Origin of the sequence: Chromobacterium sinusclupearum (genome assembly GCF_002902845.1) — a bacterium.
GTDB lineage: Bacteria > Pseudomonadota > Gammaproteobacteria > Burkholderiales > Chromobacteriaceae > Chromobacterium > Chromobacterium sinusclupearum.
The window spans coordinates 139278-192606 of sequence record NZ_PPTF01000060.1; the positions used below are offsets into that span (position 1 = coordinate 139278).

At 62.1% G+C, this 53329-nt stretch carries 63 protein-coding genes and 1 other RNA gene (1 of these 64 running past the window's edge); 30 read left to right on the forward strand and 34 right to left on the reverse strand.

The annotated features are described in order from the left end of the window. From C2134_RS12610 to C2134_RS12630, 5 genes are all read right to left on the reverse strand, one after another. Nucleotides 1–1155: CHASE domain-containing protein (locus C2134_RS12610; RefSeq protein WP_146042155.1), on the reverse strand; the 1155-nt coding region annotated here is incomplete at its 3' end. Nucleotides 1156–1244: 89 nt separating this feature from the next. After that, on the reverse strand, nucleotides 1245–1778 hold the full coding sequence (gene msrA, locus C2134_RS12615; protein WP_103320539.1) for a peptide-methionine (S)-S-oxide reductase MsrA: 534 nt from the start codon (nucleotides 1776–1778) through the stop codon (nucleotides 1245–1247). Between the two features lie 10 nt (nucleotides 1779–1788). Continuing rightward, on the reverse strand, nucleotides 1789–2721 hold the full coding sequence (locus tag C2134_RS12620) for a histone deacetylase family protein (protein WP_103320540.1): 933 nt from the start codon (nucleotides 2719–2721) through the stop codon (nucleotides 1789–1791). A gap of 7 nt (nucleotides 2722–2728) precedes the next feature. Beyond that, nucleotides 2729–2944, reverse strand: coding sequence for a DUF1653 domain-containing protein (locus C2134_RS12625; RefSeq protein WP_103320541.1), 216 nt, complete (start codon nucleotides 2942–2944; stop codon nucleotides 2729–2731). A gap of 58 nt (nucleotides 2945–3002) precedes the next feature. Beyond that, complete coding sequence (locus C2134_RS12630; protein WP_103320542.1) at nucleotides 3003–3458, reverse strand: GNAT family N-acetyltransferase; 456 nt, start codon at nucleotides 3456–3458, stop codon at nucleotides 3003–3005. A gap of 70 nt (nucleotides 3459–3528) precedes the next feature. Between C2134_RS12630 and C2134_RS12635 the strand changes: the two genes are divergently transcribed. Together C2134_RS12635 and C2134_RS12640 are read left to right on the forward strand one after the other, a co-directional pair. Then, the gene (locus C2134_RS12635) at nucleotides 3529–4476 is read left to right on the forward strand and encodes a tRNA dihydrouridine synthase (protein WP_103320543.1); all 948 of its coding nucleotides are present in this window, start codon (nucleotides 3529–3531) and stop codon (nucleotides 4474–4476) included. Nucleotides 4477–4682: 206 nt separating this feature from the next. Next, nucleotides 4683–6215 (forward strand): mechanosensitive ion channel family protein, encoded by a 1533-nt coding sequence (locus tag C2134_RS12640; RefSeq protein ID WP_103320544.1) that lies wholly within the window; start codon nucleotides 4683–4685, stop codon nucleotides 6213–6215. Nucleotides 6216–6283: 68 nt separating this feature from the next. On the opposite strand, the gene C2134_RS21720 is transcribed toward C2134_RS12640, so the two are convergent. From C2134_RS21720 to C2134_RS12680, 9 genes are all read right to left on the reverse strand, one after another. Next, nucleotides 6284–6430, reverse strand: a complete 147-nt coding sequence (locus C2134_RS21720) for a hypothetical protein (protein WP_169829033.1) — start codon at nucleotides 6428–6430, stop codon at nucleotides 6284–6286. Nucleotides 6431–6647: 217 nt separating this feature from the next. Further along, nucleotides 6648–7244, reverse strand: a complete 597-nt coding sequence (locus C2134_RS12645; protein ID WP_103320545.1) for a LexA family protein — start codon at nucleotides 7242–7244, stop codon at nucleotides 6648–6650. 133 nt (nucleotides 7245–7377) lie between these two features. Then, a complete protein-coding gene (locus C2134_RS12650; RefSeq protein ID WP_103320546.1) occupies nucleotides 7378–8391 on the reverse strand; it encodes a cytochrome d ubiquinol oxidase subunit II in 1014 nt (337 codons plus the stop codon). Further along, nucleotides 8382–9734 (reverse strand): cytochrome ubiquinol oxidase subunit I, encoded by a 1353-nt coding sequence (locus tag C2134_RS12655; RefSeq protein WP_103320547.1) that lies wholly within the window; start codon nucleotides 9732–9734, stop codon nucleotides 8382–8384. The genes C2134_RS12650 and C2134_RS12655 overlap by 10 nt, the downstream gene beginning before the upstream one ends. A gap of 130 nt (nucleotides 9735–9864) precedes the next feature. Beyond that, nucleotides 9865–10449 carry an HvfX family Cu-binding RiPP maturation protein gene (locus C2134_RS12660; RefSeq protein WP_103320548.1) on the reverse strand — a complete coding sequence of 195 codons (585 nt, stop codon included), beginning with the start codon at nucleotides 10447–10449 and terminating at the stop codon, nucleotides 9865–9867. A 2-nt stretch (nucleotides 10450–10451) separates the two neighbouring features. Then, nucleotides 10452–11165, reverse strand: a complete 714-nt coding sequence (locus C2134_RS12665; RefSeq protein ID WP_103320549.1) for an HvfC/BufC family peptide modification chaperone — start codon at nucleotides 11163–11165, stop codon at nucleotides 10452–10454. A 16-nt stretch (nucleotides 11166–11181) separates the two neighbouring features. Continuing rightward, the gene (locus tag C2134_RS12670; protein WP_103320550.1) at nucleotides 11182–12021 is read right to left on the reverse strand and encodes an MbnB/TglH/ChrH family RiPP precursor modification enzyme; all 840 of its coding nucleotides are present in this window, start codon (nucleotides 12019–12021) and stop codon (nucleotides 11182–11184) included. Beyond that, entirely contained in the window at nucleotides 12009–12305 is a 297-nt protein-coding gene (locus C2134_RS12675) for a hypothetical protein (RefSeq protein WP_046156474.1), read from the reverse strand. Before C2134_RS12675 ends, C2134_RS12670 begins: the two co-directional genes overlap by 13 nt. A 32-nt stretch (nucleotides 12306–12337) precedes the next feature. Beyond that, a complete protein-coding gene (locus C2134_RS12680; protein ID WP_103320551.1) occupies nucleotides 12338–13264 on the reverse strand; it encodes an MBL fold metallo-hydrolase in 927 nt (308 codons plus the stop codon). Nucleotides 13265–13567: 303 nt separating this feature from the next. Here C2134_RS12680 and C2134_RS12685 point away from each other — a divergent pair, with 303 nt between their 5' ends. The 3 genes from C2134_RS12685 to C2134_RS12695 are packed head-to-tail and all read left to right on the forward strand — an operon-like array spanning nucleotide 13568 to nucleotide 15279. Next, on the forward strand, nucleotides 13568–13795 hold the full coding sequence (locus C2134_RS12685) for a ParD-like family protein (RefSeq protein WP_103320552.1): 228 nt from the start codon (nucleotides 13568–13570) through the stop codon (nucleotides 13793–13795). Further along, on the forward strand, nucleotides 13792–14583 hold the full coding sequence (map, locus tag C2134_RS12690) for a type I methionyl aminopeptidase (protein WP_103320553.1): 792 nt from the start codon (nucleotides 13792–13794) through the stop codon (nucleotides 14581–14583). The genes C2134_RS12685 and map overlap by 4 nt, the downstream gene beginning before the upstream one ends. Before the next feature lie 3 nt (nucleotides 14584–14586). Beyond that, complete coding sequence (locus C2134_RS12695; protein WP_103320554.1) at nucleotides 14587–15279, forward strand: helix-turn-helix transcriptional regulator; 693 nt, start codon at nucleotides 14587–14589, stop codon at nucleotides 15277–15279. A 94-nt stretch (nucleotides 15280–15373) separates the two neighbouring features. Here the strand turns inward: C2134_RS12695 and C2134_RS12700 are convergent, their stop codons facing one another. From C2134_RS12700 to C2134_RS21250, 4 genes are all read right to left on the reverse strand, one after another. Continuing rightward, nucleotides 15374–15946 (reverse strand): DJ-1/PfpI family protein, encoded by a 573-nt coding sequence (locus C2134_RS12700; RefSeq protein WP_103320555.1) that lies wholly within the window; start codon nucleotides 15944–15946, stop codon nucleotides 15374–15376. Nucleotides 15947–16051: 105 nt separating this feature from the next. Next, nucleotides 16052–16591 carry a GrpB family protein gene (locus tag C2134_RS12705; RefSeq protein ID WP_103320556.1) on the reverse strand — a complete coding sequence of 180 codons (540 nt, stop codon included), beginning with the start codon at nucleotides 16589–16591 and terminating at the stop codon, nucleotides 16052–16054. Beyond that, the gene (locus C2134_RS12710) at nucleotides 16584–17009 is read right to left on the reverse strand and encodes a GNAT family N-acetyltransferase (RefSeq protein ID WP_103320557.1); all 426 of its coding nucleotides are present in this window, start codon (nucleotides 17007–17009) and stop codon (nucleotides 16584–16586) included. Before C2134_RS12710 ends, C2134_RS12705 begins: the two co-directional genes overlap by 8 nt. Beyond that, nucleotides 17010–17222 (reverse strand): GNAT family N-acetyltransferase, encoded by a 213-nt coding sequence (locus C2134_RS21250; RefSeq protein WP_146042156.1) that lies wholly within the window; start codon nucleotides 17220–17222, stop codon nucleotides 17010–17012. It lies immediately after the preceding gene. Between the two features lie 285 nt (nucleotides 17223–17507). Here C2134_RS21250 and C2134_RS12715 point away from each other — a divergent pair, with 285 nt between their 5' ends. Further along, nucleotides 17508–17876: a VOC family protein gene (locus C2134_RS12715; RefSeq protein ID WP_103320558.1), complete on the forward strand. Its 369-nt coding sequence runs from the start codon at nucleotides 17508–17510 to the stop codon at nucleotides 17874–17876. Nucleotides 17877–17924: 48 nt separating this feature from the next. Here C2134_RS12715 and C2134_RS12720 read toward each other — a convergent pair whose 3' ends face one another. From C2134_RS12720 to C2134_RS12730, 3 genes are all read right to left on the reverse strand, one after another. Beyond that, nucleotides 17925–18479, reverse strand: a complete 555-nt coding sequence (locus C2134_RS12720) for a thymidine kinase (RefSeq protein WP_043622815.1) — start codon at nucleotides 18477–18479, stop codon at nucleotides 17925–17927. A 399-nt stretch (nucleotides 18480–18878) separates the two neighbouring features. Then, nucleotides 18879–19727: a 23S rRNA (adenine(2030)-N(6))-methyltransferase RlmJ gene (locus C2134_RS12725; RefSeq protein ID WP_103320559.1), complete on the reverse strand. Its 849-nt coding sequence runs from the start codon at nucleotides 19725–19727 to the stop codon at nucleotides 18879–18881. A gap of 13 nt (nucleotides 19728–19740) precedes the next feature. Next, complete coding sequence (locus C2134_RS12730) at nucleotides 19741–20490, reverse strand: tRNA pseudouridine(65) synthase TruC (RefSeq protein WP_103320560.1); 750 nt, start codon at nucleotides 20488–20490, stop codon at nucleotides 19741–19743. 465 nt (nucleotides 20491–20955) lie between these two features. On the opposite strand from C2134_RS12730, the gene C2134_RS12735 reads away from it, so the two are divergent. From C2134_RS12735 to C2134_RS21255, 7 genes are all read left to right on the forward strand, one after another. After that, nucleotides 20956–21960 carry a BMP family lipoprotein gene (locus C2134_RS12735; protein WP_199152738.1) on the forward strand — a complete coding sequence of 335 codons (1005 nt, stop codon included), beginning with the start codon at nucleotides 20956–20958 and terminating at the stop codon, nucleotides 21958–21960. 118 nt (nucleotides 21961–22078) lie between these two features. After that, nucleotides 22079–23608: an ABC transporter ATP-binding protein gene (locus C2134_RS12740; protein WP_103320561.1), complete on the forward strand. Its 1530-nt coding sequence runs from the start codon at nucleotides 22079–22081 to the stop codon at nucleotides 23606–23608. Then, entirely contained in the window at nucleotides 23605–24696 is a 1092-nt protein-coding gene (locus C2134_RS12745) for an ABC transporter permease (RefSeq protein WP_233163818.1), read from the forward strand. The genes C2134_RS12740 and C2134_RS12745 overlap by 4 nt, the downstream gene beginning before the upstream one ends. A 1-nt stretch (nucleotide 24697) precedes the next feature. Further along, nucleotides 24698–25663, forward strand: a complete 966-nt coding sequence (locus C2134_RS12750; RefSeq protein ID WP_103320562.1) for an ABC transporter permease — start codon at nucleotides 24698–24700, stop codon at nucleotides 25661–25663. A 130-nt stretch (nucleotides 25664–25793) separates the two neighbouring features. Next, entirely contained in the window at nucleotides 25794–26981 is a 1188-nt protein-coding gene (locus C2134_RS12755; protein ID WP_103320563.1) for a molybdopterin molybdotransferase MoeA, read from the forward strand. Continuing rightward, a complete protein-coding gene (locus C2134_RS12760) occupies nucleotides 26978–27316 on the forward strand; it encodes a 2Fe-2S iron-sulfur cluster-binding protein (RefSeq protein ID WP_103320564.1) in 339 nt (112 codons plus the stop codon). Before C2134_RS12755 ends, C2134_RS12760 begins: the two co-directional genes overlap by 4 nt. A gap of 70 nt (nucleotides 27317–27386) precedes the next feature. Beyond that, the gene (locus C2134_RS21255) at nucleotides 27387–27830 is read left to right on the forward strand and encodes a hypothetical protein (RefSeq protein ID WP_146042157.1); all 444 of its coding nucleotides are present in this window, start codon (nucleotides 27387–27389) and stop codon (nucleotides 27828–27830) included. Between the two features lie 96 nt (nucleotides 27831–27926). On the opposite strand, the gene C2134_RS12765 is transcribed toward C2134_RS21255, so the two are convergent. Together C2134_RS12765 and C2134_RS12770 are read right to left on the reverse strand one after the other, a co-directional pair. Beyond that, complete coding sequence (locus tag C2134_RS12765) at nucleotides 27927–29018, reverse strand: AI-2E family transporter (RefSeq protein ID WP_103320565.1); 1092 nt, start codon at nucleotides 29016–29018, stop codon at nucleotides 27927–27929. Nucleotides 29019–29076: 58 nt separating this feature from the next. Further along, nucleotides 29077–30873, reverse strand: coding sequence for a protein-disulfide reductase DsbD (locus C2134_RS12770; protein WP_233196438.1), 1797 nt, complete (start codon nucleotides 30871–30873; stop codon nucleotides 29077–29079). A 223-nt stretch (nucleotides 30874–31096) separates the two neighbouring features. Between C2134_RS12770 and C2134_RS12775 the strand changes: the two genes are divergently transcribed. From C2134_RS12775 to C2134_RS12830, 11 genes are all read left to right on the forward strand, one after another. Then, on the forward strand, nucleotides 31097–31891 hold the full coding sequence (locus C2134_RS12775; RefSeq protein WP_103320567.1) for an alpha/beta fold hydrolase: 795 nt from the start codon (nucleotides 31097–31099) through the stop codon (nucleotides 31889–31891). Then, nucleotides 31884–32807 (forward strand): EamA family transporter, encoded by a 924-nt coding sequence (locus C2134_RS12780; protein WP_158248767.1) that lies wholly within the window; start codon nucleotides 31884–31886, stop codon nucleotides 32805–32807. The genes C2134_RS12775 and C2134_RS12780 overlap by 8 nt, the downstream gene beginning before the upstream one ends. 62 nt (nucleotides 32808–32869) lie before the next feature. Then, the gene (pheA, locus tag C2134_RS12785; RefSeq protein WP_103320569.1) at nucleotides 32870–33940 is read left to right on the forward strand and encodes a prephenate dehydratase; all 1071 of its coding nucleotides are present in this window, start codon (nucleotides 32870–32872) and stop codon (nucleotides 33938–33940) included. Nucleotides 33941–34009: 69 nt separating this feature from the next. Further along, nucleotides 34010–34591: an LOG family protein gene (locus tag C2134_RS12790; protein WP_103320570.1), complete on the forward strand. Its 582-nt coding sequence runs from the start codon at nucleotides 34010–34012 to the stop codon at nucleotides 34589–34591. Between the two features lie 17 nt (nucleotides 34592–34608). Then, on the forward strand, nucleotides 34609–35205 hold the full coding sequence (locus C2134_RS12795) for a hypothetical protein (RefSeq protein ID WP_199179934.1): 597 nt from the start codon (nucleotides 34609–34611) through the stop codon (nucleotides 35203–35205). Further along, entirely contained in the window at nucleotides 35202–36164 is a 963-nt protein-coding gene (locus C2134_RS12800) for a 3-deoxy-7-phosphoheptulonate synthase (protein WP_103320571.1), read from the forward strand. The genes C2134_RS12795 and C2134_RS12800 overlap by 4 nt, the downstream gene beginning before the upstream one ends. Further along, on the forward strand, nucleotides 36157–36741 hold the full coding sequence (locus C2134_RS12805) for a uracil-DNA glycosylase family protein (protein ID WP_103320643.1): 585 nt from the start codon (nucleotides 36157–36159) through the stop codon (nucleotides 36739–36741). Before C2134_RS12800 ends, C2134_RS12805 begins: the two co-directional genes overlap by 8 nt. 101 nt (nucleotides 36742–36842) lie before the next feature. Further along, entirely contained in the window at nucleotides 36843–38111 is a 1269-nt protein-coding gene (locus C2134_RS12810; protein WP_103320572.1) for a nitronate monooxygenase, read from the forward strand. A 355-nt stretch (nucleotides 38112–38466) separates the two neighbouring features. Further along, a complete protein-coding gene (folE, locus tag C2134_RS12820; RefSeq protein ID WP_103320574.1) occupies nucleotides 38467–39165 on the forward strand; it encodes a GTP cyclohydrolase I in 699 nt (232 codons plus the stop codon). 15 nt (nucleotides 39166–39180) lie between these two features. Next, complete coding sequence (locus C2134_RS12825) at nucleotides 39181–39603, forward strand: BLUF domain-containing protein (protein ID WP_043625464.1); 423 nt, start codon at nucleotides 39181–39183, stop codon at nucleotides 39601–39603. 43 nt (nucleotides 39604–39646) lie between these two features. Beyond that, complete coding sequence (locus tag C2134_RS12830; protein ID WP_043625432.1) at nucleotides 39647–40051, forward strand: FKBP-type peptidyl-prolyl cis-trans isomerase; 405 nt, start codon at nucleotides 39647–39649, stop codon at nucleotides 40049–40051. A gap of 68 nt (nucleotides 40052–40119) precedes the next feature. Here the strand turns inward: C2134_RS12830 and C2134_RS12835 are convergent, their stop codons facing one another. The 5 genes from C2134_RS12835 to C2134_RS12855 form a co-directional block, all read right to left on the reverse strand. Beyond that, nucleotides 40120–40608 carry a free L-methionine (R)-S-oxide reductase MsrC gene (locus tag C2134_RS12835; protein WP_103320575.1) on the reverse strand — a complete coding sequence of 163 codons (489 nt, stop codon included), beginning with the start codon at nucleotides 40606–40608 and terminating at the stop codon, nucleotides 40120–40122. Nucleotides 40609–40716: 108 nt separating this feature from the next. After that, nucleotides 40717–41457, reverse strand: a complete 741-nt coding sequence (locus tag C2134_RS12840) for a beta-ketoacyl-ACP reductase (RefSeq protein ID WP_043625426.1) — start codon at nucleotides 41455–41457, stop codon at nucleotides 40717–40719. 113 nt (nucleotides 41458–41570) lie between these two features. Further along, complete coding sequence (gene rsgA / locus C2134_RS12845) at nucleotides 41571–42446, reverse strand: ribosome small subunit-dependent GTPase A (RefSeq protein ID WP_103320576.1); 876 nt, start codon at nucleotides 42444–42446, stop codon at nucleotides 41571–41573. Continuing rightward, the gene (locus tag C2134_RS12850; protein WP_103320577.1) at nucleotides 42443–42769 is read right to left on the reverse strand and encodes a 4a-hydroxytetrahydrobiopterin dehydratase; all 327 of its coding nucleotides are present in this window, start codon (nucleotides 42767–42769) and stop codon (nucleotides 42443–42445) included. The genes rsgA and C2134_RS12850 overlap by 4 nt, the downstream gene beginning before the upstream one ends. Further along, nucleotides 42766–44013, reverse strand: coding sequence for a M48 family metallopeptidase (locus tag C2134_RS12855; protein WP_103320578.1), 1248 nt, complete (start codon nucleotides 44011–44013; stop codon nucleotides 42766–42768). The genes C2134_RS12850 and C2134_RS12855 overlap by 4 nt, the downstream gene beginning before the upstream one ends. Before the next feature lie 79 nt (nucleotides 44014–44092). On the opposite strand from C2134_RS12855, the gene orn reads away from it, so the two are divergent. From orn to C2134_RS12870, 3 genes are all read left to right on the forward strand, one after another. Next, on the forward strand, nucleotides 44093–44638 hold the full coding sequence (gene orn, locus C2134_RS12860) for an oligoribonuclease (protein ID WP_103320579.1): 546 nt from the start codon (nucleotides 44093–44095) through the stop codon (nucleotides 44636–44638). Nucleotides 44639–44720: 82 nt separating this feature from the next. Continuing rightward, nucleotides 44721–46373 carry a glucose-6-phosphate isomerase gene (pgi, locus tag C2134_RS12865; RefSeq protein ID WP_103320580.1) on the forward strand — a complete coding sequence of 551 codons (1653 nt, stop codon included), beginning with the start codon at nucleotides 44721–44723 and terminating at the stop codon, nucleotides 46371–46373. Continuing rightward, complete coding sequence (locus C2134_RS12870) at nucleotides 46363–46863, forward strand: CinA family protein (RefSeq protein WP_103320581.1); 501 nt, start codon at nucleotides 46363–46365, stop codon at nucleotides 46861–46863. Before pgi ends, C2134_RS12870 begins: the two co-directional genes overlap by 11 nt. Here C2134_RS12870 and xerC read toward each other — a convergent pair. The 4 genes from xerC to C2134_RS12890 form a co-directional block, all read right to left on the reverse strand. Further along, nucleotides 46860–47762 (reverse strand): tyrosine recombinase XerC, encoded by a 903-nt coding sequence (gene xerC / locus C2134_RS12875; RefSeq protein ID WP_103320582.1) that lies wholly within the window; start codon nucleotides 47760–47762, stop codon nucleotides 46860–46862. The two genes, C2134_RS12870 and xerC, sit on opposite strands and share 4 nt — an antisense overlap. Before the next feature lies 1 nt (nucleotide 47763). Beyond that, nucleotides 47764–48612 carry an AAA family ATPase gene (locus tag C2134_RS12880; protein ID WP_043625406.1) on the reverse strand — a complete coding sequence of 283 codons (849 nt, stop codon included), beginning with the start codon at nucleotides 48610–48612 and terminating at the stop codon, nucleotides 47764–47766. 69 nt (nucleotides 48613–48681) lie between these two features. Next, nucleotides 48682–49095 (reverse strand): TerB family tellurite resistance protein, encoded by a 414-nt coding sequence (locus C2134_RS12885; protein WP_043625403.1) that lies wholly within the window; start codon nucleotides 49093–49095, stop codon nucleotides 48682–48684. Nucleotides 49096–49113: 18 nt separating this feature from the next. Next, entirely contained in the window at nucleotides 49114–49542 is a 429-nt protein-coding gene (locus C2134_RS12890; protein ID WP_103320583.1) for a thioesterase family protein, read from the reverse strand. A gap of 132 nt (nucleotides 49543–49674) precedes the next feature. On the opposite strand from C2134_RS12890, the gene C2134_RS12895 reads away from it, so the two are divergent. Next, nucleotides 49675–50124, forward strand: coding sequence for a universal stress protein (locus C2134_RS12895; RefSeq protein WP_103320584.1), 450 nt, complete (start codon nucleotides 49675–49677; stop codon nucleotides 50122–50124). A gap of 71 nt (nucleotides 50125–50195) precedes the next feature. Here C2134_RS12895 and C2134_RS12900 read toward each other — a convergent pair whose 3' ends face one another. Next, nucleotides 50196–50519 carry a helix-turn-helix domain-containing protein gene (locus C2134_RS12900; RefSeq protein WP_043625385.1) on the reverse strand — a complete coding sequence of 108 codons (324 nt, stop codon included), beginning with the start codon at nucleotides 50517–50519 and terminating at the stop codon, nucleotides 50196–50198. Between the two features lie 261 nt (nucleotides 50520–50780). Continuing rightward, nucleotides 50781–50879, reverse strand: an RNA gene (gene ffs / locus C2134_RS12905) — signal recognition particle sRNA small type. A 159-nt stretch (nucleotides 50880–51038) separates the two neighbouring features. Between ffs and argE the strand changes: the two genes are divergently transcribed. After that, nucleotides 51039–52205 (forward strand): acetylornithine deacetylase, encoded by a 1167-nt coding sequence (gene argE / locus C2134_RS12910; protein WP_103320585.1) that lies wholly within the window; start codon nucleotides 51039–51041, stop codon nucleotides 52203–52205. 130 nt (nucleotides 52206–52335) lie between these two features. Next, on the forward strand, nucleotides 52336–53329 hold the 5' portion of the coding sequence (locus tag C2134_RS12915; protein ID WP_103320586.1) for a sodium-dependent transporter. The gene runs 389 nt beyond the window's last position; 994 of the gene's 1383 nt are visible here — the first part of the coding sequence; it begins with the start codon at nucleotides 52336–52338; its stop codon lies beyond the right edge, outside the window.

Here is a 53329-nt window from a genome sequence, read left to right on the forward strand (position 1 = left end):
GCCGATGCTGCGCAAGGCGACGCTGGCGTATTCGCGTTCGCGGTAGATGTCGTCCTGGCTGCGTTCGCGGGCGCGGCGTTGCTGTTCCAGCAGCGCCAGCGCCAGCCACAGCAGATAGGCCGGCAGCAGGGCGAACAAGCCGCATAGCGCGGCTTCGCCCAATGTGGCGCGTTCAAAGCACAGCTGCCGGCTCAGCAGCAGGTCATATGGCAGGCCGGGCAGGCTGTCCTGGCGTTGCAGCGTGGGGAGCCATTCGGCCAGACCGTTTGCCAGGCGTTCCCGCGCCAAGGGCAGCGCGGCGGACGTTTCGCCATCGCGCCGCAGCAATTGCACGGTGTAGCGTTGGGCGGCGGCGTCCGGCAAGGCCAGCAGCGGTTTCAAATAAATAATCTGCATGACCACGCCGGCCGACTGCTCTATCCGCACCATGGGCACCGGCGAGGGCGGCTCGACGCGGTATACGGTTTGAAATAGCGCAACGCCGGGTTCGCCATTGTAGAGCCGCAGCGTGGGGGAGATGGCTTGCATGTGGCCTAGCGCCTGGTGGATCGAGGCGCTCAGCACGCTGTCGTCCAGCAGGTCCAAGCCCATTTCGCGCCAGTCCGGGGAGGCCAGCCCCGGCTCCGCCATGCTCAGCGGCAGGTAGCGGGGGCGGACGGGCGCCTCGCGCCAGGCTGCCGGGTCGCGCCAGCTGTTGTTCTGGTCGTGCAGGTAGTCCTGTATGCGATAAGGCTTGCCCAGCGCCTGGGCCTGTTGTTGTTCGAAGCGGTTGCGTTCTGGCTGGCTGATCAGCGGCTGATAGCCGATGAAGTACAGTTGCGGCTGGTTTGGCGCAGCGGCCTGGGCCAGTTCCCGGATTTGGGACTGGCTATTCTGCGGCGCGGCGGCGGCGATCTCCTGCGCTTGGTTCTGCAGGCGCAGGCTGTCGCGCAAGGCGCGATCGGCGCTTTGCCGCAGCAGGCTGGCGGTCTCGTGGAATGCCTGGCGCTGTTGCCGGATATCCTGCAGCAGGGTGTGGCCAAACAGTATGCCGAAGGCCAGCAGCCAGCATAGGGCGCTCAGCCATTTGCTGCGGCCTGAGGCGTCTCGCAGCAGTTGCAGATGAGTAGACAGCGCGCAGAGGGCAGAGGAGCGGGGCACTTCAACGTCTGGCATGCTTCTGGCTTCGGTGGGGGCAAGTATGTGGGCGGAATGTCAATGCGGTTGAGCGCGCGCCATTATACCGGCCCCGCCCGGTATCGCGCCTAGCTGTTTTGCAATAAATGCGAGAATTTTTGCCGAATCTTGCTCAGTTTTGGCGAAATAACCAGCTGGCAATAGTCTTGCTGCTGGTTTTGCGCATAGTAATTCTGATGATAGTCTTCTGCGGGGTAGAATATGGCCGAGCCTTCCAGCCGGGTGACGATGGGCGCGTCGAATACGCCGTCCTGCTCCAGCTGGCGCATGGTTTCCACTGCGACGGCGCGCTGCGCGTCGTTCTGGCAGAAAATCACCGAGGCGTACTGGCTGCCGACGTCGTGTCCCTGGCGGTTCAGCGTGGTTGGGTCATGCACGGCGAAGAAGACTTGCAACAGGGTGGCGTAATCGATGACCGCCGGGTCGAAGGTGACGCTCACCACTTCCACATGACCGGTGGCGCCGCCGCAAACCTGTTTGTAGCTGGGGTTCGCACCCTGGCCGCCGCAATAGCCGGATACCACGCTGGCGACGCCGCGCAGCGGCGCGAAAGCCGCTTCCAGGCACCAGAAGCAGCCGCCGCCCAAAACCGCTTTTTCCATGTTTTCTCCTTCAGCTTCCATTGATTCGAGATGCCGCGCCGCGCAGTTCTGCGTCGCCAAAGGCGGCACAAGCCAGTCTGACGGTTTCCGCCTGGATTGTCACGGTGTCTTCTATCGGAACCGCGTAGCCGCCGGCCATGGTCAGCGCCAGCGCGGCATCATGGCGGCGGCAGGCATCCAGCACCATGCGGTCGCGTTCCGCCAAACCCTGCTTTGATAAGCCCAGTCGGCCTAATCGGTCGCCGTGGTAGGGGTCGGCGCCGGCCAGGTAGAACACCAGATCGGGTCGGGAGGCCTCGAACACCTGCGGCAGGGCCTGCGCCAGCGCGGCCAGATAGGCGGCGTCGTCCGTATTGTCCGGCAGGTCGATGTCCAGCGTGCTGGCCTCGCGGCGGAACGGGAAATTGCGCGCGCCGTGCATGGAAAAGGTGTAGATGCGGGGTTCGTCCGCGGTCATGGCCGCGGTGCCGTTGCCCTGATGCACATCGAGATCCACTACCAGCACGCGGCGCGCGCGCGCCTCGCTCAGCATCAGCATGGCGGCGACGGCGACGTCGTTGAATACGCAGAAGCCGCTGCCCTTGGCGCGGAAGGCGTGGTGGGTGCCGCCCGCCAAGTTGACGCCGCATCCCTCAAGCAGGGCGCAGCGGCTGGCGGCGATGGTGGCGCCGACCGAGCGCAGGCTGCGCTCGACCAGCTCCGGCGACCACGGCAGGCCGATCTCACGTTGCAGCCTGGGATCGAGCGTGCCGCTCAGCATGGCCTCTATGTAGTGCGGATCATGGGCTTGGGCCAGTTCCTGCCGCGTGGCGGCCGGCGCCGGCTCCATCCATGGCGCGGCGAAGGCCGCCACCTTGTCGGCCAGCAGCCGGTATTTTTCCGCCGGGAAGCGGTGGCCTGCCGGCAGCGGCAGCGGAAACTGGTCGGTGCGGTAGAGGCGCATCGTGCGCTCAGAGAGGCTGGATCAAGGCAAAGCGCGGCACAACGCGGCCTTCGTGCTCCACCGTTTCGGTGAACATCGCAGCCGGCCGCGCCCACAGGCCGTATTCGCCATACAGCGCGCGGTACATCACGATAGGTTCATTGGTTTCCGTGTGCATGGCGACGTCCAGTACCTGATAGAGCTGGCGATTGCGGAAATGTTGATAGATGCCGGGAGCGGGCATGCTGGCCTCCTGCTTGGGTAGAACGGGGGCCGAGGATGCCGCAAGCCGGGCGGCAGCGTCAAGGATGCTCGCTGTTCCAGTAGTAGACCCGGAAATCCCGGTCCAGGGTAAAGCCGGTGCGTTCGTACAGTTGTTGCGCCGTTTGATTGTCGTGCGCGGTCTGCAGCATGATCTCGCCGCCGCCCAGATCGCGGGCATATTGTTGACAGCGCTGGATCAGCAGCTCGCCGATGCCGCTGCCGCGCGCCTCCTGCGCGACGTAAAGGTCGTGCAGCACCCAGCAGGGTTTCAGCGTCAGCGAGGAAAAGCCGGTGTACAACAAGGCAAAGCCCTGCGGCCGTTCGTTTTCGCTGGCGATGAAGGCCACGGCCTGGCGGCGGCGTAGTCTTTCGCTTAGATAGTCCTGGCAGGCTTCAGCCGGGTGGCTGACGCGGTAAAAGCCCAGATAGGCCGTGAACAGCGGCAACCAGTCCGAGACGGATTCCGGAGTGGCAATGGCGATGGAGGCGGGCATCGGTCAATCTCCCTGATGTTTATGTTGGTGTTGGGTTACAATAACGCCCTTTTTCTCAGCAGGTTAGACAATGAAGCTGGTCCTCGCCCCCATGGAGGGTCTGGTCGACGATGTGATGCGCGATGTGTTGACCCGCATTGGCGGCATCGATTTGTGCGTCACAGAATTCGTCCGCGTCACTTCCGTGCTGCTGCCCACCCGCACCTTCATGCGGCTGGCGCCGGAGCTGGCCCATGGCGGCAAGACCCGTGCCGGCGTGCCGGTTCGCGTGCAACTGCTGGGGTCCGATCCTGCCTGTCTGGCTGAAAACGGCGCCAAGGCCGCCGCGCTGGGCGCGCCGGGAGTTGATTTGAATTTCGGCTGTCCCGCGCCGACTGTCAACCGTCACCGTGGCGGCGCGGTGTTGCTGAATGAGCCGGAACTGCTGCATCAGATCGTCGCCGCCACCCGGCGCGCGGTGCCGGCCGACATCCCCGTCACCGCCAAGATGCGGCTGGGCTACGAGGACAAGAGCCGGGCGTTGGAGTGCGCGCAGGCTATTGCCAGCGCCGGCGCCGACGAATTGACGGTGCATGGCCGCACCAAGGTGGAGGGCTACAAGCCGCCGGCGCATTGGGACTGGATCGCCCGCATCCGCGAGGCGCTGACGATCCCGGTGATCGCCAATGGCGAGGTCTGGACCTTGGACGACTATCGGGCGATCCGCGCGGAAAGCGGCTGCGGCACGGTGATGATAGGCCGTGGCCTGGTGGCCTGTCCGGATCTGGCGGCGCGCATCATCGCCGGCGGGCCGGCGCAGCCTATGGTCTGGGCGGATATGCTGCCATGGGTGGAGGACTTTTTCCGCCAATGCTGGCAGAAGTCCGCAGAGAACCGTTATCCGGCGGCGCGGCTGAAGCAGTGGCTCGGCTTGCTTAAGCGCAGCTGGCCGGAGGCGGCGGAGCTGTTTGAGCACGTGCGGCGCGAGCAAGAGGCTGAAAAGATTGAGGATATTCTAAAGGCAAAATTGGGTAAGTAGATATACTCATATCGCCAGCGGGATGTTGTTGATAACATCAAATGGCGTTGTGCTTTGGTATAAGCGCAACGTTGTAAATTCTGCCGGCCGCCTGGCTGCGGAACTTACACTTCCCCGATACCTTGCACCCTCCCTTAAAACGGGAGGGATTTTTTTTGTACTCTGTCATGAACTATTAATAAAAGAAAAGTCGTGACGGAAAATACATGGAATCCCTTCCCGCGGTCGGCTGGCTGGAAAGCCTGATGTCCATTGCCTGGCATGGATCGCTGGCCTTGTTTGTCGGCGTGACGGCCTTGTTCGCCGCGCTGCTCTATGCCTTGCGCCACGATAGCCGCACACGCGTCGCGCGCTCCATGGGAATCGCGCTGTTTTGCCTGTTGCTGATCAACTTCAATCCAACAGGCGTCGTCGGCCAAGTGCTGCGCCAGGCGGCGGTCGTGGTGGTGGGTCTGGCGCTGATCCGCGTATGGGCCATGCTGCTGTTCCGCTTGCTGATTCCTATCCTCAGACTGCATCCGTCGCGGATTCTCGAAGACATCGTCGTGACCATAGGCTATGTCGGTTGGGGCTTGGTGTTATTGCGCCTGGCCGGGCTGGATCTAAGCCACATCGTCACCACGTCGGCCGTCATCACCGCGGTGCTGGCCTTTTCCATGCAGGATACCCTGGGCAATCTCTTGGCCGGACTGACCTTGCAGTTTGACAACTCCGTCGATATCGGCGATTGGGTCAAGGCTGGCGATCTGATCGGGCGGGTGGTCGAAATCAATTGGCGCGCCACCATTCTGGAAACGCGCAACTGGGAAACCGTGGTGATTCCCAACAGCGTGCTGGTGAAGAACCACTTTTCCATCCTCGGCAAGCGCCATGGCGCCGCCAGGCAGTGGCGGCGCTGGGTCTGGTTCAATATCAATTGGGAGACGCTGCCGACGCAGATCATCAGCGTGGTGGAGCATTCCTTGCGCGAGGCCCAGCTGCCTGGCGTGGCGGAGTCGCCGGAGCCGAATTGCATCCTGATGGGCTTTGAAAACGGCTTCAGCCGCTATGCGGTGCGCTATTGGCTGACCGATCTGTCGGCGGACGACTATACCGACTCCATCGTGCGCACCCACATCGACGCGGCCCTGCGCCGGCATAATCTGCGCATGGCTTCGCCGTTCTATAACGTGCTGACGATCAAGGAGAACGAGAAGTACATCGAAGCGCGGATGAAGCGCCACCTGGAGGAGCGGGTGCTGGCGCTGCGCAAGGTGGAGTTGCTGTCGGGCCTGAACGATGAAGAGATGGTGATACTTGCCGACCGCTTGAAATTCACGCCGTTTGTCACCGGCGACATCATCATGCATCAGGGGGCGGTGGCGCACTGGCTGTATATCATGCTGTCCGGCGAGGTGGAGGTGTGGGTGACGCTGCCCGATGGCCGGCGCAAGCTGGTGGATGTGTTGAAAGCCGGCAGCTTCTTTGGCGAGATGGGCTTGATGACCGGCGAGTCGCGCAGCGGCACGGTGATCGCCCGCTCCAATGTGGAGTGCCTGAGGCTGGACAAGGAGGCGTTTCAGGCCATCCTGGTCTCGCGCAAGGAATTGGCCGAGACGATTTCGTCGATTCTGGCGGAACGGCTGGAGGAGCGACGCAGGAAAATGCCGGAAGCCCTATTGGACGAGACCGAGGGGGTGCCGCATGGCGGCGAACTGGTGGAGCGCATCCGCAATTTCTTCGGGCTGAACAAGCATTGACCCGTCCTCCTGGCTGCCATTCCTGAGCCGCGTCTTGTCATTCGCCAGGACTTCCGGCCTGGCGATGTTCAGACAAACTGCACCGGCACAAACACATGGCGGCCGGTGCGGCTTGTCAGCACCTGGGGTTGGCCTTCTATCATGGCGCGATAAGGGCGCGGCAGACGCTTCCAGTCGTTGAACTTCATCTTGATGTGATCGCTGTGCTTTCCCATGGAAGATCTCCTGTTTTTGCTTGAGCTGACAAAACAACGAGCTGTACATATGCTTGCTGCTTGGCGCGGCTTCGAGCCGCTAACAAAAATCCTGGTGCTGAGTTGCGCCGACTTGCCTCAGCCGTGAAACTGATTTTTGTTAGCCGCTCTTGGCGCGCCCTGATCCTGGGTTGCACATTCTTGGCTGGCATGCGCTGCGAGGCGTGATTGGCGACGTTTAGTCGACTTTGTGGATGACATTGGTGACCACGCCCCAGATATGAAACGACGCGTCTTCCGGCACGGTTATCGGCTGATAGGCCGGATTTTCCGGCAGCAGCCGCAGGCCATTCGGGCTGCGCTCCAGCCGCTTTACAGTGAGTTCGCCATTGAGCGCGGCCACCACCACTTTGCCGTTGCGCGGTTCGCTGACGCGCTCCACCAGCAGCAGGTCCCCATCATGGATGCCGGCGCCCTGCATCGAATCGCCCTTGACTCGCACCATGAAGGTGTCGCCCGGGCGGCTCACCAGATGCGTGTTCAGGTCGATGTCGGCTTCCTTCATGTCGTCTGCCGCGACCGGCGAGCCGGCCGGCACGCTGCCTGCGAACAGCGGCAGCGACAGCTCGCTCAACTGCGCGCCCAGGGTGCGGAAGTCGAAGGCTTGTTCGCTGTTGACGGTGCGCCAGCTGCGATAATCTTCCAGCCATTGCTGCAGAATGCCGCGCAGCGGCTCCGGCACGCGGACGGCGACGGTTTTGTCGCCGCCGAAGGCGGACTTGCGGCCGGCGCCTGAGCGTTTGCCGCCGTGCTGATTGGGTTTGTCGGTTTCCATGATTTGATTTTGTACAATATCAAATGGAATTGCAAGGATCGCGTCCGCCATGCTGGCTTGCAGGAAGGGAAAGCCTGGAAAATCAGGCATGCGGCTGTGGGGTTCAGGCCACAGTCCGCATGTTGCGGTTGGGCTAATGGTAGCTCAGTTCGTCCGTCGCCTTGCCATGGAAGATGCGGTAGACGAAGGCGGTGTAGGCGGCTATCGCCGGCAGCACGACGATGGCGACCACCAGTATCGCCCATAGCGCCTCGGCATCGCTCGCGGCCTGCCAGATCGATAGATGTTCAATCACGATGTCGGGGAAGATGCTGTAGGCCAAGCCCCAGGACGCCAGCAGCACGATGGCCACGCATAACGCAAACGGCGTCCAGCAATAGCGGTCGTCGCCGCGCGCTTGGCGCTTGGCCAGTTTCGGCAACAGCCACCACAATAGGGCGGATAACAGGCTGGCCGCCAGCGGCAGCGGAATCAGCAGCAGGAAATGCGGCAGGACAAACCATTTGGCGGCGATGGACGGGCTGGCTAACGGGGTGGCAATCGATACCAGCGCGGCCGCCAGGCTGGTTGCCAGCAGCGCGCGTCTGGCCCAGCCGTAGGCGCGCGCCTGCAATGGGCCCCTTGTTTTCAGTATCAGCCAACAGGCGCCCAGCAGGGCGTATCCGGCGCATAAGCCGGCGGCGCAGAGCCAGGCAAAGGCCCAGGCGGCCCAGCCGTTGGCGAAGCCGGTCAAGTAGCGGCCCAGCATCAGGCCCTGCATGGCTGATGCTATCAAGGAGCCGGCGAAGAAGGCGGCATCCCACCAGGCTTTATGTCCATCGGGCGCCTTGGCCCGGAAGTCGAAGGCGACGCCGCGAACGATCAGCCCGCCCAGCATCAGGGCCAGCGGCTGATACAGCTCGTAAGACACCAATGCGTTCGCCGCGGGGAAGGCCGATAGCAGCAGGCCGATGCCCAGTACCAGCCACGTTTCGTTGGCATCCCAGAAGGGGCCGATGGTGGCGATCATGCGGTTTTTGTCGGCGCGCTCCACGCTGGGCAGGAGCAAGCCTATGCCCAGGTCGTAGCCGTCCAGGATGACGTAAATGATCATCACCAGGGCCAGCAGGCCGGCGAAGGTGATGGGAAGCCAGTAATCTAGCGGCATGCGAATTTCTCCTGTTTTTCTTGGAGCCGCGGCGAGCCTGCCGGACAGGCCGCCTTCTTGGCCATGTGAAACAAGGCTGCCACGTAGGCGGCCACCAGCGCGGCATACAGCGCCAGATACATGGTCAGGCTGGATGTCAGCATGGCCGGCGTGGCGCCGCCGGCGGCTTCTGCTGTGGTGAGCACTCCATTGACCAGCCAGGGTTGGCGGCCGATTTCGGAGACATACCAGCCGGCCAGGGTGGCGATCCAGCCGGAGAAGGTCATCAGAGTCAATATGCGCAGCATTGCACTCGACAGCGTGCCGCGCTTTCTCAACTGCCAGGCGGCCAGCCAGGACGTGAGCAACATCAGGGCGCCGACGCCCACCATGGCGCGGAAGCTCCAGAACACTTTTGCCACCGGCGGATGCTGGGCAAACTCGTTAATCCCCTTGATTTCGCCTGTGGTCTCGTGGGTGAGGATCAAGCTGGCCAGGCCGGGAATGCCCAGCGCATGGTCGTTGCTGTGCGTGTCTTCGTTCGGTAGGGCGAAGACCAGCAGCGGGGCGGATCGCTCGGTGCGCCAGACGCCCTCCATCGCCGCCAGTTTGGCCGGTTGCACTTCGCGGGTTTTCAGGCCGTGCAAGTCTCCCGCCACAAACTGCAGCGGAGTCAGCAGGGCGGCGGCGTAGACGCCGGTTTTCAGCGCCAGCCGGTTGCCTTCGCTGGCGTCGCCGTTCAGCCGGCGATAGGCCGACAGGCCAGCCAGCAGAAACGCCGCGGTGAGGCCGGACGCGATGAGCATGTGCGCGAAGCGGTATGGCGCAGAGGGGTTGAAGATCACATCGAACCAGCTGGTCACCACGGCATGGCCATTGACCATCTTGAAACCCGCCGGCGTCTGCATCCAGGAGTTCAGCGTCAGAATCCAGAACGTGGACAGCGTATTGCCGAACGCCACCAACAGGGTGGCTAGGGTATGGGCTCGTTCCGACAGCCGCGAGCGTCCGAACAGCATCACGCCGAGAAACGTGGCTTCCAGAAAGAAGGCGGTGAGGATCTCGTAGGACAGCAAGGGTCCGGCGACATTGCCGACCACGCGCATGAAGCCAGGCCAGTTGGTGCCAAACTGGAAGCTCATGGTGGCGCCGCTCACCACGCCCAGCGCGAACGATAGCGCGAATACCTTGATCCAGAAGGCGTAGGCGTCCATCCAGCCCTGACGGCCGGTTTGGGTATAACGCAGCTTGAAGAACAGCAGCAGCCAGCCCAGCGCGACATTGATGCTGGGAAAGAGAATGTGGAAGCTGATATTGGCGCCGAATTGCAGGCGCGCCAGTGTCAGCGCATCGAATCCGTTCATGGGTTCTCCCGGGGCGCGTCGGCGTCATGGCGTGAAGTCCCATGCGCGCGGACGCAAAAATGGCCGGACCCGCCGCGGTGAGCGGTTCCGGCCATCGTGTTGCGATTTATGGTGGAGGCGTCGAGGGCGCTTACTTGGCGAGGTGCCGGCGCAGCCAGTAGTCGGCGCTGATGTAGCGCCCGCCGCCGTAGAAGAACAGCACCAGCAGCATGATGAAGTAGGTGGCGGCGAACTCGATGCCGTTATTCAGGATCACCGGGTCGCCCAGTTCGGTGATGTAGTTGTATCGGCCTGGGAAGTTCTCGGCCAGCCAGGACAGAAATCCGGCCAAGCGCTGGCTGGATTCCATGCTTTTGTCGGCGATGGCCAGCCAGCCGCGCGGCAAGTGCACCATGGCGCTGGCGGCGCTCATCAGTACCATCATCGGGATGGCCATGACGCGGGTGAACAAGCCTAGCGCGATGCACAGCAGCCCCAATACCTCGGTAGCCGCCGCCAGGAAGGCAAACGCCACCGGAAACGGCAGGCCAAGGCCGCCCTCGCTGGCCGGCGCGCCGAACCAGGCGACCGCCGCGCTGAACCCGACAACCTTCGAATGGGCGCCGACATAGATCACCGGCAGCAGGTAGAGGCGGATGCCCAGCAGGGCGATGAAGTCATATCGTTGGCAGGCGGCAACCACCCGGTCGAATCCGTTCATTATTTTGGCAATCATTTTCATACTCCTTGTGTTGCGGCCGGACGGCGCGGGCTTCTGTCCATGGGTGCCATGCTCGGCTGGCGTGTCTGGACCAGTCCGGTCGCGATGGCGTCAAGCAGCCATTGGCGCAGCGGCGCCGCGTCCGCGATCGCGCAGGCGGCTTTCAGCGACGCGTAGCCGCGCGGCGTCTCCAGCCCGGCTAGCACATGGCGGTCGAAACGGTTCAAAGGTTTTTGGCGCACCTGGTGGCGGGCGTCGCGGAAAATGGCGAATGCGCCTGACAGGCCCGCCGCCTTCAGATCCAGCTCGATGCAGGTCAGCGTGGGATTGAGCGACAGGACGGCATCGTCGAGCGGCTCCCCGCTTGGCGGCTCGACCACGGCTGGGTCGATCTCCGCTTTCAGCAGCACCCACTCGTACTCCAGGCACTGCCGCAGCGCGGCGGGCGCAGTGGGTTGCATGAAAACCAGAAACTCGGTGGCGATGTGGTGGAATTCCGGCGCGCTGGCCGAGTGGTGAGCCAGAAAGCCATCTACCTGCCGGCGCAGGGTGGCGGCGTCGACCTGGCTGACGTACAGCGGAAATACGTGCTTCACCACCTCCTCGATATTGCTGTGCAGGAAATCCCGGTACAGCTTGATGGCCGGCGTGAGCTCGCCGGCATCGGTTTGGGGCGCGCGCAGCAGTCGGTTGAAGCGCCGGCCCGCCTCCAGCGTTGAATGGGCGTTCATGACATATCCTTTCTGCTCAGGCGGCCTGAGGCGCAGGCTGGCCTATCCATTTGCGCAGCCCGATCGCTTCGTCTCGCAGCTCAGGCCAGCCTGGAATGTGGTTGTCCCGTTCCAGCACCAGTGGCCGCGGGCCGTGCAGGGCTACGGTCTGTCGCGCCAGTTCAAGCACCTCGCCGCATACCGCGGCGCCGTGGGTATCGATCAGCACGCCATCGTCGCCGCGCCAGTGGCCGGCGATATGGAAGTAGCGGATGGCCGGCGACGGCAGGCTGGCGATAAAGCCTTGCGGGTCGTAGCCATGATTGGCGGCGTTGACGTAGACATTGTTGATGTCCAGCAGCATCTGGCAGCCGCTTTGCTCGAGGACGCGGCGGATGAAAACGGCCTCGTCCATTTGGCCGGCATGGCAGTGGTAGTAGCTGATGTTTTCCAGCACCAGCGGCCGCTGCAGAATGTCCTGCGCCTGTTTGATCTTGGCCGCGATCCGGTCCGCCATTTCCTCGCAGCGCGGTATGGGCAGCAGATCGTACAAATAGCCCTGCCGGTCGCGGGAGTAGCTCAGGTGGTCGCTGTAGATGTCTATCCGGTAACGATCGAGAAAGCGCTTCACCCGCGCCAGGAAGTCCGTATCCAGCGGCAGCGTGTCGCCTATCGACAGGCTGAGGCCATGGGCGACCAGCGGGTACTTTTCCGATAGCCGCTCAAGCTGCTCGCGTTTGCGGCCGCCGACGTCCAGCCAGTTTTCGATTGTCAGTTCCAGAAAGTCGATGCCGGGCTGCGGATCTTGATCGGCCAGCCATTGCGCGTGCTCGGCGCGCAGTCCGACGCCGATGGCTGTGGGGCTTATTGACCGCATACCCCCTCCACCATCTTGCAGCGGGGCGGAACAGGTTGTATGCCTTGTCCGGTCTTGCCGCATTTGCCATCGCGGGCGCGTACCAGCTGGTCTTGCGGGTCGTGCTGGATGTCGGCCTTCTCGTACATTTTCACCGTGCCGCATTTGCCGCTGGCGCATTTGCCGCCGTTGCCGCTTTCGCTTTGCACCGTTTTTGCGGGCTGAGAAGGCTCGGCCAGCACAGGCTCGGCGTTCAGGCCGATCAGCGATGTCATGGCAATGGAAAGAATGATCTGGTTTTTCATATTGGGCCTCACGGAATTCAGGTTTTTGGAAGTCAGCGCACTGGGAAGCACGACAGGTCGCGGCTGGCGTATATCGGGCCGGAGTAGAGTTTCCGAATGATCCGGATGGATTGATCCTTCACCCGCAGGCTCTTGCCCATGAAGTGGTTCAGCACCAGCTGTTTGGGTTTTACCGCTGCGGCGATGCGGCCGATGGCGGACGGTTTGGCGTGCAGGAAAGCCGAGGATGGGTCGGCCTGTTCGTCGATGGCCAGCGGCATCACCAGGATGTCAGCGTTTTGGGCGAATTCGAGGAAGTTGGGATTGCTGCCGTTCTGATCGGCGGAGATCACGATGCGGCCGTCGGGCGTATCGATGCGATACGCGAGCGCCGGCACCTTGCCGTGAGGAATGCCAAGCGCGCTGATGGTGATGCCGTCTTTGTCGTATACCTTGGTGGGCATTGCCTTGTGGTAATTCACATCGGCGAGTTTCACTTTCAGCGGAATGTCTCCGCTGCCGGAATAGATTCCAGACAGGTAGGCGTAGGCGCCGTTTTTGGCATTGAACTGGGCATGCATGAAGCCGCTCAGACTGGGGAAGCCCGCGCCGCCGGCCGGGCCCGCGATATCAATCTGGTGCGGCGCGCGGAAAAAATAGCTGCCCTTCAGCAAGGCAGGCAGGTCGGTGACATGGTCGGTGTGGAAATGGGTCAGGCCGATGAAGCTGACATCCTCAAGCCGGGCGCCGGATTGGCCAAAGCGGAGGTAGGCTCCGCCGCCGGCATCGATCAGCGCCACCGGCTTGTTCTTCCACCAGATCAGCGAGGCGGATGAGGCTCTGCCATCGTCGGAAATGGGGCCGCCAGACCCCAGCAGCTGTAGCGTGTAACGCTTGTTTTCACATTGGGTTGGGCTGGCGGCCGCCGCGGCGGCCGCGCAGGCCAGGCTGAGCGACGCAACGAGCATGCGGATTTTCATTTTCGTACTCCTTGGCTGGGCGCGGCGTCAGAATGGGGCGTGAGGCAGCAAGTACGCTTCAAAGTACATTTTTCCTTGATTTAAGCTAAATTTGCTGCGTTTTTGCCGATGATGCTGACGATTGCGCCTTGATGATGGTCAAAGCTTATCATTGATCATGTATTGATATAATTTATAAATTTAATATAAATAAGTAGTATTTCTAATATTTTGACCCATAGCCCATCGGTATCCGCGCTTGTCAGGGCGTCATACGATTATTAATATACGTTTCATATATTGTTTGCTTACTGGAGGCGAGCCATGGGCATCGTCAAAATTTCCGAGCAGATGCATGACAATCTGCGTACCGCCAGCGAGGCGCTGAGCCGCTCCATCAATTCCCAGGCCGAGCACTGGCTGCGCATCGGCATGCTGGCGGAGCTGCACCCGGATTTGCGCTACAGCGAGATCTGCCAGCTGTTGCTGCGCGCCAGCCAAGGCGGCGCCGGGCTGGACCTGCCGCGGCAGGGCGAGGAGGTGGCGCGATGAGCCGTGTGGTGATCAAGTCCCCAGCCGAGGTGGCCAAGGCGCGCGAGGCGGGCAAGCTGGTGGCGGAGCTGTTGGCCATGATAGGCGAGCATGTGAAGCCCGGCGTCAGCACTGAGGAGCTGGATGCGCGTTGCCATGAGCACATCGTTAAGGTGCAGCGCGCCAAACCGGCCAATGTGGGCTACTACGGCTATCCCAAGACCATCTGCGCCTCGGTCAACCAGGTGGTGTGCCATGGCATTCCATCGCCCAAGCAGATTTTGCGCGACGGCGACATCATCAATATCGACGTGGCGGTGATCAAGAACGGCTGGCATGGCGACAGCAGCCGGATGTTCTATGTCGGCACGCCCAGTCCGGAAGCGAAGCGTCTGGTGGAGACCTGCTATGACGCGATGCGCGCCGGCATCCGCGCGGTGCGCCCGGGCGCTTCGCTCGGCGACATCGGACACGCCATCCAGACCCTGACCGAGGGCGCCGGCTTCAGCGTGGTGCGCGAATATTGCGGCCACGGCATCGGCAAGGTGTATCACGAGGAACCGGAGGTGCTGCATTACGGCCGTCCGGGCATCGGCATGAAACTGAAGCCAGGCATGGTGTTCACCATCGAGCCGATGATCAACGCCGGCCAGGCGTCCACTCGCCAGCTGGGCGACGGCTGGACGGTGGTGACGCAGGATGGCTCGTGGTCCGCCCAGTGGGAGCATATGGTGGCGGTTACCGATCATGGCTATGAGGTGTTGACGCCATGGCCGGACGGAACCAACGGTTACCCTGCGATAAGCTGAGCCATGGCGCGTTCCGAACGACTGTTGGACTTGCTGCAGCTGCTGCGGCGCTATCGCCTGCCGGTAACCGCGCAGGCGCTGGCCGACCAGCTCGGCGTCAGCGTGCGTACCGTCTATCGCGATATCGCCAGCCTGCAGCTGCAGGGTGCGGATATCGCCGGCGAGCCGGGCATGGGCTACCAGTTGCGGCCGGGCTTCCTGCTGCCGCCGCTGATGTTTGCCGAGGAAGAGATCGAGGCGCTGGTGCTGGGCATGCGCTGGGTGGAAAAGCGGGGCGATCCGCGTCTGGCCAACGCCGCCGGCAATGCGCTGGCCAAGGTGGCGGCGGTGCTGCCGGACGATCTGCGGCGGCGGCTGGAGGATGAGACCTTGCTGGTCGTGCCGGTGGATGGACCGCTGATGGCTGTGGACATGGCCGCGTTGCGCGACGCCATCCGCCAGCAGCGCAAGCTGGCCTTGTGTTATCGCGACATCAAGGGAGACGATAGCCAACGGATCGTGTGGCCATTCGCCGTCGGCTTCTTTGAAAAAGTGCAGGTGCTGGCGGCATGGTGCGAGCTGCGGCAGGACTTCCGCCATTTCCGCTGCGACCGGATTCAACAGTGCGAAAGCCTGAATGAACGCTACCCGCGCCGCCGCCAGGCCTTGTTAAGAGAATGGCGGCAGCGCTTGGGAATAGCCGCCGATGCGGTTTGACGACATGTCAACGTAGCGCGGCCCACGCAGAGACCCTGAGCCAAGGCGCGCGACAAGGAGGCGCAACCTAGGATCAGGGGGCGGTTGGCGGCTTTTAAGCCCGCTTGCGATGCTCGGCGGCGTGCATGGCCAGGTAGGCATCCAGGTCGGCGCCGCCGAAGCCCAGCGTATTGAGAATTTCAGCCATGAAACTCACCGGCGCGGTGCCGGGAGCCGTGACCACGCCTTGGTCGGCAACTGCGTAAGGCACATCCTGATAGTAAGCGGCGCCCGCGTAAGCAAGCGCAGACAAGTTGTCCGCGGAGTTCGAAGTGTGGCGGACCTTGTCCAGCACGCCGGCTTGCGCAAGCACGCGGGTGCCGTCGCAAATGCCGGCAACCACAATGTTTTGGGCATGTGCGGCGGCAAGCAAGGCGGTCAGGTCCGGCGCTTGATCGGTTTGCCAGATGGTGCCGCCGCATACGATGAGCAGGTCTAGCTCATCGAGTTGAATGGACTCAATGGCCAGATGCGGGGTGACCATCAGCCCGCCGGAGGAGGTGACGGGCGTGCCGCCGGGTGTGGCAAAGCGCACCTCGCAGCCATAATAAAAACGCAGCGAGGAGTTGATCAGGGCCGTTTCCCAGTCGGAAAAGTGCTCGGTGAGGATGGTGATGGCGCGCGTCACAGGATTGTCCTTGTCAAGTTTTGGATGGCCCGGGGCTGTGCCGGGTGTCCGGAATGTAATCCATGGCGCGGTCAGTTTCTGTCAGTAGCCGTGTTAGCCCTGCCGTCAGCCGCTTCGCTCTGCCCATTGTTCCGCCGCCAGGTAGATCAAGTCCACCGCGGGATCCTTGACGTCGGGATAGGTTTCCCAGTCCGCCAGGCTGTTTGCCAGCCTGCGCTTCAGTTCCCCGTAGGCGGCCGCCATGGCCGGCTGCGCGCGCAGGTAGTCGCGAAACAGCAGTGCGTAGCGCTGGTTGGCGCTGCCGGCGCGGCGCACATGGATATGGGCGCGGCGTTGGCCCGCGGGTTCGCGGAAAAAGAATTTTGACCATTGCTCCGGCGCGTCGTCGCTGCCTGGCGGCAGATGGTCGCGGTTGAACGGTTGGCGCTCGAAGCCGGCCGCGCTCAGGCGGTTGGCCATGTGTTCGTCCAATTCCGCCACCGTGATCTGCGCGTCGATCACGTCTTTTGCCGCCAGGCCGGGCACGGCGGTGGAGCCGATATGGTCGATGCGCAGCGCCAGCTCTCCCAGCGCGGCGCGAAGTTGGCTGGCGATGGTTTGGAACTCCGCGGCCCAGCGGGGTTGATGCGGCACGATCTCAATCATGTCGCAGGCTTTCCGAGAAGTGGAAGGCCACTATGTCCATCTTGCGGTTCAGATAGAAACGATGGGCGCGATGGCGCTGCACGCCGGAGTCCAGATGGATTTCGCTGCAGCCCTGATCCTTGGCCAGCTGGCGCAGCCAAGCCATCATCGCCGCGCCGTGGCCATGGGAGCGCGCGCTGTCGTCGGTGGCCAGGTCGTCAACGTACAAGCTTTTGCCGGCCACCAGCGTACGCTGGATGCGGAAGCCCGCCACGCAGGCTACGGCATCGCCATTCAGCAGATAAGCCAACTGGTAGCCTTCCGCCATCTGCGCGCGCACGACAGCGACAAAGTCCTCCGCCTGCAGATGCGGCCGCAACTGGCGCATCACGGCGAAGCAGCGTTCTATTTCCTGGTCTTTCGCGGCCAGTTGAATCATCTATTTCTCCTGTATATGGCTGTACATCCAGAAGTCGCGCGATGGGCCGCGCACCTTGCGATAGCTGCGCAGCAGCCCCTCGCGCTCGAAGCCATTGCGTTCCAGCACCTGGATGGAGCGATGGTTGGCCGGCAATGCCGTGGCCTGGATGCGGACGAGGCCGACGTGGCGGTGTCTCCATCGCAGCAAACTGGCGCAGGCCGCAGCGGCCAGGCCCTGTCCTCAGGCTGTGGGGGAGAGATCATACGCCAATGCGTGGCGGATGGTGATATCTGGCGCTGTTTCGGATGCCAATTGGGTTGGTGGTGAGTCGCATGGGCTGGACGGAAGGAAATCAACAGATAGGTTTGGCATGGTTGGTGAGCTGCGGAAAGTGTCAGAAGTGAAAGTATATTGTCATATTTAAATTGTACGCACTACTGACAAAATTTGACAGTGCCATGGCTTAGCATGAAGGCATGCCGGGACGAGACCGGTGCTCAGCCAAGGAGAATCGCCATGCAACACCCCAATTTTGTGATCCTGTATGTGGACCAGCCGGCGCGCAGCGCCCGTTTCTATTCGCAGTTGTTTGATCTGCAGCCGATTGAGGAGTCGCCCACCTTTGCGATGTTCAAGTTTGCATCCGGCATGCGTTTGGGATTGTGGTCGCGCCATACGGTGGAGCCGGGCGCCGAGGTCTTGGGCGGCGGCGGGGAGTTGATTGTTCAGTTCGAGGATGTCGCCGCGCTGGATGCGGGGCTGGCGCGTTGGCAAGCTTTGGGTTTGCCCATTTTGCAGGCTATGACCGATATGGACTTCGGCCGCACTTTTGTGGCCTTGGACCCGGATGGGCATCGGCTGCGGGCTTACGTCGTGGCGGAGTGAAAACGGGCCGGCATGGCCGGCCCGAGGCGAGTCTGCCGCGCGGAAGGGTCAATCGCGATGGAAGCATTGGCCACATACGGCGCGGTAGCGCGCCTCATCGCCGATTTCCACTTGCGGGCCTTCTTTTACCCGATGGCCCTGGCCATCGATGCGGATGTGCATGGTCGCTTTGCGGCCGCATTGGCAGATGGTCTTGATCTCTTCCACGTCCTCCGCCAGCGACAGCAGCCAGGCGGAACCGGGGAAGGGGTGGCCGCGGAAGTCGGTGCGCAGGCCAAAGCAGATCACCGGGATGTTTCGGGTATGGGCCAGGCGGTGCAGTTGCTGCGCCTGTTCAGGCGTCATGAACTGCGCTTCGTCCACCAGAATGCAGGCCGTGTCGCCGTAGTCCTGCGCCAGGAAGTCGAATCCGGCGTCGAAGGTGTTGGCCTCGCGCTGGATATTCAGCCGCGAGGTAACCATGCCCACGCCGTAGCGGTCGTCGATGGCGCTGGTGTACAGCGTCACCGTTTTGCCCATGGTTTCGTAGTTGTTGGCGATCTGCAGCAGCTGCGTGCTTTTGCCGCTATTCATCGCGGCGTATCGAAAAAACAGTTTGGCCATGCTGATGGTCGGGAGTGCGAGTACCGGGCGCGCAGCATACCATGACGCGCTGTGATTGTGAGGCCCAGGAAGACGCGCAGCGGTCTGCGCGGGTGTTTTTTTGCCGATATCGTGGAAGAAGTTGGGATGCGGGGCAGGCGAATGATGAAACGATTCGCAGGCGCGAAAGAGGCGAAGTGGGCTGGCGCTGGCAGATAGTGTCATGACCAGGTCATGAGTCGGCCGATTTGACGTGATTTTGCGAATAGGGCGGTAGGGATTTCCATTGAAATGCAAACGGCATTATGCATATGCGTAGCTTTTTGTCATGTAGTTTTGTTTCGTTTAAAGAAACTTCAACTGAAGATTTTGTCCATGAAAAAACGCGCCCTTGGCGCGTTTGGGGTTGGCTAGCGGTTTTTATAGATCGCCGCCGGTTTCCAGCACAAATTTAGCCTTGGCGTCCTGGCCCAGGTGTTGCACCAGGTAAGGCAGCACTTCGTTCAAGGTTTGCGGCAGCGTCCATGGCGCGTTGAGGATGAACATGCCGCTGCCGTGCATGCCGAAGCCGTCGGCCGACGGGGCTTGCACATGCAATTCGGCGCGCAGCCAGTTCTTGGCCGGCAGCTTTTTCAGCGCCGGCAGCATTTCCTTCATTTCCACGCGCTGCAAACACGGATACCACACGGCGTAGACGCCGGTGGCGAAGCGTTTCAGCCCTTCCTTGAGCGCGGTTTCCACATTTTGATAATCGCGTTTGTCTTCGTACGGCGGGTCGATCAGCACCAGCGCGCGGCGCGGCGGCGGCGGCAGGACGGCCTTGATGCCGTCAAAGCCGTTGGCTTGCTGGATCTGCACCCGGCGGCCACTGCCGGCGAAGTTCTCCTGCAGGATCTGGGCGTCGCTGGGGTGCAGCTCGAACAGGCGCAGCTTGTCACTTTCCGGCATCACGTCGGCCGCGCACCAAGGCGAGCCGGGGTAGAACTTCAGCTCGCCGTCGGGGTTCATCCGCTTGACCACTTCCACGTAGTTGCTCACGGCTTCGGGCAGGTCGTCGCGCTGCCACAGGCGGGCGATGCCGGTTTCAAACTCGGCATTCTTGGTGGCGTAACCCTCGGTCAGCGAGTAGGCGCCGGCGCCGGCGTGGGTGTCGATATACCAGTAGGGCTTGTCCTTCTGGCCCAGATAATTCAGCAGTTCGATCTCGATCAGGTGCTTGAGCACGTCGGCGTGGTTGCCGGCGTGGAAGGCGTGGCGATAGCTGAGCATTTGTCTTGTTCTTTCAGATGGTTAATTCGATGGCGGCGGCCTGGTCGGCGGCGCTCCAGCCCAGGCGGTCGATCAGCGCGGAGAAGCCGGACTCCAGCGGGCAGGCGATGCGCAGCGGCGTGCCGCTGACGGGGTGGGTCAGCTCCATTTCCAGGCAGGCCAGCAGCATGCGGCGGCAATCCAGCTCGTCGGCGAACATGCGGTTGTGGCGGCCTTTGCCGTAGGTGGAGTCGCCGATGATGGGGTGGGCGATATGCTTCAGATGGCGGCGCAGCTGATGGCGGCGGCCGGTCAGCGGCTCCAGCTCCAGCAAGGCGTAGCGGCTGCTGGGGTAGCGTTCCACCATGATGGGCAGTTCCACTGTGGCTAGCGTGCGGTAGCGGGTTTGCGCCGCTTGCGGCGCGGTTTCCACCTTTTCGCCTATCCATTCCAGGTCGTCCGGCCGGCGGCTCAACGGGTGGTCGATCAGCCCTTCGGCGTCGGGGTGGCCGCGCACCACGGCGAGATAGCGCTTCTGCACCTGCTGGCGCTCGAACTGCCACGACAGCTCGCGGCCGGCGTCCTTGTCCAGCGCGAACAGCAGGACGCCGGAGGTGCCCTTGTCCAGCCGGTGCACCGGATAGACGCGCTGGCCTATCTGGTCGCGCAGCAGTTGAACGGCGAAGCGGGTTTCGTGGCGGTCCAGCATGGTGCGATGCACCAGCAAATTGGCCGGCTTGTGGATGGCGATCAGCAGATCGTCCCGATACAGTATTGGCAGCATGGAAATGACGGTTTTGTCCAGGCGGCGATTTTAGGGCTTGCACGGTGCTTTGGATATAGACGAATTGCTTTGCGTTGAATCAATTTGAGCATGAAAAATCAATATGCGAAGCCATGACTTCGGAATAAATCCTGATTTGACGCGGTTTGCGCCAAATCGGGATTCTTTACGTAGAGAAATGTTTGCGACACGGTATTTCAAAGTCGAGAGGAAAATGTTTACAGCCCGGTTAACGGTCATTACAATTCGCCGCGCTCAGAAGAACGACAAAGTGGTGTCTGCAGCCGGTTTTTGCATTGCGCAGGGAGCGGTTCAGGCCGCTTCGGCACAGCTGAGGTTGTAGTTGGCAGGTTACATGCCGTCTGCAATTTCAGCTGTCACCATTCAAGTCCAGTCACTGTTGCACTCGCCGCGCCTGCATGGGGCCATGCGCGCGTTGACCAACTCAAGCCAAGAGTTATAGAGATGACCATCCAACTGAAACGAATCAGCTTCGCAGTGGCTGCCGCGGTTCTGTCCGCCGCCGCTTGCGCCAAGGACTTCACCCCCGCCGTGATCTACGATCAGGCCGGCAAGTTTGACAAGAGCTTCAGCGAAGCCGCTTACAACGGCGCCGAGCGTTTCAAGAAGGACTTCAAGGTCAACTACCGCGACGGTCAGATTTCTTCCGACGCGCAGAAGGAACAGCTGCTGCGCAAGATGGCCAGCCGCGATACCGACATCGTCGTCGCCGTGGGCTTCAACTTCGCCCAGGCCGTGGAAACCGTGGCCAAGGAATTCCCCAAGGTCAAGTTCACCCTGATCGACGCCGTGGCCAAGGGCCCGAACGTGCAGAGCATCGTGTTCAAGGAGCAGGAAGGTTCCTTCCTGGTGGGCATGGCCGCCGCGCTGAAGTCCAAGACCGGCAAGGTGGGTTACATCGGCGGCATGGACATCCCGATGATCCGCGCCTTCGGTTGCGGCTATGCTCAGGGCGCCAAGTACGCCAACAAGAATGTCACCGTGCTGCAGAACATGACCGGCACCACGCCGCAAGCCTTCAACGATCCGGCTCGCGGCACCGAGCTGGCCAAGAGCCAGTTTGACCGCGGCGCCGACGTGATCTTCGTCGCCGCCGGCGGCACCGGCATGGGCGTGCTGCAGGCCGCCAAGAACGCCGGCAAGTACTCCATCGGCGTGGATAGCAACCAGAACTATCTGTTCCCGGGCTCGGTTCTGACTTCGATGGTGAAAAAAGTGGACGTAGCTGTCTACAACACTTTCAAGGAAGCCAAGGATGGCTCCTGGAAGTCCGGCGTGAAGGTGCTGGGCCTGAAGGACCAGGCCGTGGACTGGGCGCTGGACAAGTACAACCGCCCGCAAGTCACGCCTGAGATGGAAAAGAAGATCGCTGAGGCCAAGGCTGAAATCATCAGCGGCAAGATCAAGGTAGTGGATTACCGCGCCAACAATAGCTGCCCGGTGCAATAAGCGGAGCAGCCCTCTCCCCGACCGGTCGGGGGCGCAGCCGCGGTGACTCGTTCATCGCGGCTGTTTGCTGTTGGCGCCGGCGATGGGGATATAAACGAAGATCGGGAACAGACAAAGCATGACCGAGTTTGCCATTGAGCTGACAGGCATCAACAAGAGCTTTGGCGCCGTCCAGGCCAACCGTGATGTGACGATGAGCGTGCCCAAGGGCAGCATTCACGGCATCATCGGCGAGAACGGCGCCGGCAAGTCCACGTTGATGAGCATTCTGTACGGCTATTATCAGGCCGACAGCGGTTCCATCCGCGTCAATGGCCAGGATGTGCGCATCCGTAACAGCCAGGAAGCGATCCGTCTGGGGATAGGCATGGTGCATCAGCACTTCATGCTGGTGGATACCTTCACTGTGCTGGAAAACATCGTGCTGGGCGCTGAAGGCGGCCGCTTGCTCAAGGGCGGGATGGACCAGGCCCGCGAGCATTTGAAGGAACTGAACAAGAACTACTCGCTGGAAGTGGATCCGGACGCGCTGGTTGGGGAACTGGGCGTTGGTCTGCAGCAGCGGGTGGAAATCCTCAAGGCGCTGTATCGCGGCGCCGACGTACTGATCCTGGACGAGCCGACTGCCGTGCTGACGCCGCAGGAGGCCGACCATCTGTTCCACATCCTGCGTTCGCTGAAAGCGCAGGGCAAGACGGTGATCCTGATCACCCACAAGCTGCGCGAAGTGATGGACAGCACCGACAACGTCAGCGTGATGCGCGCCGGCACGGTGGTGGGCAATGTGCGCACCTGCGATGTGGACAAGGAAAAGCTGGCCGACCTGATGGTGGGCCGCAAGGTGTCGCTGAAAGTGGACAAGGCCGAGCGCGCGCCCGGCGCCGTGGTGCTGGACGTCAAGGGCCTGTGCCTGACCGACGAGCGCCAGGTCAAGCTGCTGGACAACCTGAACTTCCAGGTCAAGGCTGGCGAGATTGTCGGCATCGCCGGCGTGTCCGGCAACGGCCAGTCCGAGCTGCTGGAAGTGCTGGCCGGCATGCAAGCGCCGACCGCGGGCAGCATCGCCTACAAGGGCGAGGACCTGCTGAAGCTGCCGTGTAAGCGCAAGCCGCGCGCAGCCGTCTACCGCGAGCGCGGCATCGGCCATATTCCGGAAGACCGTTCGCGCGAAGGCTTGGTCAAGGCGTTCTCCACATTTGAAAACGCCATTCTGGGCTACCAGAACGACAAATCGCTGCGCAGCGGTTTCCTGTATTCGCGCAAGAAACTGGTGGAGCGCACGCGCGACTTCATCTCCCAGTTCGATATCCGCCCGGGCAATCCGCTGTTGCGGGTGGGCCTCTTGTCCGGCGGCAATCAGCAGAAGGTGGTGCTGGCGCGCGAGATCCACGCCAATCCTGACTTGCTGCTGATCGGCCAGCCGACGCGCGGCGTCGATATCGGCGCGATCGAATTCATCCACAAGCGGCTGGTTGAGCTGCGCGACGAAGGCAAGGCCATCTTGCTGGTGTCGGTGGAACTTGAAGAAATCCTGGCGCTGGCAGACCGCATCCTGGTGATGGCCGGCGGCCAGATCACCGGCGAAGTGGCGGCCAAGGACGCCGACACCATTTCCCTCGGCCTGCTGATGGGAGGGCACAAACATTGAAATTCGGACAACCTTCCACTTTGCCGCGCTGGGCGCAGCTTACCGTGCTGCCGGTGCTGAACCTGCTGGCGGCCCTGCTGGTGACAGGCTTCGTCACCTGGATGATCGGCGAGAATCCGTGGGAATGCCTGAAGCTGCTGGTCAACGGCGCTTTCGGCTACGGCGAGGGCATAGGCTACACGCTGTTCTACACCACCAGCTATATCTTCGCCGGCCTGGCGGTGGCCACGGCCTTCCATGCCGGGCTGTTCAATATCGGCGGCGAAGGCCAAGCCTATCTGGCCGGCCTCGGCGTCACGCTGGTGATGCTGGGGTTTGACCACACGCTGCCGTCCTATGTGCTGATCCCGCTGGCAGTATTGGCGGCGATGGGTTTCGGCGCGGCCTGGGCCTATATCCCGGCCTACCTGCAGGCCAAGCGCGGCAGCCATATCGTGGTGACCACGATCATGTTCAACTTCATCGCCTACTCGCTGATGTTGTACCTGATCAGCCACCAGTTGATCGAAGCCGGCTCGCAAAACCCGACTACCCGCATGTTCTCGGAAACCGGCTGGATTCCGCAAATGCATCTGCTGATTCCGGGCATGCCGAACTCGCCGCTGAACCTGAGCTTCGTGTTCGCCTTGCTGGCCTGCGTGCTGTTCTACCTGATCGTATGGCACAGCCGCTGGGGCTTCACGCTGCGCACGGTCGGCACCAACGACCACGCCGCGCGCTACGCCGGCATCAGCGTCAGCGCTGTCATCATCATCGCCATGTGCGTGTCCGGCGCCTTGTCCGGCCTGGCTTCGGTCAATGATCTGTTGGGCTCCTCGCACCGCATGAACGTGCTGTTCACCAACGGCGTCGGCTTCGTCGGCATCGCCGTGGCGCTGATGGGACGCAACCACCCGGTAGGCATCGTGCTGTCCGCGCTGTTGTTCGGCGCGCTGACCCAGGGCGGTTCCGATCTGTCGTTTGAAAAGCCGCTGATCACGCGCGAGATGATCCTGTTCATCCAGGGCCTGATCATCCTGTTCTGCGGCGCGCTGGAAAACCTGTTCGAGCCGTTCATCGCCGGCCTGTTCAAGCGCAAGGACAAGTAATATGGAAATGTTCTTCAGTCTTCTCGATTCCACCGTGCGCGTGGCCACGCCGCTGGTGCTGGCCGCGCTGGCCGGCATGTTCTCCGAGCGCTCCGGCGTGGTGGACATCAGCCTGGAAGGCAAGATGCTGGTGGCGGCCTTCGCTTCCGCCGCCGCGGCCTACCTCACCCATAGCCCGTGGCTGGGCCTGCTGGCCGGCATCATGGCCGCGGTGTCGATGGCCATGGTGCATGCCTTCGTTTCCGTCACCTATAACGGCAACCAGCTGATCTCCGGCATGGCCATCAACACCGTGGCCTCCGGCATCACGCCGGTGTTGGGCCTGGCCTGGTTCCAGCAAGGCGGCAACTCGCCGCAGCTGCCTGAGGACGCCCGCTTCCACGAGATCGTGCTGCCGTTCGCCGACGCCTTGCGCGACGTGCCGGTGCTGGGCCTGGTCTACAGCAAGCTGCTGTCCGGCCATTCCATCCTGGTTTACATCACCGTGTTCATAGTGATTCCGCTGGTGGCCTGGGTGCTGTACAAGACCCGCTTCGGCCTGCGCCTGCGCGCGGTGGGCGAGAACCCCCATGCCGCCGATACCGCGGGCATCTCCGTGGCCAAGGTGCGCTACACCGCCTTGCTCTGGGGCGGCGTGCTGTGCGGCATGGCCGGCACCTATCTGTCGGTGTACCAGACCGGCAGCTTCATCAAGGAAATGACCGCCGGCAAGGGCTTCCTGGCGCTGGCGGCGCTGATCTTCGGCAAGTGGCGTCCGGTGCCGGCGGTGATCGGCTGCCTGCTGTTCGCCTTCGCCGACGCGATCCAGATCCGTCTGGAAGGCGTGGCGCTACCGGTGATCGGCCAGATCCCGTCGCAGGCCATCGCGGTGATTCCGTATGTGCTGACCGTGCTGCTGCTGGCTGGCTTTGTCGGCCGCGCCGTGGCGCCCAAGGCCATCGGCGTGCCCTTCGTCAAATCGCGCTGATCCCGCCATCACGTTTGCATTGCCAAGCCCGTCGGCCTGTGCCGGCGGGCTTTTTGCATCTCGGCGCATGCTATGATGCCAACTGCGAGCGGCGGGAAGGGGTCCGCCGCCGGACAGAACAGGAAACACGATGCTGAGCTATCAAGAGGCGCTGACCTGGCTGCTGGAGCGCGCCAGGCCGTTGAACACCCACCAGAATCTTTCCCTGCTGCAGGCTGCCGGACGCGTGCTGGCTCAGCCGGTTACCGCCGCTATCGATGTGCCGCCGCATGACAACAGCGCGATGGACGGTTACGCCGTGCGCTGCGCCGAGAGCGGCGGCCCCTTGCCGGTGTCGCAGCGGATTCCCGCCGGCAGCGCGCCGCAGGCGCTGACGGCCGGCAGCGTCGCCCGCATCTTCACCGGCGCGCCGATCCCGGACGGCGCCGACGCCGTCATCATGCAGGAACAGGCCGTGGTGGGCGAGGATGGCCAGGTTGCCTTCAGCGCCGCGCCGCAGGCCGGGCAGAATATTCGCCGCCGCGGCGAGGATATCGCCGCCGGGCAAACCATCCTGGCGCCGGGCCGTCGGCTGACGCCGGCCGATCTGGGGCTGGCCGCCTCGATAGGGCTGGCTCGGCTGCCGGTGCGTCCGCAGTTGCGCGTCGCGGTATTCTTCACTGGCGACGAGCTGGTGGAGCCGGGCCAGCCGCTGGCCGCCGGACAGATCTACAATTCCAACCGTTTTTGGCTGATCCCGGCCTTGCACAAGCTCGGTTGCGAGGTGATAGACCTGGGCCATGTCGGCGACGCTTTGGAGCCGACGCGGCAATTGCTGCGCGACGCGGCGGCGGTGGCCGACGTCATCGTCACCTGCGGCGGGGTGTCGGTGGGCGAAGAGGACCACGTCAAGGCGGCGGTGGAGGCCGAGGGCGAGCTGACGCTGTGGAGGCTGGCGATCAAGCCCGGCAAGCCGCTGGCTTTCGGCAAGGTGGGCGATGCCGATTTCATCGGTTTGCCGGGCAATCCGGTGTCCGGCTATGTGACGCTGCAGACCTTGCTGCGGCCATTTCTGCTGCAGCGAATGGGATTGATAGAGCGCGCGCCGTTCGCGCCGCGTTTCCCGGCGGCTTTTGTCTGGGACCGGCCCGATTCCAAGCGCAGCGAGTTCCTGCGCGTGCGCAAGGTGGTGGGCGCGAGCGGCTGGGAACTGCAACTGTATCCACAGCAGGGTTCCGGCGTGCTGATGTCTTGCGCTTGGGCCGGCGGCCTGGCTTGGGTGCAGCCGGGTCAGCGCATCCAGCCCGGCGATGAGCTGCCGTACATGGAACTGGCATGACGCGCATCCGCTTCGTCAGCGAAGGCGGCATGCTGCTGAATGAGAGCGAGGCGATGGCGGGAGACAATCTGCTGGACGTCGCCCGCCTGGCAGACGTGCCGCTGCACTGGCGCTGCGGCCAGGGCACCTGCGGCACTTGCAAGGTGCGCGTGGCCGGCATGGCCACGCCGCAGCACCCCGGCCGCAAGGAGCGCAATGTGCTGCTGCGCGCCGGGGCGATAGACGCCGCGCTGGCGGCGCAGGACGAGTGGAACGAGCCCACTCCATGGCGGCTGGCGTGCCATCTGGCGGTGGAAGAGGGGCGGGACTGGACGGTTTCTTGCCCAGACTATTGAGACGGTAGGGCGGAAGGCCGGCTTTGCAGGGCGTTCCGCCTGCGGCATTAGTAACTTACAGAGAGAGCACATGGACGCTAGTGCAATATTGGAGGTTGCAACGCATTTCCGAATTGCTATCGAGACGCTCCCCATTGAGGAGCGCATTGTAAACTTAAGGAGTTTTCCAAAAGGAGCTTGCGGCGATGCTTCTCTTCTGCTCGGTGCGTATTTCAGTGATCAGGGTATTGTGGGGTTCAATTATGTAACTGGAGAGCGAGGAGAGGTCGATGTTGGTACATGGACTTCGCATGCTTGGCTGCGGAGAGGGGATTTAATTGTCGATATAACTGCGGATCAGTTTCCTGAATCGCCTATGGCAATCATTGTTTCGCAACGCTCCACATTACATGACTCTTTTCAAGTGGTTAGGCAGGATATTGCGGATTTTAGGCAGTGGAGTGGGTATGGTGCTGAGATTCTGTATCCAATGTACTCTAGGATTCTGGGAGTGCTTCAATCCACGAGGCAGTGATGATTTTAATTTCCATGACAAATTAGCTGTTCAAACATATTTTCATGATCATGGGGTGTTGTAGGCGGAGCGCCCCTTGGGGCTTCCGCCTTACCGTCAGCACTGCTCGCCCTCGCTGCTGATTTCTTCCACTTCCTCCCGCTCCAGCCAATGCCGCAGCATGGTCAGGCCCACAGCCAGCAGCGTCGGGCCGATGAACAGGCCGATCACGCCCCAGGCGATCAGTCCGCCGATGACGCCGAGGAAGATCACCGACAGCGGCATCTGCGCGCCCTGGCTGATCAGCAGCGGCTTCAGGATGTTGTCTATGGTGTTGATCAGCAGGAAGCCCCACACCACCAGGAAGGTGCCCAGAGCCGTGTGGCCGGTGTAGAACACCCATGCCGCGGCCGGCAGCCAGACGATCAGCGTCGGCAGTTGCGCCACCGCGACGATGAAACACAGGAAGCCCAGCACCAGCGAGCCCGGCACGCCGGCAATCAATAGGCCGATCACGCACAGCACGGTTTGCGCCAGCGCGGTGCCCACCACGCCGGTGGTGACGCTGCGTATGGTGCGGGCGATCACTTCCGGCAGCTCCCCGGCGGTTTCTCCGCCCAGCTTCAAGACGATGCGCTCCACCAACTCCCACAGCTTGTCGCCGTTGATCAGCAGCAGGCCGGCCACCACGATGGCCAGCACGATTTCCAGCAGGCTCAATCCGAGGTTGGCGCCGCCGGACAGCAGGAACAGCACGGTTTCGTTGACCGCGGGGCGAATCTTTTCGAAGAAGCCCGGCAGGTCGGCCTGGGTGCTTTGCCACATCTTGTTCAGGCTTTCGCCTATCACCGGCAGGCTGGTCAGCCAGGCCGGAGCGTTGGGCAGGCGGAAATCGCCGAGTTCATGAGTCAGATTGGCCAGGTGCGGCAGGGTGTCCGCCAGCGTCAGCGCCATCAGGCCGATGGGGATGGCCAGGGCGCAGGACAGCCCCAGCACGATCAGCAGCGCCGCCAGCTTGTGCCGGCCGCGTAGCCGGATCTTGAGCCTGCTGTATAGCGGCCAGGCGGAAATGGCGATGATGGCCGCCCAGGTCAGCGCGCCGAGAAAAGGTTGCAATATCTTGATGCAGGCCAGCACCAGCATGGCCAGGATGGCGATCTGGAAAACGTTGAGGATGCTGAGGCTGGATCGGCCGGGAATGGGCAGCATGGTGGTATCCGCAAGGTGGAACGGGACAGGCCGGCGGTATGCCGGCCTTGAATTCGCGCTAGTGTGCCACCTGAGCCAGCTGGCTGGCAAACGTCTCGGCCGGAGTGAACCCGACGATGCGTTGCGCCTCCTTGCCATCGGCGCCGAACAGAATGATGCCGGGCGGCCCGAACAGGCCGAAACGCTTCAGCAACGCTTGGTGTTCGGCGCTGTTGGCCGTGACGTCGGCGCGCAGCAGCACGAATTGCCCCATCTTGGCGGCCACCTGCGGCTGCGGAAAGACCTCGGCTTCCATCTCCTTGCAGGCGACGCACCAGTCGGCGTAGAAGTCCAGCAGCAGCGGCTTGCCCGCAGCCTTGGCCTCGGCCAGCTTGGCATCGAGCTCAGAGGCCGAGCCGATGGCCTGGAAGGCATGGCTGGCGGTGCCCTCGGCGCTGCTGGCGGCGATGAACTTCAAGGGATAGCGCGGATTGTCCGCGCCGGACAGCAGGCCCACCAGCTGGGCGCCGCCCAGCAGGAACAGCAGCAAGCCCAGGGCCTTGCCCAGGCGGGCGCTGGCTTTGGCGTTTGTCGCCAGGCTGTCGAATGCGCCAAGGAATACCGCCGAACCTATCAGCAGCGCCGCCCACAGCAACATCACCAGCGCCGCCGGCAGGAATGGGGTGGCCAGCCAGATGGCGAGGCCCAGCATGACCACGCCAAAGGCTGATTTCACCGCCTTCATCCAGTTGCCGGCGCGCGGCAGCACATGGCCGCCAAAGGTGCCGATGACGATCAACGGCAGCCCCAGGCCCAGCGCCATGGCATACAGCGCCGCGCCGCCCAGCACGGCGTCGCCGGTGCTGCCGATATAGCCTAGCGCCAGCGCCAGCGGCGGCGCGACGCAGGGCCCCACCAGCAGGGCCGATAGCGCGCCCATCAGGAATACCGTGACGGCCTTGCCGCCGGACAGCTGGTTGGAGGTGTCGGCCAGCTTGGATTGCAGGGCGCTGGGCAACTGGATGGTGAACAAATCAAACATGGACAGCGCGAACACCACCATCAGCACGCTCGCAGTCAGCACCACCGCGGGCTGCTGCAGCCACACGGTCAGCAGCGAGCCGGTCAGGCCGGCCACCACGCCGACGGCGGTGTAGGTGAGCGCCAGGCCTTGCACATACAACAGGGACAGCAGGAATCCGCGGCCGCGGGTGAGGGTTGCGCCCTGGCCGGCAATCAGCGATGAAACGATGGGCAGCAGCGGGTACATGCAGGCGGTGAACGCCATGCCCAGACCCGCCAGCAAGAAAGTGCCCAGTGTGGTCAGCCAACCCTTGGCCGCCAACTCGCTGTTACCGGCCGGCGATTTTCCCGCGGTGGCGGCGCCTCCGAGCCAGGAATTCGCTTTGCCGCCGGCCTCGCCGCTGACGGCGCCGATCTTCAGCTTGTGCGTGTACGGCGGGTAACAGACGCCGGCCTCCGCGCAGCCCTGCAGCCGGACATTCAGCTGGAAGTCGGCCGGCGCGCCGGCGTTCAGCGGGATGACGATCTGCTGTTTGCCGTGGTAAATCACCTGCTTGCCGAAGTAAGGATCGTTCTTTTCCTGGCCGGTCGGCAGCGTCGGCTTGCCGGTCAGGTCGGCCGGCGTGGTGCTGATGGCGATGCGGTCGCGGTACAGGTAGTAGCCGGGCGCTACGTCCAGCGTCAGTTGCAGCTTGTCGCTGCTGCGGCTGACCTCGGCGGCGAAAGCCTTCTCGGGCGGAAGCAGGTCGTCTTGGTTGACCGCATGGGCAGGCAGCGCAATGCTGAGGCAGGCGACGAACGCCATCAGCCATTGCCATGCCAGGCGGTGAATGGAGTTGAGGTATGCTTGCACTTGCAGACTCTGGTTGGGGTTGCGATGAAAGTAAGACGCGGCGGGCGCGGGGCGGTTCCGTTTTGTCTCAGTGTGATGCAATATGCATCAAATTGTCTGGCGCGGCAAATGCGAAACCGCGCATTCCGCCAGCAGACGGACGGCTGCCAGTATATCCGGCCGAACCCCGCGCCGACAGCGCAGCGGATATGAAAAATAAGAATGACGTTATGCATGAGGGGTTATGCGAGAAACCATACATTTTGCCCACGCCAATAGTTTTCCAGCTTCGGTCTATCGCAAGATGCTGAACAAGCTGGCTGAGCGGCATGAAGTCGGTTACCTGGACACCATAGGCCATGATCCGGCCTTTCCCATCACCGACTGCTGGCCGCATCTGGTGGACGAAAGCATACGGCACATCGAGCGCAGCTATGCTGGGCCGGTGGTCGGCGTCGGCCACTCGCTGGGCGGCTTTCTGATGTTCTACGCGGCCAGGAAGCGGCCGGATTTGTTCCGCGCCATCGTGATACTCGATTCGCCGTTGATGGGGCCGCGTCGTTCGTTCGGCATCTGGCTGGCCAAGCGGCTGGGCTTCATCCAGAAAGTCACGCCGGGCGGCAATACCCTGAAGCGGCGCGACAACTGGGCTTCGGTCGACATGGTGCATGATTATTTCGCGCGCAAGCCTATGTTCGCGCGTTTCGATCCCGAATGTCTGGCCGACTACGCTGAACTCGGCACCCAGGACGACGGGCAGGGCGGACGCAGGCTGAAATTCCGGCCGCGAGTGGAGCATGATATCTACGCCACGCTGCCGCACAATTTCCCCTGCCACAAAGGCCGCCAGAAAGTCCCGACCGGCTTCATCGCCGGCGCGGATTCCGATGTGCTGAGCGCTGCCGACATCCATTACATGCGCCGGCATTTCGGCATCGAGGTGGAGTCCCACCCTGGCGGCCACCTGTTTCCGCTGGAGCGGCCGATAGAGACGGCCGAGCATGTCCTGGCCTTGGTGGAGCGTTTGCGCCATGGCTGAGACGCGGTGCGTTTCCGCCAGGCAGCTGTTCGGTTCCGGCGATTGGCTTGGCGTCTGGCTGGTATTGTTGTCCGCTTGCGGTTTTGGCTCGATGGCGTTGTTCGCGAAACTGGCCTATGGCGATGGTGTCGATACTGCCAGTCTGTTGGCCTACCGCTTTGTCATTGCCGCGCTGGTCTTGGCGGGCTGGGGCATCTGGCGTGGATGGCGCTGGCCTAGCGGGCGAGCCGCGATGGCGTATGGCTTGATGGGAGCGGTCTATGCGGCCATGGCCTGGGCGTATTTTTCCGCGCTGCATTACGCCGCATCGGCCACCGTGGCGCTGGTGCTGTACAGCTATCCCGCGCTGGTGGCATTGGGCGGCGCCTTGCTGGGGCTGGATCGTTTCGGCCGGGCGGAGGCGTTTGCCATTGTCTTGGCGAGCGCCGGGTTGGCGCTCATGCTCGGCGGCGGCTTGTCTGGCAGCCCGTGGGGACTGGCTCTGGCCTTCGGCGCCGCGCTGTGTTACTCGGGCTATATCCTGCTGGGCGGCGGTATTCGTTCCGATGCCCATCCGGTTTGCGCTTCCGCCCTGGTATTGTCGGTGGCGGCAGCGATCTTCTCGAGTTTGGCAATCGGCCAGGGGCTGCGGCTACCGCATACCCTGGCTGGCTGGGGGGCCGTGACTGCGCTGGCCTTGCTGGGCACCGCTGTCGCCATCGCGGCTTTCATCTCGGGGTTGATTCGCATTGGCCCGACCTTGGCCTCGGTGGTGTCGACCCTGGAGCCGGTGGTGACCGTGCTGCTGGGCGTGCTGTTTCTTGGGGAGTCGCTGGGGCTGCGCGGCCTGCTGGGCGGCATCCTGATTCTGGCCGCCTCGCTGGCTCTAGTTTGGTTGCGCACGCTTGCCCCGACCGGCAAGGCTTGCGATGGATAGGGTTCTCGCGGAAACTATGGTTATTCCTCCATTAGCCGCATGAAAGATCCCTGCCCGTGACGATGGAACACCTGCTCAAGCAACACCGCGACGCCATCGACGCCATCGATGTCGAAATTCTCACCTTGCTCAACCAGCGCGCCAACCATGCCCGAGAAATCGGCGAGATCAAGGGCGGCGGCGTGATTTACCGCCCAGAGCGCGAAGCCCAGGTGCTGCGCCGCCTGAAGGACTTGAACCCCGGTCCGCTGCCGGGAGAGTCGATCGCCCGCTTGTTCCGCGAGGTGATGTCCGAGTGCCTGGCGCTGGAAAAACCCTTGTCCATTGCCTATCTAGGGCCTGAAGGCACCTTCAGCCAACTGGCCACCATCAAGCACTTCGGCCATGCCGCCCGCACCGTGGCCTGTAGTTCGATAGACGAGGCTTTCCGCCAGGTGGAGTCCCGCGCGCTGGATTACGTGGTGGCGCCGGTGGAGAACTCCACCGAAGGCGCGGTCGGCCGCACGCTGGACCTGATGGTCAGTTCGCCGTTGAAGATTTGCGGCGAGGTGGTGCTGCGCATCCATCATCATCTGCTGCGCGGCATCGAGGGCATGGAGGGCATCCGCCGCGTCTATGCCCACGCCCAGGCGCTGGCGCAGTGCCACGAATGGCTGAACAAGAATCTGCCGGCCAGCGTGGAGCGCGTGTCCGTGGCCAGCAATGCCGAGGCGGCGCGCATGGCGGCCGAAGACGCCTCGGCGGCGGCGATAGCCGGCCAGGCCGCGGCCGAGCGCTTTGGGCTGCTTAAGTTGGCGGAGAACGTCGAGGACGAGCCTAACAACACCACGCGTTTTCTGGTGCTGGGCTTGCAGGATGTCGGCGCCACCGGCCAGGACAAAACCTCCATCGTGGTGTCCGCGCCGAATCGTCCCGGCGCCGTGCATTACCTGCTGGAGCCGATTGCGGCCAATGGCGTGTCGATGAGCAAGTTCGAGTCGCGGCCCTCGCGCGCCGGCCTGTGGGACTATGTGTTCTTCATCGACCTGGAAGGCCACCGCCAGGACGAGAAAGTGCTGCAGGCGCTGAAGGGGCTGCAGGAGCGGACATCCTACGTCAAGATTCTGGGCTCCTATCCGGCGGCGGTGCTGTGACGGGCTGTGTATGATCCTGGGCCGGTTTTCCGGCCCTTATTGTTTTGGAAGTTTGGGAAGAAAAAGAAGATGAAATCGATTTGTTTGTTTTGCGGCTCCAACAAAGGCGCCAGGCCGGAATACGAGGCGGCGGCGCGCGAATTCGGCCGCACATTGGCAGAGCAGGGCATCACGCTGGTCTACGGCGCGGGCAACGTCGGCTTGATGGGCGTGGCGGCAGATGCCGCGCTGGCCGCGGGCGGCCGCGTGGTGGGAGTGATCCCGGAGTTTCTGAAGGCGAAGGAAGTGGCGCATCTGGGGCTGAGCGAGCTGCATGTCACCGAAACCATGCATCAGCGCAAGGCGTTGATGGCTGAGTTGTCCGACGGTTTCGTCGCTTTGCCGGGCGGATTCGGCACGTTTGACGAATTGTTCGAGATCCTGACCTGGGCGCAGCTGTCGGTGCATGACAAGCCGGTGGGGATGCTGGATGTCGGCGGTTTCTTCAAGCCGCTGCAGGCGATGGTCGATCGCGCTGTTGAAGAGGGCTTCGTGCCGGCCGGCAACCTGAACCTGTTCCAGCGCAGCGAAAGCCTGCCGGCGCTGCTGGATTGGATGCGCGAGTATCGTCCGCAGCCGGTGCCCAAGTGGCTGGACCTGAGCAAGACCTGATGCCAAGGCCCTCGTCGATGTCGTCCAAATCCGGCATTTGGCCGAGATGTCGGCGCGCCCTGGCCTGGCCGCTGGCCTTGTTGCTGGCGGCCATCATCGTGTTTGAAGAGTACGCCTGGGACGAATTGGCCGGCGCGGTTGCCTGGTTGGCCAAGTGGCCGCCGCTGTCTGCGCTGGAGCGCCGCATCGCCGCCAGCTCGCCCAAGGTGGCGTTGGCGCTGTTTTTGGCGCCGGCCCTGGCGCTGTTGCCGGTGAAGCTGGCGGCACTGTTTCTGATCGAGCAGGGGCATGCCCTGCTGGGGCTGGCGGTGATCCTGCTGGCCAAGCTGGGCGGCACCGCGCTGGTGGCGCGCTTGTTCACGCTGACGCGGCCGGCTTTGATGGAGGTGCCGTGGTTTGTGCGGCTATATGATGGTTTTCATCGTTGCCGCGCCTGGGTGTTTGAGCGTCTGCATGCGTCCTTGCCGTGGCGCTGGGCCCGGGTTGCCCTGTTCAAGCTGCGGCAGCGTCTGTCCCAGCCTTCGGCCTTGTCCAGGCTGGTGCGGCGGGTGGTGCGCAAATGGCGCAATAGAGCGGATGCTGGCGGGCAGCATCATGGTGGAGTGCGGAAATGATCATCGTAATGAATGGCTCTGCGACGGATGCCGAGATTGCCGCCGTGGTGGCGCGCATCGAAGCGCAGGGTTTGATGGCGCATCTGTCGCGCGGCAGCGAGCGTACCGTGATCGGCGCGGTGGGACAGGAGCGCGGTCTGGAGCCGGCCTGGTTCGAATCGATGCCGGGCGTGGCCCGCGCCTTGCGCGTAGTCAGCGATTACCGCATCGTTTCGCGCGAGGCGCAGCCTGAAGACAGCATTGTGCGCATCGGCGATGTCGCCTTTGGCGGCGGCGCGCCGGCCTGGCTGGGCGGTTGCGGCCATGACTGGAACCGCGACGCGCTGACCGCCGCCGCGGCCCGGATCAAGGCTGCGGGCGGCCGCTTGTTATTCGCAGGCCGCAGCGGCCATGACAACCCATATCGTTACCGTCCCATGGGCGCGGCCGATCTGGAGACCTTGAGCAAGGTGGCGGCGGAGCATGGGCTGGTGGCGGTGGCGGAGCTGCGCGATTTGCGCTTGCTGGATGTGTATCTGGAATTGCAACTGGGCGGCTTGCTATTGCCGCCGCATTGCCTGCATCAGGTGGAATTGTTGCGAGAAGTCGGCCGCATCAACAAACCTGTCATCTTGCAGCGGAATAATCGCGTGAGGCTTGGCGAATGGCTGCTGGCGGCCGAGCACGTGGCGGTGGGCGGCAATCATAGAATCATCCTGTGTGACTGCGGGAGCGAGGGAGAGGCGGCGGGCCTGGATGTGGGCGAGTTGGCCTGCTTGCGGCGCGAAACGCATCTGCCCGTGATGGTGGCGCCCGTAGCGGCGGGCGGCGCGAGCTTGGCACCGGTTTTGGCCGCTTCGGCGCTGCTTGCCGGCGCATGCGGCGTGTTGATGGAAATGGATGCGGCCGAAGCGTTGAGCTTGGAAGCATTGCTTGCGGGAATGGGGATGGCGGCTTCACTGGGTCATGGGCATGGCTGAGCCTGTGGAAGGGCTGCTGCTGGATATCGCGGCTTGCCGGCACTGCGAGGCGCATTTGCCGCACGGGCCGCGCCCGGTGCTGCGGGCTGCGCCGAATTCCCGCATTCTGCTTGCGGGGCAGGCGCCGGGGCGCAAGGTCCATGAAAGCGGCATTCCCTGGCAGGATGCGAGCGGCGAGCGTTTGCGTGATTGGTTGGGTGTGGATGCGGCGCAGTTCTATGATGCAAGCTGCTTCGCCATTGTGCCGATGGGTTTTTGCTACCCCGGCGCCGGGCGCAGCGGCGATCTGCCGCCCAGGCCGGAGTGCAGGGCGCTGTGGCATCCGCGGCTCTTGCCTTTGCTGCGCGATGTCAGGCTGGTGCTGGCCGTGGGCGAGTATGCCCAGGCTTATCATCTGCCGCAGCGCAAGAAAACGCTGACCGAGACGGTGGCAGCCTGGCGCGAATACTGGCCTGCCGTTGTGCCGCTGCCGCACCCCAGTCCGCGCAATCAGTTGTGGCTACGGAGAAATCCCTGGTTTGAGAGCGAGTTGCTGCCGGCGTTGCGGATTTTGGTGAGAGAGACGTTGGCTGGATAGGCCGGCTGCGCCGGGCGCTATGAGCAAAAACTCTAAAAATGTGGATTTTCCGTTTTTTGCGGGTGATAATCCGCCCCAGCACTTAGGGGAGAGCCGTCAAAATGAAGTGTGTTGATGATTTTCGCCTGCAGCTGGGCAACAAGCAACTGGTGCCGATCATGATCGGCGGCATGGGGGTGGACATTTCCACTGCCCGGTTGGCGTTGGAAGCTGCCAGGCTTGGTGGCGTCGGCCATATATCCGACGCGATGGTGCCGACGGTGACGGATCGCCGTTTCGACACCAAGTTCGTCAAGACCAAGCTGGCGAAGTACAAATTCAATGTGGACAACCCGGATAAGTCGGTTGTCCAGTTTGATCTGGGCGTGCTGGAAGAGGCCACGCGGCTTCACGTCGGCAACGCCATGCAGCAGAAGCAGGGCGATGGCCTGGTCTTCATCAATTGCATGGAAAAGCTGACCATGAACGCGCCCAAGGAAACGCTGCGGGTACGCATGCGCGCCGCCTTGGATGCCGGCATCGACGGCATCACGCTGGCGGCCGGCCTGCACCTGGGTTCGTTCGCGCTGATCGAGGATCATCCGCGTTTTCGCGATGCCAAGCTCGGCATCATCGTGTCCTCGCTGCGCGCCCTGCAGTTGTTCCTGAAAAAGAACGGCCGTTGCGGCCGGATGCCGGATTATGTGGTGGTGGAAGGGCCGTTGGCCGGCGGCCACCTCGGTTTCGGCATGGACTGGGCCGAGTACGATCTGGCAAGCATCTTTACTGAAATCCGCGACTGGTTGAAAGCCGAACAGCTGGATATCCCGCTGATTCCGGCCGGCGGCATTTTCACTGGCAGCGACGCTGCGGGTTTCTTGGAAGCCGGCGCCGGCGCGGTGCAAGTGGCGACCCGTTTCACGGTGACGCGCGAATGCGGCTTGCCGGAGAAGGTGCAGCAGGAGTATTTCAAGGCCGACGAAGACGATATCGAGGTCAATCAGCTGTCCCCCACCGGTTATCCGATGCGGATGATCAAGGGCTGTCCGGCGATTGGCGACAGCATCCGGCCCAATTGCGAGGCTTACGGCTATCTACTGGATGCGAAGGGCAGCTGCTCCTATATCGAGGCTTACCATAAAGCGCATGAGGCCCATCCGGGCGAGCGCCGCGTGCCCGTTTGGGAGAAAACCTGCCTGTGCACCCATATGCGCAATTTCGATTGCTGGACCTGCGGCCACTATGCGTATCGTCTGAAGGACACAACGCATCGTTTGGCGGACGGCAGCTACCAGTTGCTCAGCGCGGAACATGTGTTCCACGATTACCAATACAGCACGGACCATAAGATTGCGCTGCCTAAGCGCGAGGTATGCCTGTTGGCCGGTTGAGCCTTAGTGCATGCAGTCAGAACGGCATTCGCTTCCATGCAAGCGGGTGCCGTTTTTCTTTGGCATGCCGCATGCGGCGCGGCAAGGATTGTTCATGCCAAATCATTTTGTTGATGTTCGCGGTCTACTTATATAGCATTGACGCTTTGAGCGAGTTGCCCGGGAGAAAGCCGCTGGCATCGCCGTGGATGCGGGTTGCGGATGGCGAGGTTTGCATGCCGCCATCAGCTGCACTACCATCGGCTCACTATGCCACGCTGGCTATGAAGAATTCAGGCCCGATGCTATCTTCCGCCATGGGTGATTGGTGTATATTCGAAATGATTTCCATTTTCTTGCGAACTAATAATCAACAATGAGCAAAACCGACAAGCAGAACCAGCCGGAATCCGTTTCCCAAAAGATTCGCTACCGTTTGCAAGAGGCCGGCGCGCGTTTCCATGCTAACGATAATATCGCCGACTACATCGAGGACGGCGAGCTCGATGCGCTGCAAGACGAAGTCCAGGCTAAATTGAAAACAGTGCTGGAGAGCCTGGTCATTGACATCGAGCATGATCACAACACGCATGAGACGGCCAAGCGCGTGGCCAAGATGTTTGTGCGCGAAGTGTTCCGCGGTCGTTATGTGCCGATGCCGCCCAGCACCGAGTTCCCCAATGTGGAACGTTTGAACGAATTGATGATCGTTGGGCCGGTGACCGTGCGCAGCGCCTGCTCCCATCATCTGTGCCCCATCATCGGCCGGGTGTGGGTGGGGGTGATGCCCAACGAGAATTCCAATCTGATCGGTTTGTCGAAATACGCCAGGCTGATCGAGTGGGTGATGTCCCGCCCGCAAATACAGGAAGAGGCGGTGTCGCAAATCGCCGACCTGCTGATGCGCAAGCTGCAGCCTAATGGCCTGGCCATCGTGATGGAGGCCGACCACTTCTGCATGCACTGGCGCGGCGTGAAGGACAGCAATAGCAAAATGACCAACAGCGTGATGCGAGGATCGTTCCTGACGGATGCCACGCTGCGTCGGGAATTCCTGTCGCTGATGCATAAATGATCGAGGAGCATGGCCATGCTGGTTCGCCTGATTTACTGCAGCCGGGCGCAACAACCGATAGAACAGGCGCTGGTGGACGATATTCTGCTGGCGGCGCGCAAGTATAATCCGCCGTTGGGCATTACCGGCCTCCTGTGTTACAGCAAGGATGTGTTCGTGCAGGTGCTGGAGGGCAGCAGGGTCCATGTCAGCCGTCTGTATCTGAAGCTGGCGCGAGATGCTCGCCATCATTCGCTGACCTTGTTGTCGTTCTCGGAAATCGAGCAGCGCAAATTCGCCAACTGGAGCATGGCCGAGGTGGCGCTGGATCAGTTGAACGCCTCCATCCTGCTGCGCCACTCGTCCTTGCCCGTGCTGGACCCGTTCATCATGCCGGGCGCCAGCGTCGAACGCCTGCTGGAGGATCTGGCCGAATCCGGCACGATTCAGTACCGCTAGCAGTGGTTGGCGGTGTTCTTATATTTTTCCCGATGAAGGAGTTATGTTGCTGAACCGCATTGTTCCCGCTCTGGCGCTGCTGGCGCTCGCCGCATCGGCCCAGGCCGCTGCTACGCAGACCTTGCCGTCTGGCGTCACGGTCGAAATCCTGACCCAGGGCAAGGGTGTCAAACCTAAGCCAACCGATACCGTCAAGGTCAACTACCGCGGCACATTCAAGGATGGACGCGAGTTCGACAGCTCGTACAAGAATGGCGGCCCGATCAGCTTTCCCTTGAATCGCGTGATTCCGTGCTGGACGCAGGGCGTCAGCGCGCTGAGCGTGGGCAGCAAGGCCAAGCTGTTCTGCCCCGCCGCCACCGCCTATGGCAGCCGCGGCGCGCCCGGCGCGATTCCGCCGAACACCGATCTGTACTTCGAGGTGGAGTTGCTGGATATCCAGAAATAATCGCGGAGCGATCCAGGCAATGAAACAGGCCCGCTGCTGCGGGCCTGTTTCATTGTCGCGGGAGGGAGTCAGGCCGGGAACAGCGCGCCCAACGGCGCGACGATGCGCTCCAGGTAGTCGGCATCGATCTGATCGAAACTGGCCAACTGGTCGGAGTCGATATCCAGCACCGCCACCACTTTGCCGGAGGCGTCGCGAACGGGCACCACCACTTCGGAGCGCGCGCTGGATGAGCAGGCGATATGGCCGGGGAAGGCGTCCACGTCCTCCACCAGCAGCGTGCGGTTCTGCGCCCAGGCGCTGCCGCAAACGCCGCGGCCATGGGGGATTCTGGTGCAGGCGATCGGTCCCTGGAAGGGGCCGAGAACCAATTGCTCGCCCTTGACCAGATAGAAGCCGGTCCATAGCCAGCCAAAAGTCATGGCCAGGGCGGAGGAGAGGTTGGCCAGCGCGGCGATGACGTCGGTTTCGCCATCAATCAGGGCGTGCGCCTGCGGCAGCAGCGTCCGGTACTTGTCTTCCTTGCTGCCGCCTTCGATGATCAGATTTTCTGCCATGGGTATTGCGTATTCGGGTTGGGGGAGGCGATAGCATACACGGGTTGGTCAAAAAGAAAACGCCGCCCGGGGCAGGGCGGCGTGTCAGTGTGCGGAGCCTTGGCGGGCTTACATCATGTGTTGGCCGCCGTTCATCGCGATATTGCTGCCGGTGATGAAGCCGGCGTGTTCGGAGCTGAGGAAGCCGACCAGCGCGGCGATCTCTTCCGGCTTGCCGAGGCGGCCGACCGGAATTTGCGCGATGATCTTGTTGCGCACGTCTTCCGGCACCGCCATGACCATTTCGGTGGCGATGTAGCCCGGGGAGATGGTGTTGACCGTCACGCCCTTCTTGGCGACTTCCTGCGCCAGGGCCATGGTGAAGCCGTGCATGCCGGCCTTGGCCGCGGAGTAGTTGGTCTGGCCAAACTGGCCTTTCTGGCCATTGATGGACGAGATATTGATGATGCGGCCGAAACCGGCTTCCAGCATGCCGTCCAGCACTGGCTTAGTCATGTTGAACACCGAATCCAGATTGGTGCGGATGACGGCGTCCCAGTCGTCCTTGGTCTGCTTCTTGAAGCTGGCGTCGCGGGTGATGCCGGCATTGTTGACCAGAATGGAAACCGGGCCGAGATCCTTGACGATGCGCGCCACCATGGACTGGCAGGCGGCGAAGTCGGCAACGTCGCACTGGTAGCAGTGGATGTCGGTGAAGCCCAGGCCTTTCATGTCGGCCAGCCAGGCTTGTTCACGGCCTGATTTGCTATAGGTGGTGACAACGGTGTGGCCGGTTTCGGCCAGAGTTTTGCAAATGGCGGTTCCGATACCGCCCATGCCGCCGGTGACTAGCGCGATTTTTTTCGTCATGATGCTGGCTCCTCTTTTGGTGTTGAGTTTATGCTTTCGTAATACTGAACCCCTTTTCTTACAGAATATTTAGCGCGATATAAAAAGTAAATAAGAAGTGTGTGCTTGCTTATTTACAAATGCGCTTTCGACAGCTCCTGCGTCAAACGCTGCAACAAGCCCAGTCTATGCGCCGCAATCTCGCCTTTTTCCGCTGCGTTTATGATCGCACAATTAGGTTCGACCCGGTGCGTGCAGTTATGGAAACGGCACTGTCCAATATACCTGCGCAGCTCTGGGAAATAATGAGTTAGATCAACCGCTTTAAGGTGCTTTAAACCAAATTCTTGCAATCCGGGCGAGTCAATCAGGTGGCTGCTTTCGTCCAGGTGGTAAAGCGTGGCGTGGGTGGTGGTATGACGGCCGGAATCCAGCGCGGTGGAGATGTCGCCAATGCGGGCGTTGGCCTCAGGCAGCAGGGCATTGGTCAGGGTGGACTTACCCATTCCGGATTGCCCCACCAAGACGCTGGTATGCCCTTGCAGCAAGGGTTTCAGCGGGGTGAAGTCCTGTTTGGCCGACAGTGTAACCAGCTTGTATCCAAGTTTCACATACAGTTGCAATTTTTCCAGCAGCGCGACGGTTTCCGGCAGGTCGCACTTGTTGACGACAATGACGGGTTCGATGTCTCCGGCCTCGGCCGCGATCAGGCAGCGGCCCAGCAGCTCCTCATTCGGCGAGGGCACGGCGGCGATGACGAACAGGATGCGCGTGACGTTGGCCGCGATGACCTTGGTCTTCCAGTCGTCCTGGCGGTATAGCAGGCTGCGCCGCTCATGGGCGCGCTCGATCACCGCCTGCTCCTGATTCTGTACCAGGATGTCCACGATATCGCCGCAAGCGTAGTCGACGCGCTTGCCGCGGGTGGTGCAGTCATAGGTTTGGCCGTTGGCTTCAACGATGAAGCGGCGGCCGTGGCTGCGGATGATTTGACCTACGCTGGCTGTCATGGGCGCTTGATCAAGGCTTCGGTCTTGGCCGCGCAGATGAAGTCGTTCAGGGTCAGGCCGCCGGCATCGTGGGTGCTGAAGTTGACGACTACACGGTTGTAATGCACCGACAGATCCGGATGATGGTCTTCCTGGTGGGCGATCCAGGCCAGCGCGTTCACAAAGGCCATCGTTTCATGGTAGTTGGCGAAACGGTAAGTTTTGTTCAGCTCGATGCCGGCGATCTGCCATTCCGGCAGCGAGGACAGCAGTTGCTTGACCGTGTTGTCAGCCAGCGGGCTTTGGCCGTGTTGCGGGGTGCAGGACAATTCCAGCAGATTCATGCGTGGTTTCCTTTCAGATGTTGGATGCGCAGCGCGGCGGGCGGGTGCGAATCATAGAACATGGAGTGGATAGGGTCCGGCGTCAGCGTGGACGCGTTGTCGCGGTACAGCTTGACCAGGGCGCCGATCAGATCGTCGGCGCGGGTCTGTTCCGAGGCGAAATCGTCCGCCTCGTACTCATGCCGGCGCGACATGCGGCTGGACAGCGGCGTCAGCGGGAAGGTGAACGCCGGTGTCGCGGTGAAGAACAGGATCAGCGCCATCGCGGTGCTCGGCACGGTGACGCCGAGCCCGGCGTAGAACCACGGCGCGTGCAGCAGCTGGCCCAGCGCCCACAGCAGCGCCAGCGACAGGCCAAAGGCCATGGCGATGCGCTTGACGATGTGGCGGCGTTTGAAGTGGCCCAGCTCGTGCGCCAGCACGGCCTCGATCTCGGCGTGGCTGAGCTGCGACAGCAAGGTATCGAAGAACACGATGCGCTTGGCGGAGCCAAAGCCGGTGAAATACGCGTTGCCGTGGCTGGAGCGGCGCGAGCCGTCCATGACGAACACGCCCTGGCTCTTGAAGCCGGCTCTTTGCAGCAGCGACTCGATGCGCGTCTTCAGCGCATCGTCCTGCAGCGGCTGGAACTTGTTGAACAGCGGGGCGATCACCGTGGGGAAGATGGCCACCAGCAGCAACTGGAAAGCCGACCACACCAACCACACCCACAGCCACCATAGCGGCCCGGAAATATCCATCAGCCACAACACCAGGGTCACCAGCGGCAGGCCGATGACGGCGCCGATCAGCAGTCCCTTGACCTGATCCATCAGGTAGAGACCGATTGTCGTCTTGTTGAAACCGAAGCGGGCCTCAATGCCGAATGTGCCATACAGGCTCAGCGGCAGCGAAACCAGGCCGCTGATTACCGTAACGGCGGCGATCAGCGCCAGGCCGGACAGCAGCGGCTGGGCAAACCATTGCAGCGAGTGAACGGCCAGCCATTGCAGGCCGCCGCCGAAAGTCAAGGCGGCGATCAGCGCGGTGTCCAGCCAAGCCGACAGCAGGCCGAGCCGGGTCTTGGCGATGGTGTAATCGGCGGCATGGCTGTGCTGTTCCAGGGTGATGCTGTCGCGGAAGGCCGCGGGCACCTGGTTGCGGTGGCGGGCGATATGGCGGATGTGCCGTCCGCCCAGCCACAGTTTCAGACTCAACGTCAACGCCAGCGCGCAGGCGAACAGTAGGGAAAATGCGTCGGTCATGGGTATCGATATGGGTGTCGGGTTTGCCGCCGCGGCGGCAATGAAGGAAAATGGCAGGGTTTTCTCAAGATTGGCTAGTATGGCACAAGATACCAATAACCTCATCTGGCTCGACATGGAAATGACGGGCCTGAATCCGGATACCGATCGCATCATCGAAGTCGCGATGATCGTCACCGACAGCCAGCTGAATGTGGTGGCCGAGTCGCCCGTGCTGGTGATCCACCAGCCGGACGCCGTGCTGGACGCGATGGACGACTGGAACAAGAACACGCACGGCAAGAGCGGTCTGATCGAGAAGGTGAAAAACTCCGCGGTCAGCGAGGCCGAGGCGGAGCAGGCGCTGCTCGAGTTCATGATGCAATATGTGCCCGAACGGACCACGCCGATGTGCGGCAACACCATTCATCAAGACCGCCGCTTCATGGCGCGCTGGATGCCCAGGCTGGAGGCTTACTTCCATTACCGCAATCTGGACGTGTCCACCCTGAAAGAGCTGTGCAAGCGCTGGAAGCCGGAAGTGGCCAAGGGCGTGGTCAAGCGCGGCAAGCATGAAGCGTTGGCGGACATCCTCGAGTCTATCGAGGAGATGCGCTACTACCGCGAACATTTCCTCAAGCTATAAGCGCGAGGCAAGCCATTCGAGCGGGGCCGGTCCTTGGGCCAGCCCTCTTTTTTTCATTCTGAATATCCCATCGGCAGAAAACATGGCCGCACACCGCCACATCGACATCAACAGCACGCCAACCTGGGCCAAGCTGCATCAGCACCAGCGGGCGACGCGCCAGATGCACATGCGCGAACTGTTTCAATTGGATCCAAACCGCTTCCAGCGCTTCTCGTTGGAATTGGACGGCTTGTTGCTCGATTACTCCAAGAACCGGATCACCGAGCGCACGCTGGAGTTGCTGTTCGATCTGGCTAGGGCGGCGGATCTGAAAGGCTGGATGGAGCGGATGCGCGATGGCGCGCGCATCAATATCAGCGAAGACCGCGCCGTGCTGCATACCGCGCTGCGCCTGCCGGAAGATGCCAGCTTGGTGGTGGATGGCCAGGATGTGGTGGCGGATGTGCATCAGGTGCTGCGGCGGATGCGCGATTTCAGCGACAAGGTGCGCGACGGCGCGTGGCTGGGTTTTGACGGCCAAAGGATTCGGGATGTGGTGAATCTTGGCATCGGCGGCTCGGATCTGGGGCCGCTGGTGGTCAAGGAAAGCTTGGCCGCCTATGCGCATCCGGAGTTGAACGTCCATTTCGTGTCGAATGTCGATGGCCAGCATCTGGCGCGGACGCTGGAGGCGCTGCATCCGGCCACCACGCTGTTCATCGTGGCCTCCAAATCGTTCACCACGCCGGAAACGCTGCTGAACGCCCAGGCTGCGCGCGGCTGGTTCCTGCAGGCGGGGACGGATGCCGATATCGCCCGCCATTTTGTGGCCGTGTCCACCAATGAGCCGGCGGTGCGGGCTTTCGGCATCGATCCGCAGCATATGTTTGGCTTCTGGGATTGGGTGGGGGGGCGCTACTCGGTATGGTCCGCCATCGGCTTGCCGGTGATGCTGTCGGTAGGCTACGACCATTTCCGGGCCTTTCTCGACGGCGGCCACGCCATGGACCGACACTTCTTCGAGTCGCCGTTCGAGGCCAATATGCCGGTGCTGCTGGCGCTCATCGGCATCTGGTACAACACCTTCTATCGGGCGCATACTCATGCCATCATGCCCTACGATCATGGCCTGCGGCGCTTGCCGGCCCACATCCAGCAGCTGGATATGGAGTCCAACGGCAAGCGGGTCGGGCGCTGCGGCGAGGTGCTGGATTTCGACACCGGGCCGGTGATCTGGGGCGAGGAGGGCGCCAACAGCCAGCATGCCTTTTTCCAACTGCTGCATCAGGGCACGCGCTTGGTGCCATGCGACTTCATTCTGCCGCTGAACAGTCATTATCCGCTGGGCAATCAGCACGACGTCCTGGTGGCCAACTGCCTAGCGCAGACCGAGGCCTTGATGCGCGGCAAGAGCGAGGCCGAGGTGATGCAGGAGCTGGGGCATTTATCGGGCGAGGCATTGGACATGCTGCTGCCGCAGAAACTGTTTCCGGGCAACCAGCCCTCCAACACGCTGGCGCTGGACAAAGTCACGCCCTATGCCCTGGGCATGCTGATGGCTTTGTATGAGCACAAGGTGTTTGTGCAGGGGGTGATCTGGGGCATCAACTCGTTTGATCAGTGGGGGGTGGAGTACGGCAAGCAGCTGGCCAGGCGCATCCTGCCGGAACTATCCGGCGACACCGGCGCGCTGTCGCACGACAGCTCCACCAACGGCCTGATCAGGCATTACAGAGAACGACATGGCAAATAGCAGACAACTGGCCGCCGATCTCGGCGCGATGCTGCTCGGACGCGGCGAAAGCATCGCCACGGCCGAGTCCTGCACGGGTGGATTGATCGCCGCCGCCATCACCGACATTCCGGGCAGCTCTGCCTGGTTCAGCCATGGCGTGGTCAGCTACGGCAATCAGGCCAAGCAGCAGTTGTTGGGCGTGCAGGCGTCGTCGTTGATGGACCACGGCGCGGTCAGCGAACTGGTGGTGCGGGAAATGGCGGTCGGCGTGCAGGCACTGGCCGATGCCGACTGGGCCGTGGCGGTTTCCGGCATCGCCGGGCCGGATGGAGGCTCGCCGGAAAAGCCGGTGGGCCTGGTCTGGCTGGCCATCGCCCATCCCGGCGGGCAGACGGAGGCTTGGAGTTGCCACTTTTGCGGCGACCGCGAAGCCGTTCGGCAGCAAACTGTGGAAGAAGCGTTGGCGCGGCTGTTGCAGCGCATCCATGGCCACGTGCGCGCGGCTTAGCTGTCTTCGTCAGTGTCGGGTTTGGCGGGCGCTTGCCGCGCCCGGGGATGCGCCTGGTCGTAGACCTTGGCCAGATGCTGGAAGTCGAGCGCTGTGTAGATTTGCGTACTGGACAGGTTGGCGTGGCCCAGCAGCTCCTGCACTGCCCGCAGATCGCCTGAGGACTGCAGCAGGTGGGAGGCGAAGGAGTGGCGCAGCATGTGCGGGTGGACATGCTGGCTGGCGCCGGTCTTGATGGCCCAGTCGCGCAGCCGTTTTTCTATCTGGCGGCCGCCCAGGCGGCGGCCGTGGCGGCCGGTGAACAGCGCGGGCTCGTCTGCGGCTGCCTGGCGTTGCGCCAGCCATGTTTGCAGCCGGCGCATCGCTTCCGCGCCTATCGGCGCCAGTCTTTCCTTGCCGCCCTTGCCGCGAATCCGCAATAGCTGATCAGAGAAGTCCACGTCTTGCAGATTCAATCCCACTGTTTCCGACAAGCGTAGCCCGCAGCTGTAGACCAGCTCGAAGATGGCGCGGTCCCGCGCATCCAGTTCGTCATCGCCTTCTATCCTGTCCAGCAGCGCCGCCGCGCCATCGACCGGCAACGCCTTGGGCAGCAGTTTGTCGCGTTTCGGCGCGCGCAAGGCGCTGGCCGGGTTGTCTTCGCGTTGCCCGCTGTGCTGCAGCCATTGATAGAACTGGCGCCAAGCGGACAGCCGTCGCGCCAGGCTGCGGCTGCCCAGGCCGCGCGCATGTTGTTGCGCCAATGCTTTGCGCAAGTCGATGGCTTGGGCTTCGGCCAGGGTTTTGGGCTGCAACTGGCCAGTCAGCGTTTCCAGATCGGCGCGATAGCCCGCCAGCGTGTGCGGGCTGCGGCCGGCGACGGTCAGGTGGTCGATGAAGCGGGCGATGTCGTCGCGCATGTCAGCGCCGCAGCCGCGCCATCTGCATCAGGCGGTCAAACAATTGCAGATCCTGTTCGTTCTTCAGCAGCGCGCCGGCAAGCGGCGGCGGCGCGTTGCGTTCCTGCCGCGCGGCGAGTTCGGTCTCGCTGATGGCTTCGCCGGTCAGCAATTTCAGCCAGTCCAGCAGCTCCGAGGTGGTGGGTTTCTTTTTCAGGCCCGGCAGTTCGCGGATGGAGAAGAACACTTCCAGCGCCTGCTGCACCAGCTGCTGGCGGATGTTGGGGAAGTGGGCGTCGACGATGGATTGCATCGTTTCGGCGTCCGGGAAGCGGATGTAGTGGAAGAAGCAGCGGCGCAGGAAGGCGTCCGGCAGCTCCTTCTCATTGTTGGAGGTGATGATGATGATGGGGCGTTGTTTGGCGCGTACGAATTGCTGCGTCTCGTGAACGAAGAATTCCATCTGATCGAGTTCGCGCAGCAGGTCGTTGGGAAATTCGATGTCCGCCTTGTCGATTTCGTCGATCAGCAGCACCGGCGCTTGATCGGCTTCGAAGGCCTGCCACAGCTTGCCCTTGACGATGTAGTTGGCGATGTCGTGGACTTTCGGGTCGCCCAGTTGCGAATCGCGCAGCCGCGATACGGCATCGTATTCGTACAGGCCGTGCTGCGCCTTGGTGGTGGACTTGATCGGCCAGACGATCAGCTCCCGGCCCAGGCTGGCGGCGACTTCCTCGGCCAGCATGGTTTTGCCGGTGCCGGGCTCGCCCTTGATCAGCAGCGGGCGTTGCAGGGCGATGGAGGCATTGACGGCCATCATCAGGTCGTCGGTGGCGATATAGCGTTCGGTGCCGGTAAAACGGGTATTCATTGAGTCAACTATGGCAATGGGTGAGAGAAAGGGGCGGCGGCTGAAAGGCAGGCGCCCCGGGCATGCGGATCAGCGGGCGAACTCGCGCTCCAGGTCGTCCAGCGTGATGCTCCAGCTTTTCATCATGTGGCTGAGCAGGGCCATTTCGCTGTCGCTGATGGTGCCGTCGGATTTGGCGATGTCCATCGCCAGCACGCAGGTCAGGATGCGCTTGCGCCGGTCGCTAACCTCGGCCAGCAGGTTGTCCACCCGCTCGCGATCCAGCAGGCGGATGGAGCCGTCTTCGCCGGCTTCGTCGGAAAGGTCGTCGCAGTAGTCGCGCAGCACTTGGGCAAACTGTTTGCGCGGCAGATTGATCAGGTGGTAGACGTGCAGCTTTTCCAGCAACTCGAGTTCGCGCGGGTCCATGTTGCCGTCGGTGATCATGAACATGGCCAGGAGCCTGGCCATCGCCTCTGGGCTGTTGGGCGAGTAATTTCTCATGGCGCTATTCCTTATTTGCTATTGGCTAAGCTTTCCGGTAAAGGCTTCCGGCATTGGGGCGACTTTGCGTGTCTGATAGTCGAAAAAGACGACACCTGTTTTCAATCTTGCCACTTCTTTGCAGCTGTTGTCATCGACTGCCTGATAAATCAGATCGAAACCATGACGGTTGATGTCGTCGGCACCGAGGCGAAAGCGCAAGGCATCGCCATGAAAGGCCTCGGCGCGGTAGCAGATGGCGGTGTCCGCCACGATCAGCCCCAGTCCTTCCACTTTCAGCTCATGCGGGTAGCCGAGCGATTTCAGCCAGCGCAGCCGCGCCTCGTGGGCTAGCCGCAGCACCGCATCGTTGCCCAGGTGGCCGGCGTAGTTGATGTCGCTGATCCGGAGGTCCAGCGTGGTCTCGAAAAACATGCGCGCTGGAAGTTCAAGTTTGATGCGTGCCATGGCTTGGTATACTGAAAAGGTGAGAGGCGGATATGGCCTTTATGTCTACAAGACCTAATCTGTGTCAAACATCATGATGCGGGTCTTGATAGACTGGGAGTGTAAGCCAAATTCATATAGGAGCTGCATGTCATGTATCAGAAAATCTTTGTGCCGGTGGATGATAGCGACACCTCCATGATGGCGCTGATTGAAGCTTGCAAGCTCGCCAAGGCCTTCGCTTCGACGGTTCGGCTTGTTCATGTTGTCGATCTGGCGCAGTTTGGCTGGGGCGGTACCGAGTTCCTGGATGCGACGGAGCTGCAGAAGTCGATCAAGCAGGCTGGGGAGCAGGTGCTGCAGCAGGCGGTGGATAGGGCGAAATCGCTGGGCGTGGAGTCGGAGTGCCAGATTCTGGAGAGTTGGGGCGACAAGATCGCCTTGGTGTTGGCCGATGACGCCAGCGCCTGGGGCGCCGATCTGATCGTGATGGGCACGCACGGATTGGGCGGGCTGATGCATTTGCTGATGGGGAGCGTGGCCGAGGGCGTGCTCAAGGTGGCGGATGTGCCGGTATTGCTGGTCCGTTATGCAGGGGAGTAGGCGGCCTTAAGCGGCAAAAAAGCCGACGCGGGTAGGCCGCGTCGGCTTTGTTTTTCTTATATTTATGGCAATCAGTTGGCGGCCGCTTCGGCGCCGCCTTCTTGCGCTTCGATCTTGGTGCGAACCGCTTTGCGCAGGCTCTTGTACAGATCGGGGTGGGTTTCCTTCAGGTATTCCACAATCTCGAAATCTTCGCGGCGTACCTTGGACAGGTCGATTTGCTCGACGTGAACCAGGCGGAGCAGCTCGCGTACCGGTTTCGGCATGTTGCGGCCGCTTTCGTAGCGGGAGCCGCCGGACTGGGTAACGCCGATGCGGCTCCAGAACTCTTGCTGATTCAGGCCGAGCTTGCGGCGGATTTCCCGCGGGTTCGGGATCTTTTCAAACAGTTTCATGAGTGTTCCTCTCGTATCTGAAACAAATGGTTCTAGTATTTTTTAGGACTTCGCCCTGCTTACTAAAAATAGCAAAAAAAATCCAACAGGAATATTTATGATGCAGGGAAATTAGTGAAGTTCCATGAATTTGAAAATTCAGTTTTGCTAATGTTAGCGCAATCTTATTGTCAAGGACAATGGGATTTTGCGAGGCCGGCGAAAAAAGACGCCTGACTGTCGCAAATCTGCAATCATCTCGACGGGTAATTCTGGGGGAGGGGTGGCGAGCCTGAACCCCGGCACTTGCACTAAGTAACTGTGGCTGCTTCCTTCCGGACCTGACCAGGTTCGCTACCGTGCAATGCGGGGAGGCCCGCCATAGAGAAAACGGATTGTATTCAATATTCGACTATTTGACAAGCATTTTTATGCGGCCGCTCTTGGCGCAGATGCGAATGATTCGCCGCTATTGCCGACCGCCGGGCTTGAGTGCAGACTCAACGGCAACGCCATATCCAGAATTCGCCGAGTCCGACTATGAATCCAACCGTTGTCCCGCTGCTGGCCGAGCTGATCCGTTTCGACACCACCAGCCGCCACTCCAATCTGCAATTGATAGAGTGGGTGCAGGCTTATCTTGCCGGCTTCGGCCTGGCTTGCAGGCTCACCTACGATGATGATGGCGGCAAGGCCAATCTGTTCGCGCGCATCGGCAAGCCGGGATTGCCCTTGATCATGCTGTCCGGGCATAGCGATGTGGTGCCGGTGGATGGGCAGCAGTGGCGCTATCCGCCGTTCGAACTGACCGACGGAGGCGATGGCCGGCTCTATGGGCGCGGCAGCGCGGACATGAAGGGTTTTATCGCCTGCGTGCTGGCGCAGGTGCCTTTGTTTGTGCAATTGGCGAATGAAGACCGGCTGAGGCAAGGCATAGGCATTGCCTTGTCCTACGACGAGGAAGTGGGTTGCCTCGGCGTGGGGAGGCTGATCGATGGGCTGGTTGCCGATGGCGAGTCGATTGCCGGCTGCCTCGTCGGCGAGCCGACTTCGATGCGCCCGGTCATCGCGCACAAGGGCATTGCCCACTATCGCTGCAAAGTGAAGGGGCGCGCCGCGCACTCCTCGTTGACGCCGCACGGCGTCAACGCCATCGAATACGCCGCCCGGCTGATCACCCATATCCGCAAGCTGGCCGACGCCGAAGCCGCATTCGGCCATCATCAGCCGCTGTACGATGTGCCGTTCACCACCATGCAGACAGGGTTGGTTCATGGCGGCGTGGCGTGCAATATCGTGCCGGCCGATTGCGAATTCATGTTCGAGTGCCGCTGGCTGCCCGGCGACGAGCCGCAACGCTTGGTCGCCTCGGTAGCGGATTATGCCGAGACGCTGCTGGTGGAGATGCGTCAGGTCGCGCCGGAGGCGGACATCGTGATCGAGCCTGTGGTGTATAGCCCGGCATTCGAGTCCGACCCGGCTTCGGAAATACGCCATTACGTGGCCAGCCTGTGCGGCTGCGAGGGCGGCGCAGGGGTGGCTTACACCACCGAGGCGGGGTTGTTCAGCCAGGCGGGCATGCCATGCGTGGTGCTGGGTCCGGGCTCGATAGAACAGGCGCATCGTCCGGACGAGTATATAGAGAAGACCCAGTTGTCGGCCTGCTTCGACTGGCTGGGAGCGTTGACTAGCAAGCTGATCAAATAGACTCAAAAAAAGTTTTGCCTGGAGCTGCGTTAGGCCTCAAAATCCCGGCCTTGTAGTATCGAAGGTCAATGAGAGCCCGCCCGGACGACCTCCGCGCGGGCTTCTTTCTTAGGTGGTAGAGAGAAAAACAATGAGTCAGGACAAAACAAAATCGGGTGGAGCGGCCAAGGCGCGCGACGGATTCACTTCCAGCTTCGGCGTGCTTGCGGCCACCTTGGGATCAGCGGTCGGTCTGGGCAATATCTGGAAATTCCCATATCTGACTGGCACCAATGGCGGAGCGGGTTTCTTGGTGGTGTATGTGCTGGCCACGCTGGTGGTGGGCTTGCCGGTGATGATTTCCGAGATCATGCTGGGCCGCAAGGCCAAGCGCGACGCGGTGACTACGTTGGCGACGCTGGCCCCAAAGGGGCAGCCGTGGTGGTTGATCGGAGCATTCGGCGTGTTTGCCGCCTTCCTGATCATGGCTTTCTATTCCGAAGTGGCGGCCTGGGTGTTCGCCTACATCTTCAAGGCCATTGGCGGCGATATCCTGTCGCGCGATCCCAAGGTGACGTCGGGCGCATTCACCGCCTTGATTTCCGATCCGGTGCAGTCGCTGCTGTGGCAGTGGCTGGTGCTGGCGCTGATCGGCGGCATTCTGCTGCTGGGCGTTTCCAAAGGCATTGAGGCGGTGACCAAGAAGCTGATGCCGCTGCTGTTCGTGCTGCTGGTGGTGATAGGCGTGCGCAGCTTGATGCTGCCAGGCGCGAGCCAAGGCTTGGCCTTCCTGTTTACGCCTGATTTTTCCAAGATCAGCGCCGGCGTGGTGCTGACGGCGGTGGGCTTGGCCTTCTTCAAGCTGTCCATCGGCATGGGCACCATGATCACCTACGGCAGCTATTTCCGCGACGATCAGAACATTCCGGCCACCACCTTCCGCGTGATGTGCGCCGACTTGTTCGTGTCGCTGCTGGCCGGCATCGCCATCTTCCCGGCGGTATTCGCTTTTGGCTTCCAGCCGGCGGCGGGGCCGTCGCTGCTGTTCATCACTATTCCGGCGGTGTTCGCCAGCATGCCGCTGGGCCATGTCTTCATGGTGGTGTTTTTTGTGCTGACGGCGATCGCCGCCACCGGCGCGATGC

Excerpts from the sequence above, each read along its gene's own strand:
- msrA (WP_103320539.1), bottom strand. The coding sequence starts at position 1,778 with ATGGAAAAAGCGGTTTTGGGCGGCGGCTGCTTCTGGTGCCTGGAAGCG.
- C2134_RS12620 (WP_103320540.1), bottom strand. The coding sequence starts at position 2,721 with ATGCGCCTCTACCGCACCGACCAGTTTCCGCTGCCGCTGCCGGCAGGC.
- C2134_RS12625 (WP_103320541.1), bottom strand. The coding sequence starts at position 2,944 with ATGCCCGCTCCCGGCATCTATCAACATTTCCGCAATCGCCAGCTCTAT.
- C2134_RS12630 (WP_103320542.1), bottom strand. The coding sequence starts at position 3,458 with ATGCCCGCCTCCATCGCCATTGCCACTCCGGAATCCGTCTCGGACTGG.
- C2134_RS12635 (WP_103320543.1), top strand. The coding sequence starts at position 3,529 with ATGAAGCTGGTCCTCGCCCCCATGGAGGGTCTGGTCGACGATGTGATG.
- C2134_RS12640 (WP_103320544.1), top strand. The coding sequence starts at position 4,683 with ATGGAATCCCTTCCCGCGGTCGGCTGGCTGGAAAGCCTGATGTCCATT.
- C2134_RS21720 (WP_169829033.1), bottom strand. The coding sequence starts at position 6,430 with ATGGGAAAGCACAGCGATCACATCAAGATGAAGTTCAACGACTGGAAG.
- C2134_RS12645 (WP_103320545.1), bottom strand. The coding sequence starts at position 7,244 with ATGGAAACCGACAAACCCAATCAGCACGGCGGCAAACGCTCAGGCGCC.
- C2134_RS12650 (WP_103320546.1), bottom strand. The coding sequence starts at position 8,391 with ATGCCGCTAGATTACTGGCTTCCCATCACCTTCGCCGGCCTGCTGGCC.
- C2134_RS12655 (WP_103320547.1), bottom strand. The coding sequence starts at position 9,734 with ATGAACGGATTCGATGCGCTGACACTGGCGCGCCTGCAATTCGGCGCC.
- C2134_RS12660 (WP_103320548.1), bottom strand. The coding sequence starts at position 10,449 with ATGATTGCCAAAATAATGAACGGATTCGACCGGGTGGTTGCCGCCTGC.
- C2134_RS12665 (WP_103320549.1), bottom strand. The coding sequence starts at position 11,165 with ATGAACGCCCATTCAACGCTGGAGGCGGGCCGGCGCTTCAACCGACTG.
- C2134_RS12670 (WP_103320550.1), bottom strand. The coding sequence starts at position 12,021 with ATGCGGTCAATAAGCCCCACAGCCATCGGCGTCGGACTGCGCGCCGAG.
- C2134_RS12675 (WP_046156474.1), bottom strand. The coding sequence starts at position 12,305 with ATGAAAAACCAGATCATTCTTTCCATTGCCATGACATCGCTGATCGGC.
- C2134_RS12680 (WP_103320551.1), bottom strand. The coding sequence starts at position 13,264 with ATGAAAATCCGCATGCTCGTTGCGTCGCTCAGCCTGGCCTGCGCGGCC.
- C2134_RS12685 (WP_103320552.1), top strand. The coding sequence starts at position 13,568 with ATGGGCATCGTCAAAATTTCCGAGCAGATGCATGACAATCTGCGTACC.
- map (WP_103320553.1), top strand. The coding sequence starts at position 13,792 with ATGAGCCGTGTGGTGATCAAGTCCCCAGCCGAGGTGGCCAAGGCGCGC.
- C2134_RS12695 (WP_103320554.1), top strand. The coding sequence starts at position 14,587 with ATGGCGCGTTCCGAACGACTGTTGGACTTGCTGCAGCTGCTGCGGCGC.
- C2134_RS12705 (WP_103320556.1), bottom strand. The coding sequence starts at position 16,591 with ATGATTGAGATCGTGCCGCATCAACCCCGCTGGGCCGCGGAGTTCCAA.
- C2134_RS12710 (WP_103320557.1), bottom strand. The coding sequence starts at position 17,009 with ATGATTCAACTGGCCGCGAAAGACCAGGAAATAGAACGCTGCTTCGCC.
- C2134_RS12715 (WP_103320558.1), top strand. The coding sequence starts at position 17,508 with ATGCAACACCCCAATTTTGTGATCCTGTATGTGGACCAGCCGGCGCGC.
- C2134_RS12720 (WP_043622815.1), bottom strand. The coding sequence starts at position 18,479 with ATGGCCAAACTGTTTTTTCGATACGCCGCGATGAATAGCGGCAAAAGC.
- C2134_RS12725 (WP_103320559.1), bottom strand. The coding sequence starts at position 19,727 with ATGCTCAGCTATCGCCACGCCTTCCACGCCGGCAACCACGCCGACGTG.
- C2134_RS12730 (WP_103320560.1), bottom strand. The coding sequence starts at position 20,490 with ATGCTGCCAATACTGTATCGGGACGATCTGCTGATCGCCATCCACAAG.
- C2134_RS12735 (WP_199152738.1), top strand. The coding sequence starts at position 20,956 with ATGACCATCCAACTGAAACGAATCAGCTTCGCAGTGGCTGCCGCGGTT.
- C2134_RS12740 (WP_103320561.1), top strand. The coding sequence starts at position 22,079 with ATGACCGAGTTTGCCATTGAGCTGACAGGCATCAACAAGAGCTTTGGC.
- C2134_RS12750 (WP_103320562.1), top strand. The coding sequence starts at position 24,698 with ATGGAAATGTTCTTCAGTCTTCTCGATTCCACCGTGCGCGTGGCCACG.
- C2134_RS12755 (WP_103320563.1), top strand. The coding sequence starts at position 25,794 with ATGCTGAGCTATCAAGAGGCGCTGACCTGGCTGCTGGAGCGCGCCAGG.
- C2134_RS12760 (WP_103320564.1), top strand. The coding sequence starts at position 26,978 with ATGACGCGCATCCGCTTCGTCAGCGAAGGCGGCATGCTGCTGAATGAG.
- C2134_RS21255 (WP_146042157.1), top strand. The coding sequence starts at position 27,387 with ATGGACGCTAGTGCAATATTGGAGGTTGCAACGCATTTCCGAATTGCT.
- C2134_RS12765 (WP_103320565.1), bottom strand. The coding sequence starts at position 29,018 with ATGCTGCCCATTCCCGGCCGATCCAGCCTCAGCATCCTCAACGTTTTC.
- C2134_RS12775 (WP_103320567.1), top strand. The coding sequence starts at position 31,097 with ATGCGAGAAACCATACATTTTGCCCACGCCAATAGTTTTCCAGCTTCG.
- C2134_RS12780 (WP_158248767.1), top strand. The coding sequence starts at position 31,884 with ATGGCTGAGACGCGGTGCGTTTCCGCCAGGCAGCTGTTCGGTTCCGGC.
- pheA (WP_103320569.1), top strand. The coding sequence starts at position 32,870 with ATGGAACACCTGCTCAAGCAACACCGCGACGCCATCGACGCCATCGAT.
- C2134_RS12790 (WP_103320570.1), top strand. The coding sequence starts at position 34,010 with ATGAAATCGATTTGTTTGTTTTGCGGCTCCAACAAAGGCGCCAGGCCG.
- C2134_RS12795 (WP_199179934.1), top strand. The coding sequence starts at position 34,609 with ATGTCGTCCAAATCCGGCATTTGGCCGAGATGTCGGCGCGCCCTGGCC.
- C2134_RS12800 (WP_103320571.1), top strand. The coding sequence starts at position 35,202 with ATGATCATCGTAATGAATGGCTCTGCGACGGATGCCGAGATTGCCGCC.
- C2134_RS12805 (WP_103320643.1), top strand. The coding sequence starts at position 36,157 with ATGGCTGAGCCTGTGGAAGGGCTGCTGCTGGATATCGCGGCTTGCCGG.
- C2134_RS12810 (WP_103320572.1), top strand. The coding sequence starts at position 36,843 with ATGAAGTGTGTTGATGATTTTCGCCTGCAGCTGGGCAACAAGCAACTG.
- folE (WP_103320574.1), top strand. The coding sequence starts at position 38,467 with ATGAGCAAAACCGACAAGCAGAACCAGCCGGAATCCGTTTCCCAAAAG.
- C2134_RS12825 (WP_043625464.1), top strand. The coding sequence starts at position 39,181 with ATGCTGGTTCGCCTGATTTACTGCAGCCGGGCGCAACAACCGATAGAA.
- C2134_RS12830 (WP_043625432.1), top strand. The coding sequence starts at position 39,647 with ATGTTGCTGAACCGCATTGTTCCCGCTCTGGCGCTGCTGGCGCTCGCC.
- C2134_RS12835 (WP_103320575.1), bottom strand. The coding sequence starts at position 40,608 with ATGGCAGAAAATCTGATCATCGAAGGCGGCAGCAAGGAAGACAAGTAC.
- C2134_RS12840 (WP_043625426.1), bottom strand. The coding sequence starts at position 41,457 with ATGACGAAAAAAATCGCGCTAGTCACCGGCGGCATGGGCGGTATCGGA.
- rsgA (WP_103320576.1), bottom strand. The coding sequence starts at position 42,446 with ATGACAGCCAGCGTAGGTCAAATCATCCGCAGCCACGGCCGCCGCTTC.
- C2134_RS12850 (WP_103320577.1), bottom strand. The coding sequence starts at position 42,769 with ATGAATCTGCTGGAATTGTCCTGCACCCCGCAACACGGCCAAAGCCCG.
- C2134_RS12855 (WP_103320578.1), bottom strand. The coding sequence starts at position 44,013 with ATGACCGACGCATTTTCCCTACTGTTCGCCTGCGCGCTGGCGTTGACG.
- orn (WP_103320579.1), top strand. The coding sequence starts at position 44,093 with ATGGCACAAGATACCAATAACCTCATCTGGCTCGACATGGAAATGACG.
- pgi (WP_103320580.1), top strand. The coding sequence starts at position 44,721 with ATGGCCGCACACCGCCACATCGACATCAACAGCACGCCAACCTGGGCC.
- C2134_RS12870 (WP_103320581.1), top strand. The coding sequence starts at position 46,363 with ATGGCAAATAGCAGACAACTGGCCGCCGATCTCGGCGCGATGCTGCTC.
- xerC (WP_103320582.1), bottom strand. The coding sequence starts at position 47,762 with ATGCGCGACGACATCGCCCGCTTCATCGACCACCTGACCGTCGCCGGC.
- C2134_RS12880 (WP_043625406.1), bottom strand. The coding sequence starts at position 48,612 with ATGAATACCCGTTTTACCGGCACCGAACGCTATATCGCCACCGACGAC.
- C2134_RS12885 (WP_043625403.1), bottom strand. The coding sequence starts at position 49,095 with ATGAGAAATTACTCGCCCAACAGCCCAGAGGCGATGGCCAGGCTCCTG.
- C2134_RS12890 (WP_103320583.1), bottom strand. The coding sequence starts at position 49,542 with ATGGCACGCATCAAACTTGAACTTCCAGCGCGCATGTTTTTCGAGACC.
- C2134_RS12895 (WP_103320584.1), top strand. The coding sequence starts at position 49,675 with ATGTATCAGAAAATCTTTGTGCCGGTGGATGATAGCGACACCTCCATG.
- C2134_RS12900 (WP_043625385.1), bottom strand. The coding sequence starts at position 50,519 with ATGAAACTGTTTGAAAAGATCCCGAACCCGCGGGAAATCCGCCGCAAG.
- argE (WP_103320585.1), top strand. The coding sequence starts at position 51,039 with ATGAATCCAACCGTTGTCCCGCTGCTGGCCGAGCTGATCCGTTTCGAC.